Here is a 40,802-nt window from a genome sequence, read left to right as displayed (position 1 = left end):
CAGGGCGTCGGCCAAGGCCTGGAGCGGCGCGGCCAGGGCCTGGACCTCGGCGCGCCAGCCCTCGAAGGTTTCGGTCTCGATCGCCAGGGCGCGCACGCCGGCCTGGCTGATCTTGGCGTCCAGTTCGGACAGTTCGACCGTGGTGAAGCGGACCTGGTTGGCCAGGGTCTGACGGTGGATGAAGGGGCTGTCCGGACCGGCGCGCAGCAGGCCGTCGGCATGCTTGGCGGTGGTCTCCAGGAAATAGCCCAGCACGGCGTTGTGCCGGACCTTGAAGGGCACGCCCGCCTCGGCGGCGGCGCGGGCCTCCAGGTCAGCCACGACGCGGCGGCTGTCGTCGCGCAGGCGCCGGGTCTCGTCCAGTTCGGGACGGTGGTCGGGCTGAACGAAGCCGCCGTCGCGCGCCAAATGCGGCGGCTCCTCGACCAGGCCGTCGTTCAGCGCGGCCAGCAGCCGGGACGTCTCGGTCGTGGGCGAAAGACGCGCCAGGCAGTCGGCGATGCGCGCCGGCGGCCCCGACAGCGGATCGGGCCGCGCCATCAGCCGCCCGACTAGCCCCTCGGCGGTCTTCAGACCGGCGCGCACGGCGGCCAGGTCGCGCGGACCGCCCCGGCCCAGCGCCAGGCGCGACACCGCCCGCGCCACATCGGACGAGCCGCGTAGAGCCTCGCGCAGATCGCGCCGCAGGTCGCGCCGCTCGACGAACCATTCCACGGCGTCCAGCCGGGCGTTGATCGCGGCGGGGTCTCTCAGTGGCCGCGCAATGCGCTCGCCCAGCGACCGGGCGCCGCCGGCCGTGACGGTGCGGTCCAGGCAGGCCAGCAGGCTGCCCTCGCGCTCGCCGCGCTGAGTGCGGTCGATCTCCAGGCTCTGGCGGGTGGCGGGGTCGATGGCCAGGAAGCCCGCCTCGACCGAGCGGCGCGGCGGGGCCAGGGCGGGCGTGCGGCCGGCCTGGGTCGTTTCCAGATAGGCGGCGACAAGGCCCAGCGCCGAAACCTCGGCCTCTTCGAAGGCGCCGAAACCGTCCAGCGCCGCGACGCCATATAGGCGTTCGACCCGCGCTCGGCTGGCGACCGGCTCGCCCAGCGCCTGAGGCATGGCCTGGACCACCCCGCCCGAGCCGTCCAGGGCCGCCTTCAGCGCGGCGTCCGAGAACAGGCGGTCCGGCACCAGCACTTCGGACGGGCGGAAGGCGGCGAGCGTCGCACACAGGTCTTCGGGATCGCAGGCCACGCAGTCCACTACGCCGGCCGACAGTTCGACCACGGCGACGGCGGCGCGGCCCTTGCGCACGGACACGGCCGCCAGGCGATTGGCGCCGCGCGCGTCCAGCAGACTGTCTTCGGTTAGGGTGCCCGGGGTGACGACCCGCACCACCTCACGCTTGACCACCGCCTTGGAGCCGCGCTTACGGGCCTCGGCGGGATCTTCAACCTGGTCGCACAGGGCGACGCGGAAGCCCTGGCGGATCAGCCGCGCCATATAGCCCTCGGCCGCGTGCGCGGGCACGCCGGCCATGGGAATGTCCTCGCCCAGATGCTTACCGCGCTTGGTCAGGGCCAGACCCAGGGCGGCGGCCGCCTTCTCCGCGTCCTCGAAGAACAGTTCGTAGAAGTCGCCCATTCGGAAGAACAGCAAGGCGTCGGCGTGGTCGGCCTTGGCCGCCAGGAATTGCGCCATGACCGGGGTCACGCCGGGCTCGGGCTTCGGATCGGGCTTTGGCGGCGAAAGGGGGGCGTTCATGCGTGGCCGGAAGGTGACGGATCAGAGCCGCCGCCTCAAGCGCCGTGTGACGCGACTTGCGGCCACGCTTTGGGCCTGCGACAAGCCCGGCAGGCGGTTAAGGGAACGCGGTCAGACACCGCGGCTGTGCCCGCAACTGTAGGCGGTGAGACCGTCGTCCGATCCGGGAGCGATCCCGGCGCCACTGGATCCCTCGGGCTCTGGGAAGGCGAGGCCGGCGTTTTTTGACCCGCAAGCCAGGAGACCTGGCCGCCGATGTCGCTCGTCGCTGTCCGGGACCAGGCAGAGGCGCGGGGACTGAATTCCGTCGAAGCGACCCGATCTCTGCGCCGTCCGGACCTCTGGTCCGGCGGATCGGTCGCATTCGCCAGCCCGTTCGCGCGCGCCGTCGCCGGGCCGATCACGGAGTCACGAGCCATGAGACGCTCGATCCTGCTTTCCACGGCGGCCCTTCCCACTTTAGCACTGGGCGCCGCCGCCTTCCCCGCATTCGCCCAGGAGGTCGATCCGACGACGCTGGAGGAGGTGGTCGTCACCGCCACCCGCCTGCCGGCGATCGCCCTGGACACCCCCGGCGCGCGCGTCATCGACGACCGCGCCATCGAACAGCGCGGCGCGGTGTTCGCCGCCGACATCCTGGCCGATGTGCCGGGCCTGTCGGTGACGCGCTCGGGCGCCTTAGGCGGCGTCGCTCAGGTCCGCATGCGGGGCGCGGCGCCCGGCAAGACCCTGGTCCTCGTCGACGGCGCGCCCGTCAACGACCCGGCCGAGATCAACGGCGCCTTCGACTTTTCCGGCTTTGAGCTGGGCGACATCGAACGGATCGAGGTGCTCAGCGGGCCGCAGTCCTCGCTGTGGGGCTCGGACGCCATCGGCGGGGTGATCGCCTTCACCACCCGCGAGCTGGACGGCCTGCGCGCCGAGGCTGAGACCGGCAGCTTCGACACGCTGCGTGGCCGCCTGGCCGGCGGCGTGGCCAACGACCGGTACGCCATCGGCGCCTATGTCTCGCGTTTCGAGACGGACGGCATTTCGGCCGCCGACGAGCGCGACGGCAATCCCGAGCGCGACGGGTTCAGGAACACCACCGTCGGGGTAAAGGGCCGCTACGCCGTGGCGCCGAACGCCCAGATCGACGGCTCTTTGCGGTGGTCCGACAGCCACGCCGATCTCGACGGCTTCCCGGCGCCGACCTACGCCCTGGCTGACACCGACGACACGCAGGACAGCGAGCAGTGGTCGGGCCTGGCGCGCCTGCGCCTGGCCGCCGGAGGTCTGAACCATCAGTTCAGCATTGCGGCCTCGGACATCGAACGCACCAGCTACAGCGGCGGCTTCGGCTCGACCTTCAGCGCCGACCGCCAGGTCTATCGCTGGCAGGCCGACGGCGAGACGGGCGCGGTCGCTTACGCCTTCGGCGCCGAGCGCGAGGAGACGTCGGGCGCCCTGTCCAGCGGCCTGTCCGATGATCTGGGCGTCACCTCGCTGTTCGCGGTCGGGCGGTTCGCCGCCACGGAGCGTTTGGACCTGACCGGAGCCCTGCGCTGGGATGACACCGACGACTTCGGCTCAAAGACCACGGGACGCGTCTCGGGCGCCTATGATCTGGACTACGGTTTCACCCTGTCGGGCGCCTATGGGACGGGCTTCAAGGCGCCGTCGATCAGCCAGTCGGTGTGCGACTTCTGCTTCGCGCCGTTGCCGTGGCCGGACCTGACCCCGGAGACGGCGGACAGCGTCGAGGCGGCGCTCGGCTATCGCACCTCGGACGGGCGGCTGCAGGCGCGGGCGACGCTCTATCGCCTGAACGTGCAGGACCAGATCACCTATGTCGCCGGGCGCTACATCAACATCGCCAAGACGCGGACCGATGGGGTGGAGTTGGAGGGCAGGGCGCTGCTGGGCGGCGGCTTCGACCTGACGCTGGCCTATGCCTGGACCGACGCCGAGGATCGGACCACGGGCGCGCGCCTGCTGCGCGTGCCCGAGCATTCGGGATCGGCCATCCTGGGCTGGACCGGGGAGCGTCTGTCGGGCGCCCTGACGGTGCGCGCCGAGGGCGATCAGGATGACGCCGGCGGGGTGCGCGATCGCTTCGTCGTCGCCCATCTGAACGGCGCCTACGCCCTGACGCCCAACGTCGATCTGACCGCGCGGGTCGAGAACCTGACGGACAAGCACTATCAGCAGGTGCTGGGTTACGGCGAGCCGGGCCGGTCGGGATATGCCGGGATCAGGCTGCGCTATTGATCCGATAGCGGATGTCGGCGGCCTGCCCCAGCGAGCGGGCCGCCGGTGTTTCCAGGGCGAGCGCCGACCAGTCGATGGCCGGCGCAGGCGCGTGGGCCGCCGCGAGCACGGCGCGCAGCTCGGCCGCCGAGGCGACGCTGGCCACCACGGCCGAGGCCTCGGGCAGGTTCAGGGCGAAGGCGAGGGCCGCCTGCATCGGGTCCAAACGCGATTCCGCCAGGCGACGCCGGACGCGCGATAACGCCAGGGCGTGTCCGGCCAGTTCGGGCGGCAGGCTCTCGCCGGCGGCGAACAGGACGCCCTGGGCGAAGACATGGGCGATGTGGATTTCGGCCCCAGCGGCCTTCAGCTCGGCCAGCACGCCTTCGGTCGAAGCGCGCTGATCCAGCAGGTTGCACGGGATCTGGACCAGGTCGGGCTGCAGCCGACGCGCCAGCAGGGCGGGGCCGTCGTCCAGGGTCGCGCAGAAGCCGATCTTGCGAAACAGGCCCCGGTCCTTGAGGCTTCTCAGCCGGTCCCAGAGAGCGCGGCCCTCGGCGCCGGCCAGATCGGCGGCGTTTGACACCAGCAACGCTTCGCCGCGCGGCAGGCCCATGCGCTCCAGCGAGCGGCGCGCGCGGGCTTCGATCCGGTCCAGGCCGTCAGCCAGGGCCACGGTCCGCACGGTGACGCGGAACGGCGATGGGAAGGGCCAGGCCTGACCCAGCAGACGTTCGACATCGCCCTCGGGGCGGGTCGCAACCACGCCGACGCCCGCATCGGCCGCGGTCTGCAGCAGATGGCGCATGGCGTCTTCACGCGCGCCGACGGGCGCCGTCATGAAGGCGTCAGGCGCGCGTTCGGGCTCGGTCACCGCAGCGATGGCCAGCCGGTCCGCCGGAGAGGGCAAGGCGTCGAATCTCACACACTGACGGTGCGCCCCGAATGCTTAAGGGAGATTGAGCGTCCGGTGGAAAACCGTGACCATTTGTGGGCAGTTCAGTCGGCGTCCGGCTGGCGATCCGGGTGGGCGGCCTGGAAGGCGGGATGCGCCTGGGCTCGGCTCTCGATGGCGGACAGGGCGGGCCAGGCCGTCATGTCCACGTTGAACCGACGGGCGGAATAGATCTGCGGGATCAGGCAGCAGTCGGCCAGCGTCGGTTGATCGCCCCAGCACCAGCCGTCGCCCTGGCGCTGAACCAGGCTCTCCAGGGCGTCGAAGCCCGCTCCAACCCAGCGGCCGGCCCAGGCGTCCGTAGCGGCCTGGTCGGCGTCGAAACCTTCGCGCAGCGCCTTGAGCACCCGCAGATTGTTCAGCGGATGGATGTCGCATTCCACCAAGGCGGCCATGGCCCGCACCTGGGCCCGGTCCAGCGCGCCGGACGGCAGCAGCGGCGGTTGGGGATGCGCCTCCTCGAGCCATTCCAGGATGGCCGGGCTCTGCGTCAGGACCGCATCGCCGACCTGAAGCGCCGGCACCAGCCCTTGCGGGTTCATCGCCAGGAAGTCGGCGGCCTTCTGTGCGCCCTGACGCAGATCGACCCCGCGCGTCTCATAGGTCAGCCCCTTCAGGTTCAGGGCGATGCGGGTTCGGTAGCTGGTGCCCGAACGCCAGTAGCCGTGCAGGATCATCGCGCGCCCATCCGGAAGCTGAGGGGCGACAGGCCGGCCACCAGGGCCTCGACCCGGTCACCGGGTTGCAGCGGGCCGACGCCCTCGGGCGTGCCGGTGAAGATCAGGTCCCCGGCCTGCACGTCCCAGAAGCGCCGCGCCTGGACCAGAACCTCCTGCGGGCTCCAGATCATGTCGTCCAGCCGTCCGGACTGGCGCGTCTCGCCATTGACAGTCAGGGCGATGGCGGCGGCCGGGTCGGGCAGGTCGCCCAAGGTGAGCGGGCCGCAGGGCGCCGACTGATCGAAGCCCTTGGCGGCATCCCACGGCCGACCCTTGGACTTGGCCTCGGCCTGGATGTCGCGCCGGGTCAGGTCGCAGCCGACGGCCCAGCCGACGATGACGCCGCTCTCGCCGATGGCGCAGACCAGTTCGACCTCGTGGTGCAGGTTCTCGGTCTCGCCGGGAAAGGCGGGGTTCGCACCGTCGGTCACAAGGGCGTCGGCCGGCTTGGCGAAGAAGAAAGGCGCCGGGCGGCCGTCCGCGCCCATCTCGCGCGCGTGGGCGGCGTAGTTCTGACCGACGCACAAGATCCGGCGGACGGGAAAGCGTTCGGGGCGGCCGGCGATGGGCAGCGACGGCGTGGGGGCGGGCGGGAACAGCCATTGGGTCATGCGCGTATTCCTAATGCGCCGCGCTGGGCTTTCCCAGCGCGGCATTGCTGCATTGCGGGGAACCCTGGCGAGCGAGTGGCGTTGCAAGGCGGGGTTCCCTATACATAACGCCAAGCTTTCACGCATCGGAGCGCACCATGGCCACGACCAAGGCTCGAGAAGACGTCAAGAACGACCTGAAGACCCTCAAGGAGGATCTGAAGACCGTCGTCCGCGAGGAAAAGGAAAACCTCAAGGCCAAGGCGTCTGAGACCGAAGGCGCCGTCCGCGCCAAGGCCGACGAGGCCCGCGAGCGCGCCCGCGGCTATTACGAGCAGGCCCGCGTCCGCAGCCGCGAATATTACGACGACGCCGCCGAGCGCTTCGATGAAGCCCAGCGCTACGTCACCGAACGCGTTCAGGAGCGCCCGGTCCAGTCGACCGCGATCGCGCTGGGCGTCGGGGTCGTCATCGGCCTGCTGCTCGGCGGTCGTCGCCGCTGATGTTGGATGGGCTGTTCAAAAAGCTGACCGCCATCGCCGTGGTGGCGGCCAGCGCCCTGGTGGCCACGGTCGCCCTTGGCTTCACCGTGTTCTACGCTCTGTCTCTGGTGATGACGCCCTTGGGCGCCGCCGCCGTGACGACGGGCGTCTTCGCCCTGATCTGCATCGTCACGGCCCTGGTGTTCTTGGGCAAGGGCAAGGACAAGGACGACCACGAAGACGAGGATGAGCCCGAAGGCTTGGCCGGAAAGATCATCCACATCGTTCGCCACCGGCCTCTGCTGGGCGCGGCGGGCGGTCTGGGCGTGGTCTTCCTGCTGCTGCGCAATCCCGCCCTGGCGGCGATCGCGGCGTCGATGATCACCGAGAAAAGGGCCGAAAAGCGGTATCGCCGCCGCTGGTGAGCAAGCTTTGCGGGAACGGTCTGTCGTAGGGGGCGTTGGGTTGATCTGGCGGAAGGGCTCCGCCGAACATCAACCTCGGAGGACGCCTTATGCTACGTTGGGCCATTATTTTCCTTGTCATCGCGCTGGTCGCGGCCGTGCTCGGCTTCGGCGGCATCGCGAACTTCTCGTTCGAGATCGCCAAATTCATCGCCGTGATCGCCATCATCCTGTTCGTCATCGCCCTGGTGGCGGGCGGACTGCGAGGCCGAGGCCCCAGGGTCTAGACGAGCATCTAGGCTGGCGAGAGCCGGAAATGACGACGGCCCCGGAGCGATCCGGGGCCTTTTTCCATGTCTGGCGTCCTGCTGTCCGAAGTCGGCAATCAGGCGCCCAGCGTCAGACCCTGGCTCTTGGCCAGATCGACCAGCGGCGTCATGGGGCGCGGCCCCCAGTGAGCGATGACTTCGGCGGCGGCCAGCGAGCCGAGCGCGCCTGCGTCAGCCACGTCGAGACCGCGGGCCAGGCCCAGCAGGAAGCCGGCGGCGTACTGATCGCCGGCGCCGGTGGTGTCGATCACCTTGTCGACCGGGAAGGCGGCGACGGCGGCGCGCTCATCGCCGCGCACGATCACGGAACCAGACGCGCCGCGCGTGACGGCGGCGACCTCGACCATGGCGGCCAGGCGATCGCAAGCGGCGTCGAAATCCTCGGTCTCGAACAGTGCCGCCAGTTCGGCCTCATTGGCCAGGACGATGTCGGCGGACGCCTCGATGAAGGCCAGCAGCTCGGCGCGCCAGCGCGCCACCACAAAGGTGTCCGACAGGGTGATGGCCACCTTGCGGCCGGCTGCGTGGGCTGCCCGGGCGGCCTGCTCGAACGCCGCACGCGCCGGGGCCGGGTCGAACAGATAGCCTTCCAGATAGACGATGGCGCTGTCGCCGATCAGGGCCGCGTCGATGTCCTCGACCGACAGCTGGTTGGCGGCGCCCAGGAAGGTGCACATGGTGCGCTGACCGTCCGGCGTGACATTGATCAGGCAACGGCCGGTGCCTTGACCGCCCTCCAGAGGCGCGGTGTCGAAATGCACGCCGACGGCGCGGATGTCGTGGCTGAAGACTTCGCCCAGCTGATCGGGCGCGACCTTGCCGACATAGGCGGCGCGCCCGCCGAACGAGCCGACGCCGGCGACGGTGTTGCCGGCCGACCCGCCGGACGCCTCAACGCCCGCGGCCATGGCGGCGTAAAGGTCCGCACTCTGAGCCTCGTCCACCAGCTGCATCGAGCCCGGCGTCAGACCGCGCCCGTCCAGGAAGGCGGGCTCGCACGGGCTCAGCACGTCGACGATGGCGTTGCCGACGGCGCAGACGTCGAAGCGGGCGGGAGAGGCAGGGGTCTGGGTCATGGCCGCGCCCCTTACAGAGGATCGAGACGGTGCGCCAGTTTGCAGCTTCGCCCCTCACTCCTTAGGAGCGGGAAATGACCCAGATAGCCGTTCTCACGCCCGACCCCGCCGACCCGTCCTACGCCGGCCAGTGGCCCGGAGTTCTGGAGCGTCTGAGCCAGGCGCTGGCCAAAGCAGGCGTGACCGCCCGACCCACGCCCTGGACCGACCATGTGGCAGACGCCGGCGGTCTGGCGGCGTTTCCCCTGATCCTGCCGGTCGTGGCCTGGGGTTATCACCGCGACCACGAGCGGTGGATGGCGGCCTGCCGGACGTGGATCGAGGCTGGCCTGCCGTTCGCCAATCCCGCCTCGGTCCTGGCCTGGAATTCCGACAAGGCCTACCTAGGCCGGCTTGCGGACAAGGGCGTGCCGATACCGGCGACGATCTGGAGTGAGGCGGTCGACGACGCTGTCGTGACCGCGGCCTTTGCCGAAACGGGCGCGTCCCAGCTGGTGGTCAAGCCGACCGTGTCGGGCGGCGCCTGGCGCACGCTGCGCCTGTCGCCGGGCGACGCGCTGAGCGATCCCCCGGTCGGACGGGCGATGATCCAGCCCTATCTGCCGGCCATCGAGACCGAGGGCGAAACCTCGCTGCTGTTCTTCGGCGGGCGCTTCAGCCATGCGGTGCGCAAGCGGCCGGTGAACGGGGACTTCCGCATCCAGGTCCAGTTCGGCGGCCTGTACGAGCCGATCGAGCCGCCAGCCGAGGCCCTGGTCCTGGCCGAGCGGGTGCTGGCCGCCATCGACGAGCCGCTGCTCTACGCCCGCATCGACATGACGCGCGACGGCGGACACTGGGTGCTGATGGAGGCCGAACTGATCGAGCCGGACTTCTATCTGGCCTATGCGCCAGACGGCGGCGCGGCCTTCGCCCGCGCGGTGCGCGAACGACTGGGCTGAGCGTCCGCCATGATGCCCGCCCTGGATGGGCACAGGTCCGAAATGACGCAGCCGGGACAGTTGGGCTTGCGCGCCGTGCAGACATAGCGGCCGTGCAGGATCAGCCAGTGGTGCGCCTTGGGCAGCCATTGCGCCGGGACTACCTTGTGCAGCTGGGCCTCGACCTTGTCGGGGGTGTTGGCGTTGGCCAGCGCCAGCCGATGCGAGACGCGATAGACGTGGGTGTCGACCGCGATGGCGGGCGCAATGCCCAGTTCGTTCAGGACCACGCTGGCGGTCTTTCGCCCGACGCCGGGCAGGGCCTGGAGGTCCGCGCGGTTCAGCGGCACCTCGCCGCCGTGCTGATCCAGGATCATGCGCGACAGGGCGACGACGTTCTTGGCCTTGTTTCGATACAGGCCGATCGAGGCGATGTAGGGCGTCACCCCCTCGACCCCCAGCGCCGCCATCTTGGCCGGCGTGTCCGCGACGGCGAACAGCTTGCTGGTCGCCTTGTTCACGCCGACGTCCGTCGCCTGAGCCGACAGGGCGACGGCCACGACCAGGGTGAAGGGCGAGGTGAAGTCCAGTTCGGTCTTCGGCTCGGGCATGACGCCGCTCAGACGCTGGAAGATCGTCTCCACCCGATCCCGGTCCGGCGGAAAGCGAAATCCCGGCGCGGCGCGGGGTGTCCTGGCGGTGCGGGCGGCGGGCGGCATGGGCCGTGGGTCGCCCGTGTTCACGGCGCCGTCAAGCCCGCTTTCAGGCGGTGCGGGCCTCGTGATACGACAGCGCCATGACGCGCCCCAACCTCGACCGACACATCGCCGGCTGGCGCGGGCCCGTCCTGGCCATGATCGTCGCCCTGTTCGCCGGCCTGCCGGGCCTGCTGCTGCTGCCGCCGCTGGATCGCGACGAGAGCCGCTACGCCCAGGCCACGGCCCAGATGCTCGAGACGGGCGACTTCGTCGACATCCGTTTCCAGGACGATCCGCGCTGGAAGAAGCCGGTCGGCATCTACTGGCTGCAGGCCGCGGCGGTGTCGGTGACGTCCAGCGTCGAGGCGCGCGACATCGGTCCCTATCGCCTGCCCAGCCTGCTGGGCGCCATGCTGGCCGCTTGGGCCGCCGCCGGGGCCGGCGGAGCCCTGTTCGGACGGCGCGCGGGCTTTCTGGCCGGGGCCATTTTGGGCGCGACCTTCCTGCTGTCGACGGAGGCCGGCATCGCCAAGACCGACGCCTTCCTGTGCGGCTCGGTCACCCTGGCCATGGCCGGGCTGGGGCGCATCTATATGTCGACCCGCGCGGGCGAGCGGCCCCAGCGTCTGCACAAGCTGCTGTTCTGGCTGGGCCTAGGCGCATCCATTCTGATCAAGGGGCCGATCGGCCTGATCGTCATCGCGCCGGCCATTCTGGCGCTGTCGGCGTGGGATCGAGATATCCGATGGCTGGGCAAGCTGGGCTGGGGCTGGGGTCTGCCGCTGACGGCGCTGATCGTCGGGCCCTGGGCCATCGCCATCACCATCGCCACGGACGGCGGCTTCTGGCGCGAGGCCATCGGCGGCGACCTGGCGCCCAAGATCGCGGGCGCGCACGAAAGCCACGGGGCCTGGCCCGGCACCTATCTGTTGCTGGCGCCTGTGCTGTTCTTCCCGGCGACCCTGTTGCTGCCGGCGGCGATCTCGACGGCCTGGTCGCGGCGCGCGGAGCCGGCGGTGCGGTTTCTGGTCTGCTGGCTGGTCCCGGCCTGGCTGATCTTCGAGCTCGCCCCGACCAAGCTGGCCCACTACACCCTGCCGACCTTCGGCGCCCTGGCGCTGCTGGCCGCCGCCGCCCTGACCCAGCCCATCGGCCGCATCTCGCGCTGGAGCGGAGCCGGGCTGATGGCCTTCGCCGCCGTCGTGATCTGCCTGATCACCGTCTACGGCCTGACCGAGTTCGGCACCTCCACGGCCCAGACCTGGGCGACCGTCACCATCGTTTCGGCGGTCGCCGCCGCAGCGATCGGGGGCTTCCTGTTGATCAATCGGGCAGCCATCACCGGCATGCTGCTGGCCCTGGCCTTCGGCATCGTGTCGCACGCCGCCCTGTCCGGCACGATCCGACAGCTGCGTCCGCTCGCCGTCTCGCCCCAGCTGGAGAAGGCGCTGGAGCGCGCCGATCTGCACCCGCGCCAGGGCCGTTATCCGGGTCCGGTCGCCATCACCACCTTCCATGAGCCCAGCTTTGTCTTCCTGACCGGCCGCGACACCCAGCTGACCGACGCCGCCGGCGCCGCGCGCGCCCTGGCCGAGGGCCGGCCCGCGATCGTCGAGGCGCGCGACGCCGAAGCCTTCCGCCAGGCCTCGGCCGGTCTGGGCGTCGTCGGCCGGGCCGTTGGCGAGGTGCGGGGGCGCAACTATTCGACCGGCGACGATGTGGACCTGACGATCTACGCCCCGCCCGGAGGCGGCAGGTGAGCCGCCCCTTCATCCAGATCGTCGAGGTCGGGCCGCGCGACGGCCTGCAGAACGAGAAGACGGTGCTGTCGCCCGAGGTGCGCGCCGACTTCGTGCGTCGGCTGGAGGCCGCGGGCGCGCGCCGCATCGAAGCCGCCAGCTTCGTCCATCCCAAATACGTGCCTCAGATGGCCGGCGCCGAAGAGGTGCTGGCCGCCCTGCCGCATGAGGCCGGGCGCAGCCGCATCGGCCTGGTCCTGAACGGCCGGGGCTATGACCGCGCGCTCGCCACCTCGGCCGACGAGGTCAATGTGGCGATGTCGGCCACCGACGGCTTCGGGCTGAAGAACCAGGGCCTGTCGGTCGATCAGCAGGTCGAGATGCTGGCCGCCATTGTCGCCGGCCGCGCCAACGCCGAGGGCGAGCCGGGGGCCGCGCCCAGCCTGTCGGCCACCCTGTCCTGCGTCTGGGGATGCCCGTTCGACGGCGAGGTGTCCGCCGATCAGGTCGCCGGCCTGGTTGGCCGCATCGCCGCCCTCGGCGTGGCGGAGATCGCCCTGGCCGACACCATCGGCGCCGGCGACCCGTGGAGCGTGACAAAGAAGGTCGAGGCCGCGCGCCGCGCCGCACCGGACGCCGCGCTGCGTCTTCATTTCCACGACACGCGCAACACCGGCCTGGCCAACGCTCATGCGGGTGTTGAGGCGGGCGTGACCATACTAGACGCCTCGGTCGGCGGCATCGGCGGCTGTCCCTTCGCGCCGGGCGCGACCGGGAACATCGCCACCGAGGACCTCGTCTATATGCTGGAGCGCGGCGGGTTCGACACCGGCTACGACCTGGACGCCCTGATCGAGACAGCGCGCTGGATCGGCGAGAAGCTGGGCAAGCCGGCGTCGAGCGCGCTCAGCTGCGCCGGTGCCTTCGGGACGCGGGCCAATAGCTGATCACGCCTCAGGCGCAGTCAGGCCGGATCGAACGACAGCGGCTCGCCCCAGAAGCGGCTGACGCGTTCGCTCTGCGGGCCCGGGACGCCGGTGGTCAGGAAATCGCGACGTCCGCCGTCGCCCAGCGGATAGTCCGGATGGCGCGTAAAGTACCGCTCAAGCGCGTCGGCGACGGCGCTGGGCTGGTGGATCAGCGTGGTTTCGGGCGGCAGGGCGGACATGAACAGATCGGCCACGATCTCGTAATGGGTGCAGCCCAGCACGGCCTTGTCGGGATGACGGCCGATGCGGCGGCGCAGGGCGTCGACATGCTCATCGACCACGACCTTCAGCTCCTCGGTAGAGGCGCCCAGCTCGATCAGTCCGGCCAGACCGGGACAGGGCTCGGAGAATACCGCCAGGTCGTCGCGCCGCTTGTCGATCTCGATCTCATAGACCCGGCTCATCGCCGTGGCGGCGGTGCAGAAGACGCCCGTGACCTCCAGCGAGGACTTCTTCTGACCCTCCAGCCGGCCTCCACGCTCGGCCTCGTAGCTCCAGGGCAGGCCGGTCGCCGCCTCGATGGTCGGCACAATGATGCCGAGCACGTTCAAGGGCCGGCCCAGCCGATCCCGCTCGCCGGCGATCCAGGTCTGCTGAAGCCGGCGAAGGGCGATGGCCGAGGCCGTATTGCACGCCAGGACCACGACCGACGCGCCCGCATCGAACAGCCTTGCGCAGCCGGCGCGGGTCAGTTCGACGATCTCCTCGCCGCCGCGTCCGCCGTACGGCGCATTGGCCTGGTCCGCCAGATAGACGAAGTCCCGTCCGGGAAACCGCCGGGTCAGTTCGCGGTGAACGGTCAGCCCGCCCACGCCGGAGTCGAATACGCCGATAGCCATGCGGGCGGGTTTAGAGCGGATGCGACAGCATGACGAGAGGGCCCGATCCTACCTTGGTGCTCCCGAAAGGTGACGGGGCCGTCCCTGTGTGACTATGTAGCGTTCAGTTCTGCAGTCCAACGGAGTGATCCATGCACAGACGCCAGCTTCTCATCGCAGGGGGCAGCCTGATGGCCCTGACCGCCTGCGGCACCACGAGCCAGATGGGCGCAAGCTCGGGCCTGGCGGGTGCGCCCGACGCCGCGACCCTGGCTGAGGACGCCCGTATCGCCCGCGCCGTTCTGCCGATCCAAAGCCCGCGCGCCGAACTGCTGCAGGTCTGGACGGGCCCCTACGAGGGCGTCCCGCCGTGGGACAAGGTTTCGGCCGCCAAGCTGCGTGAAGCCATCGTCGAAGGCATCGCCCTGCGACGCGCCGAATATCAGGCCATCGCCGCCAATCCCGAGCCGGCGACCTTCGCCAACACCAATGTCGCCATGCAGATGGCCGGCGAGCCCCTGGGGCGCGCCCTGGCCCTGTTCGGCGTGATGACCTCCAACATCGGCTCAGCCGACTATCAGGCGGTCGACCGCGAGGTTTCGCCCCTGCTGTCGGCAGCCGGCGACGAGATCACCTTCAACGAGGCCCTGTTCGCCAGGGTCAAGGCCGTGGCCGACAATCCGTCGGGCCTGACCGCCCAGCAGCGCCGTCTGGCCGAGCGCTCGCGCGATCAGTTCGTGCGCGGCGGCGCCGCCCTGGACGCCCAGAAAAAAGCTCAGCTGGGCGAGATCAACACCGAGTTGGCCAATCTCTTCACGGCCTTCAGCCAGAAGGTCGTGGCCGACGAGAACACCTGGACCGTCATCGCCAACGAGGCCGGCGTGGCCGGTCTGCCCGCCTCGAACAAGAACGCCGCCGCAGCCGCCGCGCGCAGCCGCAATCTGCAGGGCTGGGCCATCGTCAATACGCGCTCCAGCGTCGATCCCTTCCTGACCTTCGCCGATGATCGCGGCCTGCGCGAGCAGGTCTGGCGCAAGTTCATCATGCGCGGCGACAACGGCGACGCCAACGACACCAAGGCCGAGATCGCCCGCATCGTCGCCCTGCGCGACCAGCGCGCCAAGCTTCTGGGCTATCGCCACCACGCCGATCTGCGCATGCAGGACACCATGGCCCGCACGCCTGACGCGGCCATGGAGCTGATGATGCGGGTGTGGGAGCCGGCCAAGGCTCGCGTGACCGAAGAGGTGGCCGACATGCGCGCCATCGCCGGCCACGACATCGAGCCGTGGGACTACCTCTACTACGCCGAGAAGGTGCGGAAGCAGAAGTACGACCTCGATCAGAACGATCTGAAGCCCTATTTCGAGCTGAACGCGGTCAAGCGCGGCGCCTTCTACATGGCCGGACGCCTGTACGGCTTCACCTTCACCCCGGTCCCGGCAGGAAGCGTGCCGGTGTTCCACCCGGACGTGGAGGTGTTCGAGGTCAAGGACGCCGACGGCGCACATGTGGGTCTGTTCTACTCCGACGACTTCGCGCGCGCGGGCAAGCGGTCGGGGGCCTGGGCCACGACCTACCGCAGCTATTCGACCTATGACGGCGTCAAGAACGTCCTCTCGTCGAACAACAACAACTTCATCAAGGCCGAAGCGGGCCAGCCGCTGCTGATCTCGCTGGACGACGCCGAGACGCTGTTCCACGAATTCGGCCACGCCCTGCACTCACTGTCGTCTCGCGTGACCTATCCGTCGCTCGCGGGAACGCCGCGCGACTACGTCGAATATCCGTCGCAGGTGCACGAACACTGGGTGCTGAGCCGGCCGATCCTGGACGGCTTCATGAAGCACGTGGAGACCGGCCAGCCGATGCCGCAGGAACTGGTCGACCGCATCGAGGCGGCCTCGACCTTCAACCAGGGCTACGCCACGGTCAGCTATCTGTCCTCCGCCCTGGTGGACATGGACCTGCATACCCGCGCCACGCCGCCGACCGACATCGCCGCCTTCGAGCGCGAGAGCCTGGCGAAATACGGCATGCCCAAAGAGATTGTGATGCGGCACCGCCTGCCGCAGTTCAATCACCTCTTCACCTCCGATGCCTATTCGGCGGGCTATTACTCCTACCTGTGGTCCGAGGTCATGGACGCCGACACCTGGGCTTATTTCGAGGAGTCGGGCGACGTGTTCAATCCGGACATCGGCCGTCGATACAAGGAGATCATCCTGGCGGAAGGCAACTCCTCGGACCGCGCCGAAGCCTATCGCCGCTTCCGGGGCCGCGATCCGGACGTGCGCGCCCTTCTGGCCGTGCGTGGCTTCCCGACCAACTAAGGCGTCTTTCGGGATCCGGTTTCGACCGGATCCCGAAGGCAACCGGTCAAGCAAAAGGCCCGGCGGAGCGATCCGCCGGGCCTTTCTGTTTCAGCAAATCGCCGCGATCAGGCGTTAGCGGCCGTCGGCATGGCGTTGGCGCGCTGGAAGGCCAGAGCGATTAGGCGGTCCCAGCCGGCCAGCGAGACCAGGTGGGCGTAGATCTGGCCCAAGGCGCCGTTGTCGCGCAGTTCGGCCAGCTTCTCGGGCGCCAGGGCGCGCAGCTTGTCTTCGTCGATGGCGAAATACTCGGCCAGCTTCTGCGGCTCGCCGGCGGTTCCATCGGCGTTGCGCGGGGTGAAGCTGGCTTCGCGCGTGTGGAACAGGTCCAGGTCCGTCAGCAGCTTGATGAAGCTTTCGGTGCGCAGGCGCTCCTGCTCGAAGTTGTTGCAGAACTCCATCGCCTGCTTGGTGTAGTCGCTGGGCTGGCCGTCGACGAACAGAGGGGTCTGGCCGCCTTCCTTGATGAACGAAGCGCCGCGATCGACGCACAGGATCAGACGCTGCTGTTGGTCGTCATTGGCGAAGACGAAGGGATAGCGGCGGACATAGGCGGGGATGTAGGCGTCGCCGCGGAACTCGCCCGAGGCCTCGACATACAGATTCTCGTCCTGGCGCAGGCCCATCACCGCGACCGGCTGCTTCTGCGGGCCGATGAAGACCACCGGATAGCTGAGAGCGGCGGGCGCGAACTCGGTCACCGTCAGCGGCACGACGTTGGACTGGGCCACGAAGCCGTAGGGGCGCTCGACGGGATCGACGCCCAGCTTGCCGTGCGCATCGACCGAGAGGGGCTCGGGCTTGGTGTAGAACAGGACGTTGCCGGTCAGGTCGCCCGTGGCCTGGGCGGAGGCGGTGGTGTCGGTCATGAAACGCTCTGGAGGAAAGGAAGGCGGGCCTTCTAGCCCAAGGCGAGAGCGGCGGCAAATGAGGCGGCGTTGCGGATCGCCTCGCAACGCCTTAGCTGTGGGTCATGGGCTCGGCCTGCGATCACGATCACGACCACGGCGGCCTGGGCGGCCGCGACCTGGACCAGGCGCTGAGCGCGGCCGAGGCGCGCTGCACGGCGCTGGGCGAACGCATGACGCCGCCGCGTCGCCGCGTGCTGGAGCTGCTGCTGGCCGAAGGCGAACCGGTCAAGGCCTATGACCTCATCGCCCGCTATGGCGTCGACGGCACGGCCGCTAAACCCCCAACCGTTTATCGCGCGCTCGATTTTCTGGAGAAGCAAGGCTTGGCGCACCGGATCGCCTCGATCAGCGCCTATGTCGCCTGCGCCGGCGGCGATCAGGCCCATGCGGCGGCTTTTCTGATCTGCGACTGCTGCGGCGTGACGCGCGAGGTGGCCACGCCGGCCGATGTCGCCCTGGACACCGCCGCCCGCGCCGCCGGCTTCACGGTCGAGCGCACCACCGTCGAGGCGCACGGCCGCTGCGACGCCTGTCGGCTCGCAGCCTGACCATGGCGGCCTGGGGCCTGGACGCGCCGCGCCGCCTTTCATTCGCCCTGGACGATCGCGGGCCCGGCGAGATGGCGGTGCTGGAGTGGGGCGATCCGACACGTCCCATCGATCTGATCTTCGTCCACGCCAACGGCTTCAACGCCCGCACCTATTCGACCCTGCTGGCGCCGCTGACCGAGGGCCGCCGCATCTGGGCGCCTGATCTGCGCGGGCATGGCCGCACGACGCTGGCGGCTGATCCCGAAGGCCGCTGGAGCTGGGACGATCACGGCGCGGACCTGGCGGCCTTGATCGATCAGGCTGGGTCGACGTCGCTGGTGATGGCGGGCCATTCGATGGGCGGCACCTCGGCCGTTCTGGCCGCCGCCCAACGGCGCGAACGTGTGTGCGCCATGACGCTGTTCGACCCGGTCATCTGGTCGCGCGGCGCGGTTCTGGCCTTTGGCCTGCCGGGGCTGCGTCAGCTGCCGCGTCGCATACCCCTGTATCTGAACGCCCTGAAACGACGCGCCCGCTTCGACAGCACCGAGCAGGCGCGCGCCGCCTATGCCGGGCGAGGCGCCTTCAAGGGGTGGCCCGATCAGATGCTGGCCGACTATGTCGAGGACGGCCTGATCCCGACCGACGACAGCCTGGCCCTGGCCTGCGCGCCACAATGGGAGGCGTCCAACTACGCCGCCCAGTCGCACGACCCCTGGCGCGCCCTGCGCCGATACGGTGGGCCGGTCCGCATCCTGGCGGCCGAGATCAACTCGACCTGCCGCGTGCCCGAGCGGCCTGCGGGCCTGCCGCAGGTTTCGGTCGAGCGGCCGGCGGGCGCGACCCACTTCTTTCCGATGATCCAGCCCGACCTGGCGCGCGAGGCGCTGCGGCGACTTCTGTGACGCTGGCGTCCCACGGTTCCGGGCGCTAAACCCAGCGCCAACGACAAGAACGGAAATTCCAGGATCAAGGCCCAGCTCATGCGCGACATTTCCCATTTCATCGACGGCGCGGCGTTCACGGGCGCTTCGGGCCGGTTCGGCGACGTGTTCAATCCGAACACCGGCGAGGTTCAGGCGCGAGTGCAGCTGGCGACGGACAGCGAACTGGACCGCGCGGTCCAGGCCGCCCAGGCCGCCTTCGAAGGCTGGTCCTCGACCAATCCCCAGCGCCGCGCGCGGGTGATGTTCGAGTTCAAGCGCCTGGTCGAAGCCAATATGCAGGAGCTGGCCGAGTTGCTGAGCTCGGAGCACGGCAAGGTCATCGCCGACTCCAAGGGCGATATTCAACGCGGCCTCGAGGTCATCGAGTTCGCCTGCGGCATCCCGCATGCTCTGAAGGGCGAGTACACTCAGGGCGCCGGTCCCGGCATCGACGTCTATTCGATGCGCCAGCCGCTGGGCGTGGTGGCGGGCATCACCCCGTTCAACTTCCCGGCCATGATCCCGATGTGGATGTTCGGCGTCGCCATCGCGGTGGGCAACACCTTCATCCTGAAGCCGTCGGAGCGCGATCCGTCGGTGCCGGTGCGCCTGGCCGAACTGATGATGGAGGCGGGCGCCCCCGCCGGGGTTCTGAACGTCGTGCACGGCGACAAGGCGGCGGTCGACGCCATCCTGACCCATCCGCTGGTCCACGCCGTCAGCTTCGTCGGTTCCTCCGACATCGCCCACTATGTCTATCAGACCGGCGCGGCCAACCATAAGCGCGTCCAGGCCATGGGCGGCGCCAAGAACCACGGCATCGTCCTGCCCGACGCCGACATGGATCAGGTGATCAAGGACCTGTCGGGCGCGGCCTATGGCTCGGCAGGCGAACGCTGCATGGCCCTGCCGGTCGTGGTGCCGGTCGGCCAGAAGACCGCCGACGAACTGCGCGAGCGGATGGTGGCGGAGATCCCGTCGATGCGGGTCGGCGTCTCGACCGACGCCGGCGCCCATTACGGTCCGGTCGTCACGGCCCAGCATAAGGCCCGCGTCGAGGGCTGGATCGACCAAGGCGTCAAGGACGGCGCCGAACTGGTCGTCGACGGTCGCGGCTTCAGCCTGCAGGGGCACGAGAAGGGCTATTTCATCGGCCCGTCGCTGTTCGACCACGTCAAGCCGGAGATGGAGTCCTACAAGGAAGAGATCTTCGGCCCGGTGCTGCAGATCGTGCGCGCCGGCAGCTTCGAGGACGCCCTGTCGCTCGCGTCCAAGCACCAGTACGGCAACGGCGTCGCCATCTTCACCCAGAACGGCCGCGCGGCCCGCGACTTCGCCGCCCGCGTCAACGTCGGCATGGTCGGCATCAACGTGCCGATCCCGGTGCCGGTGGCCTATCACACCTTCGGCGGCTGGAAGCGCTCGGCCTTCGGCGACACCAACCAGCACGGCATGGAAGGCGTCCGCTTCTGGACCAAGACCAAGACCGTCACCGCCCGCTGGCCCGACAGCGAGCTGGAGCACGCCGACAGCTCCTTCGTCATCCCGACGATGCGTTAAGCGAGCGATCGCGACGGTTCGGATTCGCGCCTGACGCGTCCTTGGGTGATTGTTCAGGATCGGGCGTCATGGTGGCGCCCATGATCCGAGGCGAAGCATGAGCCGACAGGCGAGCCGGGCCAGACGCGGACGCACCAGGACCCTGGTCCTGGGCGCGTTCGCGGCCGCGCTGCTGTTCGCGGTCGGCTTTGTCGGCCACGACAAGCTGGCGCCCCTGGCGCCGGCCGCCCTGCAGCCCGCCGCGCCGCAGCCGCGCGTGGTGGACGCCCAGGCCCAGGAGATCGAGGCCCTGCTGACCCAGACCTCCTGGGTGTCCTTGGGTGGCGCGGGCGCGCCTGTCCACATCCTGGCCCACCGCCATGACGAGACCTCGGCGCGCTTCCTGACCGAGATGGCCCCCCGCCTGGCAGACAGCGGCGCAGAGGTGCGGGTGACGATGTTCGCGCCGACGGACCGTGACGGCGTGGTCCAGTCCACCAAGGCCGAGCGAGCGACCGTCGCCGAACTGTGGCTGAGCCGTGATCCGGCCCTTCTGGAGCGCTGGCTGGCGACCGACCCCGCGCGCTGGACGGCGGCGGGCCTGCCTTCGGCGGACGAGGGCGTGGCGCGCCCGGGCCTGGTCACCCTGGGTCGCCGCCTGGCCGGTCAGCTTGAAGGCTTGGTTGCGGCGTCGGGGGGCAGGGTCGGCTATCCGCTGGTGATCTGGCGTGACGGGGCCGGCCGGCTGAGGGCGTGCGCCTGCATTGACGAGCGATCCTGGGCTGTCGTGCTTGAGGACCGCGCCAGAGCCGATCCGGCTCCGACGCCGATTGAGGCCGTCCCGGCCGCCCCGCCTGCACCAAGACGCCCGGCGCCGCCCGCCGCTCCCACCGGGCGGCCCTATCCTGACCTGCCGCCGCCCAAGGCCGCACCTTCTGAGCGCACGTCAGAAACCCCTACGCCGGCCCCGGTCCCACGCGCCCAAAGGTCCGCGCCGTCCGCACCGCCCATCGCCGCCCGGCCCCAGGCCGAGCCGCCCGCGCGCCGGGAAACCCGTCCCGCCCCGGGTCGCGCGCGCCCAGAAGCCAGGCGCCAGGACGACAGCCTGTTCTTCTGATCCTGCGGAACCGCGTGGCGAAGGAGGCCGTTTCGCTGCCTCGCCCCGGCTGTCGGGCGCGCAGGAGCGTTCGATGTCCGACACCGTGGCAGATCCCAGCTTTCATCCGCCGGCCGAGGCCGTGGCGTTCTACGAGGAAAGCCTGCGGCTGTTGAAGGAAAGCGGCATTCCGTTTCTGCTGTCAGGGACCTATGCGGTTGCGGCCTATACCGGCATTCGCCGGCCGACCAAGGACCTGGATGTCTTCTGCAAGCCGGGCGACTACCCTCGCATCCTCGCCTTCTTCCAGGCCCGCGGTTACCGCACCGATGTCGAGGACGAGCGCTGGATCGCCAAGGTCTGGAAGGACGAGAAGCACTTCTTCGACGTCATCTTCGCCATGTCGAACGGCACCATCGCGGTGAATGACAGTTGGTTCGGCGACGATTTCATCGAGGTCTACGGCCACAAGGTCGCCATCACTCCGCCCACCGCCCTGATCCTCTCCAAGGTCTTCATTCAGGACCGCTATCGCTACGACGGCGCCGACGTGAACCACGTCATCCTGAAGCAGGCAGACGCCATCGACTGGAAGTCGCTGCTGAACCAGATGGATCTGTATTGGGAGGTGCTGATGGCGCACCTGCTGAACTTTCGCTTCGCCTATCCGACCGAGCGCGACAGCGTGCCCGCCTGGCTGATGACCGAGCTGAGCGAGCGGCTGCAGGCCCAGGTCGATCTGCCGGCGCCGCGCGTCAGGGTGTGCCGCGGCCGGCTGTTCAGCCCGCGGGACTATGTGGCCGACATCTCCGAATGGGGCTTTGGCGACGTGGTCGGCAAGGGGCTGGAGGAACGGCACGACCCCGTGGATTGAGAGAGCGCATGACCGACCCGAACCCTGACCCTCAGACGCCCCAGCCCGGCATGACCGGCGGCTTGGCCAAGACCCTTCGCGTGGCGGCGGTCGGCGACCTGCACGTCGGCGAAAGCGCCGAGCGGCCGCACCGCGAGCTGTTCGACCGCGTGCACGAGGACGCAGACGTCCTGTGCCTGTGCGGCGACCTGACCAACTTCGGCAAGACGCGCGAGGTCGAAATCCTGATCGAGGACATCAAGGCCTGCCGCATCCCCATGGTGGGTGTGCTGGGCAACCACGAGCACGAGTGCGGTCAGCCCGATGAGGTCACCCGCATGCTGTGCGACGCCGGCGTCAAGATGCTGGACGGCCAGGCCTATGAGATCGAAGGCGTCGGCTTCGCGGGCGGCAAGGGCTTCATCGGCGGCTTCGGCCGCTACATGCTCAGCTCGTTCGGCGAGAGCCAGATCAAGCGTTTCGTGCAGGAGGCGGTCGATGACGCCAACGCCATCGAGACGTCGATCCGAGCCTTGCGCACCGAGCGCAGCGTGGTTCTGCTGCACTACGCTCCGGTGGTCGACACGGTGATCGGCGAGCCGCCGGAAATCCACGCCTTCCTGGGGTCGTCGCGGCTGGCCGAGACCATCGACCGCTACGACAACATCAGCCTGGTGGTGCACGGCCACGCCCATCGCGGCGCGCCAGAGGGCCGGACCAACAAGGGCACGCCGGTCTACAACGTCGCCCTGCCGGTGCTGAAGACCCTGGGCGAAACGCCCTATCGGGTGTTCGAGGTCTGATCGCGCCTTAGGCGTTTTCTTAAGTCAGATACGTCATTGTTCTCGCCGAACCGCAAGGGGGGGGGGGGGCGATGACCGCTGGACGATTCAGGACCATGGCGTGGGAATCGCTGCGCTGGAACGCCTTGCCTGTGGGGCTGATCCTGGGCCTGGTCGCCGTCGGCGCCGGGCTGGGCGCGCAGTTCGGATTCCCCTTCAGCGTCATTGTCGTTCAGGACTTCTGGCTGCTGTTCAACGTGGCGGGCTTTGGCCTGATCATCGCCGGCGCGGCCCTTTTGGAACTGGTTCGCGCGAGGCCTCAGCATCCGTTGCCGCACCTGAAGGCCAAGCTCGGCGAGTGGCAGGTGGTGCGTCGCGCGATCATGGCGCTGCCGATCCTGCTGGCGGCGCCGGCGATGTTCTCGGCCTTCTCGGCGGTTAAGGCCGGCATTCCGGAAATGAACCCATTTCACCTCGACCCTCTGTTCGCGCAGATGGACGCGGTGATCCACGGCGCCGACGCCTGGCGTCTGGTCGAGCCGGTTCTGCGCACGCCCTGGGCGGTGTTCGGCATCAACATCGCCTATCACCTTTGGTTCTTTCTGTTCTACGGCGCGCTCGCCCTAGCGGCGGTGATGGTGCGCGACGTAAGGCTGAGGAACCAGTTCCTGACCGCCTTCGTGCTGTGCTGGATTGGACTGGGATTGGTCGCGGCGACCGGCCTATCGTCGGTCGGACCGGTCTATTTCGCCGACTTTTATCCGCACCTGGCTAATCCCTACGCCGAGCAGATGAACCTGTTGAGAGCGGCAAACGAGCACTTCCCGATCTGGGCTCTGGATGTTCAGGCCATGCTGCTGGAAGGCGCGCGCGATCCCGCCAAGGCCACGATCGGCGGCGGCATTTCCGCCATGCCCAGCCTGCATGTCGCGGTGTCGGTGCTGATGGCTCTGTTCGCCCAGAGGGTGAACCGCTGGCTAGGCGTTGCGGCCTGGGTCTTTGCGGCTGTCATCATGCTGGGGTCGGTGGTGCTGGCCTGGCACTATGCGGTTGACGGCTATCTGTCGGCGATCCTGACGCCGATGGTATGGATCGCCGCCGGTTGGCTGACCCGGCCGCGCCGGGTCACGCTGGCGACCCCGGCGCCCCAACCCGTTTCAGCCTGAGACGGAATCAAGAAAGCCCGCCTCGATAGGAGGCGGGCCTTGCTCTTATCTGGATGTTAGGCGGCGTCAGCCCTGGGCGGGACGTAGGCCGTCGGCCGTAGCCTGCTGCAGCTGGGGCCGCTTCTCGCCGCCCGCGGCGATGATGCGGTCGATGCGGGCCTTTTCGGCGCGGAAGGCGGCGAGGTCGGCGCCCGAGAGTTCGGTGCCTTCCTGAGTCTTCACGCCCGCCGGATTGATCCGCTGACCGTTGCGCCAGATTTCATAGTGGAGGTGCGGACCGGTCGAGGCGCCGGTCGAACCGACATAGGCGATGATCTGGCCCTGGCTGACGCGCTGGCCGGGGCGAATGCCCGAGGCGTAGCGCGACAGGTGGGCGTAGCCGGTCTCAAGACCATTGGGGTGCCGCACCCGCAGCCAGTTGCCATAGCCGCCCCAGCGACGCGCCTCGACCACAACGCCGTCGGCAGGCGCCACGATGGGCGTGCCGGTGCCGGCGGCGAAATCGATCCCCTGGTGCATCTTGCGATAGCCCGAGATCGGGTGCGTGCGCACGCCATAGCCCGAGGACACACGGCGGAAGTTCTGCAGCGGGGTGCGCATCATGGCCGAGCGCAGGTTCTTGCCGTTGGCGTCGAAATACTGGACCTCGCGCGCCCCGGCGGGCTGGAAGCGGTAGAAGACGTGGCCCTTGAGCTCGGCGTAGAGCAGGTCGCCCGTCTCGATGGTGCGGCCGCCTTCGGTCACGGCGCGGTCGAAGACCAGGGTGAATTCGTCGGACGCGCGCACGTCGCGCTGCATGTCCAGCTTGTGGGCGAACAACTGGCTGGCGCGGCGCACGATGGCGGCGGTCGCGCCCATGTTGCGGGCGGTTCCAGACAGCGAGCGCTCGACATCGCCGTTCAGCACCACGGTCTCGCGAGTGACCTTTTCCTCCAGCGCGCGAAGGCGAAGGGCGCCGTCGAAGCTGCGCGACACGGTCAGCTGGCTGGCCGGACCGGTGCGCATGGTCAGGCCGATCAGGCGGGCGTCGCCGCGACCGGTGCGCTCCTTGGCGATGGCGGTCTCGAACTTGAGGCCGGCGCGCAGGTCCTTGAGGTCGAAGGCGCCGGCCACGGTGGCGGCGACGGCGGCGGCTTCCTCGGCGGTGACGCCGGTGCGACGCACGGCCTGCTCGAAGGTTTCGCCGCGGCGGATCTGGACAGGAACGGCTTCGGGGGTGGTGAGGCCGGCGGGCGCGCCGGCGGCGGCGAAGGCCTGGGCCTCTAGCGCGTTGAGCTGGGTTGCGCTCAGCGGCGGCGCCTCATGGGCCCGGGCGGGCTGGTGGACGGCCTTTCCGGCCATCAGGGCGACGGAGACCGCCGCAACCGTGGTAAGCAGATGTGGCGACAGCCGCACTGGCTGTCGACGCGGATCGAACTGAGCCATCGGTCCCCGGCAAGCGACGGCGCACTTCGGCGCCAACAACTGGAATCAACTGGGTCCGCGACCAGATCCCCCGACCGCGAGGCAAGCCGTATAACCCGCCGAGTACATCCTGTGAAGACAGACGGTTACAAATGGTTAACTTGGGTGAAGCGAAGCTTTCGAAAGTCAGTCTCGAAATTGCTGGCTGATCTCGAACACACATCCATCATCAGCCATCTTGTAGGTCCTCTCGGCGTCATGGCCCATATGTCGCCTCTGTTGACTGAAAGTGTCCTGGCCGCCACGCCGCAGTGTTCTTGTGGCAACGCTGTCGCGGCGAAAGAGTTAGCGGGCGTGCCTCCAGTCCTTCAACGGGCGACCTGATTGACCGACCCCTCTCCCTACAAGATCCCGGACGAAGCCGCCCCGGCGCCGCGCCGGCGCCGCTCGCGGCTGTTCGTGATCATGCTGGTGTTTCTGGCCGCCCTGATCGTGGTGGCGGGGCTGCTGTATCTGAACCGCAGGACCGCCGCGCGAGAGGTGCTGGTCGGCTGGCTGGAGCAGCGCGGCATCCAGGCCGATGTTGAAGTCGAGACGGTGGATCTGAACCGCTTCGTGGCCAAGGTGCGCATCGGGCCGGCGGACGACCCCGACTTCGCGGTGGAGCGGGTCGAGGTGGACTACGCCGTGGCGGGCCCCTGGTCCGCGCGCGGGCCGGGCGTCACGCCCAGCCGTATCCGTCTGATCCGGCCGGTGCTGAAGGCGACCTGGGCCGAGGGGCGCCTGTCGCTGGGCTCGCTGGATCCCTTGGTCGAAGAGTTCCGCGCTCGCCCGCCCAGCCCGGATTCCACCGCGCCCGAGGTTCTGGTGGAAACCGGCCGCCTGCGCCTGTTCACCGAGTACGGCCCCTATCCGGTGCTGGCCGACGCTCGACTGGTGGACGGCAAGCTGCGCCGGCTGGACGCCCGCGCGCCCGCCGCTTCGCTGAAAAGCGGACGCATCGAGGCTCGCGGATTGGGCTGGCGGCTGAGCGCCGACGCAGAGGATGGGCGGCGCCTGACCGTGGCTTTGACGGCGGACGCTCGACGCGCCGGCGCGGGCGCCACGCGGGTTCAGGGCGCCCGTCTGACCTTGAACGGCGACCTGCCGTATCCGGACGAAGAGGTTTTCGAAACCGGCGGGGTCGTGAACCTGCTCAGCGAGCTTACGGCGGATCGTCTCGATGTGGGCGCATCGCGCGGCGCGGATCTGACGGTAAGCCACACGCTGGATGGGACGGTCCAGGGCTGGATCAATGCCTATCGCCTGACCGGCGACAGCCGCCTGTCTGTTCGGGCCAGCCGCCTGGACGGTCCTGCGGCGACGGGACGCGACCTCTTCCTGTCGGTTCAGGACGCGCAAACGCAGATTTCGCGCGCGCGTCGCCAAGAGACGCAATGGAGCGTTTCGGGGGCCGCTCGCATCGGCGCTTCGCGGCTGTCGACGAGCGGTGTCACGGCCTCAGGCCTGACGGCCGCCACCCCCGCACTGGACGCCGGCGGACGGGGGTCGGCTTTCGAGGTTCGGGCGCCCCTCGATCTCTCGGCGTCACGCGTGGACTGGAACGATGTGCGGCTGGAAGGACTGCGCTCGCGCGCCGCCTTGGACATCTCCCATGCCGGCGCGACGAATGTGACGGTCGCGGGGTCGGCGTCCTCTAGCCGCGCCGCCTGGCCCCTGTTCGGGCCGCCTCGGCCTGACGACTTGCCCGAACTCGCGGAGATGAAGCGAGCCCTGTCGGCCTTCGCCCTCGACCTGCCGGGCTTTCGCCTGACCACCGGCAGCCCCGGGACCCGTCTGAGTCTGACCCAATCGGCCACGGCGCGGCCCGTGAACGGAGGCGTGCTTACGGTCACAGCAGGCGCACGCCCGCTTTACGCCGCCGAGCCGGGCCGCCTGGGCGGCGGGAGCCTGCGTCTGACGTCCACGCGGGGCCGGGGCCTGCCGGCGCTGGACATGACCGTTCCCGACTGGCGATTGACGTCTTCGGGCTTCGAAGCCCGGCTGACGGGCCGGGCCGGCCTGGATTTCGGCCTGGCGCGCCAGATCGAGCTGACCACCGCCGGCCTGCTGGCCTCGTCCGCAGGCCGGCTGACCTACACGGCCCAAGACTGCACGCCGCTGACCGTGGCGCGGCTGGAGCTCGAGGAGAACAGCGTCACCGACATCTCGGGCCGTCTGTGCCCGAGCGATGCGCCCCTGGTTGTGGTCGAGGGCGGGCGCTGGACAGCGCGCGGCCGGTTCGAGGGGGTCGCCGCCGAGGCGCCGTTCCTTCAGATGCGGTTCGCCGACGCCCAGGGTCCGCTGCGGGTCGATGGTGGTCCCGCCGGCCTGTCGCTGACGGCGGGCGTCGAGAGCGCCAGCGTGACCGACGCGGCCGACCCGACGCGTTTCCGCCCCCTGTCGGCCGCCGGTCGCGCGGGCCTGAGAAACGAGGTGTGGAGCGGCGAGTTCGTCCTGTCGCGCGGCGACTTCGCCCTCGGCCAGGTGGTGCTGACCCACGACGGCCGGGCCCAGGCCGGCGGTGTGACGATCGACACCGGCCTGCTGACGTTCGCCGAGGGCGGGCTTCAGCCCAATCTGCTGAGCCCGTTGGTCGAGGACTATGTGCAGAATCCGGTGACCGGTTCGGCGCGCTTCCAGGGCCGGTTCGACTGGTCTGCGGCGTCCGAGGTCGGGACCAGTTCGGGCCGACTGACCATCCCGTCGCTGGATTTCGTCAGCCCCGCCGGGCCGGTCGAGGGTCTGTCGGGCGACATCGCCTTCAACAGTCTGGCGCCGCTGCAGGCCGCGCCGGGCCAGCGCCTGACGGTGCGGTCGCTGGACGCCTTCGCGGACCTGTCGGACCTGGAGCTGGTGTTCGGCCTGGATACGGCCGCCCTGCTGGTCGACGGCGCCGCCGTTCGGGTGGGTGGCGGCTGGGCGCGACTGGAGCCGCTGTCTATTCCCCTGGATCCTAAGGCCGCGACGACCGGGGTGCTGGTGCTGGAGAATGTCCAGATCGGCGATCTGATCTCTGGCGCAGGCTTCGCCGAGCAGGTTCGGATGGATGCGATGGTGTCGGGGCGGCTGCCCTTCACCTGGGACTCCGCCAACGGCGTGCGCGTCTCGGGCGGTCAGCTGACGGCGACGCGGCCCGGCCGGCTGTCGATCCAGCGCGAGGCGCTCAGCGATCTTGAGGCGGGCGGCGGCGGCGAGGACGTGGCCCCCAACACGGTGCAGGACTTGGCCTACCAGGCGATGGAGAACCTGGCCTTCGACCTGCTGACGGCGGATGTGAACAGCCTGGACGGCGGGCGGCTGAACCTGCTGTTCCACATCAAGGGCCGCCACGATCCGCCTCAGCGGCAGGAACTGCGCCTGAGCCTGCGCGAACTGATCACCCGCGACTTCCTGAAGCGCGAGCTGCCCTTGCCGTCCGACACCGGCATCGATCTGACGCTGGACACGACCCTGAACGTCAATCAGCTGATCTCGGACCTGATCGCCTATCAGCGCGCGCGCGCCGGCGAGCCGGAGCCCACGCCGTGACGGCTGGCCAATCGTTCAGAACCCATTCACCCTCAGTGGCGTTTAAGTCGTCGCGAACCAATACGGAGCTTCGCGCCATGATCCGTCGCCCCAGATCCACAGCCGGTCTCATGCTGGCCGCCGCCGCCCTGTCGATGGGCGCGGCCGCCTGCACGCCCACGGTTCGGCTGGAAGTCGCGCCGATCTCGATCTACGCCAAGCTCGACGCCGAGGTGCGCGTGAAACTCGATCAGGAGCTGCAGCAGCTTCTGCGCGAGAACCCCAATCTGTTCTGATCCGATGATGTTCGGAGGAAGGCTTCAGTCATGACGTTCCGCAAGCTCTTCGTCATCGGCGCCGCGATCGCGGCGCTGGGCGTGGCCGCCGGTGCGGCCTATGCGCAGACGGCCCAGCAGAAATCCGCCATCGACGCCGCCAAGGCGCAGGGTGTGGTCGGCGAACAGGCCGACGGCTACCTGGGCATTCGTCAATCCAGCGCCGACGCCACTGTGCGCGAGGCGGTGCAGGTGACCAACGATGCGCGTCGCCGGGCCTACGCCCAGAGCGCGGCCCAGGCCGGCACCACCGCCGAGGTAGCGGGCGCCCGCATGTTCGAGGCGCAGCTTCTGCCCCGCATCTCTTCCGGCCAGTGGTACCGCAACGCCCAGGGCCAGTGGGTCCAGCGCTAGGCTGGGCGAGCGGCCGAGACGAGCGCCGCATGGTTCGGTTCCTTCGCCTTCTGTTGGTGGCCGTCGCGGTGTCCGCGGCGGCCACGCTTCTGCTGGGCGTGACGTGGACCGCCATAGGCGGCGGCGCGATGAACCTTCACGGCTGGATCGCCCTGGGCATCGGCGTCCTGGGCACGGCCGGCCTGACCTGGGGTCTGATGGCCCTGGCCTTTCGCTCCAGCCGAGAGGGCTGGGACAAGCGCGTCGACAACAGTCTGGACCCCGGCCGCGAAGACCCCCACGACTGAGACATGGAAGACATCGCATCTCTCTGGGACCGGCTGGAGCCTCATATTCAGGCCTACGGGCCACAGGATGACCGGCCGCGCCCTGCGGTGATCCTGTTCCACGGCTGCGGCGGCCTGCGCAGCCATCTGCCGCGCTACGCGGACGCGGCTACGGCGGTCGGCTGGCGGACCTTCATCGTCGATTCCTATGCGCCGCGCCGGATCAGCCGCACCGTGGCGCTGACCACCGTCTGCACCGGCCTGAAGCTGCGCGGATACGAACGGGGCGGCGATGTTCTCGCCGCCATTCAGGGCGTGTCTCAGCGGCCCGATGTCGACGCCGGTCGGCTGGCCCTGGCCGGCTGGAGCCATGGCGGCTGGGCCATCATGGAGACCCTGGCCGCCGACGTCTCGCGCCCCGGCGCCCTGGGCGTGCGCGACGCAGCCTCTGGCGACCTGTCAGGGGTCAGGGCGGTCTGGCTGGCCTATCCCTATATCGGGCCCTGGGCCTTCAACCGGATGCGGCCCTGGCGTCATTGTCCCCGGCTGCTGGCGGTCACGGCCCGCAAGGACCACCTGACGACGGTGCGCAACGCCGAGCGGGTCAACGCCATGATCGAGGGCTGCGGCGTTCAGGTGGAGCATTGGATCGCCGAAGGCACCCACGCCTTTGACGAACCGACCAACAATGGACCTATGCGGCATAGCCCCGAGTTGACGCTGGAGGCGCTGAACCGATTTCGCCGATTCCTTCAGGACACCGCGCCGAGCGCCTGAGGATCAGGGCTGCAGGCGATAGCCGCCGGTGTCGGTCAGCAGCAGCCGCGCCTGGCCGGGTTCCGGCTCGATCTTCTGGCGCAGGCGATAGATGTGGGTTTCCAGCGTGTGGGTCGTGACCCCGGCGTTGTAGCCCCAGACCTCGGTCAACAGCTCCTCGCGCGACACGGGCTTCGCGCCGGCGCGATAGAGGTATTTGAGGATGTTGGTTTCCTTCTCGGTCAACCGCACCTTCTTGCCCCTGGCGTCCAGCAGCATCTTTGAGGCGGGCCGGAACTCGTAGGGGCCGACCTGGAAGACGGCGTCCTCGGACTGTTCGTGGCTGCGCAGATGGGCGCGGATGCGCGCCAGCAGCACGGCGAACCGGAAGGGCTTGGTCACATAGTCGTTGGCGCCGGAGTCCAGGCCCAGGATGGCGTCGGAATCCGACGACTGCGCCGTCAGCATGATGACCGGCGTCGAAACCCCCGCCTTGCGGATCAGGCGACACGCCTCGCGCCCGTCCATGTCGGGCAGATCGACATCCAGCAGGATCAGGTCGGCGCGGATCTCGCGCGCCTGGCGCACGCCATCGGTGGCGGTCGCGGCCTGGACCGGGCGGAACTCCTCGTGCAGCGCCAGCTGCTCGGCCAAGGCCTCGCGCAGGTCGTCGTCGTCGTCGATGATCAGGATGGTCTTGGGTGCGGGCATGAACACAGAATGGCGAGGCTTGAGGGCCGCGCCAAGGCGTGCGGCCGCATTTGTCACACTCAAGAGGGCGAAAGCGGCGCTTTTCGTCCCCCGAAAAGTCTCGAGCCCAGTCGAACGTGGGTCGCGCCAGCGGTGATCGCGGCCTCGAAATCGCCGCTCATGCCCATGGACAGGACATTCAGGCCGTTGCGCGCCGCGATTTCGGCCAGAAGCCGGAAATGCGGTTCGGGCGCCGCTTTCGCCGGCGGAATGCACATCAGGCCTTCGACCTGCAGACCGGCGGATCGGCCGTTCGCGATCAAGGCGTCGGCCTGATCTGGAACGACGCCGGCCTTCTGCGCCTCCCGCCCCGTATTTACCTGGACCAGGACGCGCGGCGTTTTGCCGGACTTTTCGGCGGCCCGCGCCAAGGCATCGACCAGGCGCTCCCGGTCCACGGTCTCGATCACATCGAACAGGGCGACCGCGTCAGAGGCCTTGTTGGTCTGGAGCGGGCCGATCAAGCGCAGCTCCAGGTTGGCCACGGTCCCACGGCGGTCGGCCCAGCGGGCTTGCGCCTCCTGAACGCGGTTCTCGCCGAACACGCGCTGGCCGGCGTCCAGGGCGGCCTGCACGGCTTCATTGGCCTGGGTCTTGGTCACGGCGACGAGGGTCGGGATGTCAGATCGGCCGGCCGCGCGGGCGGCCCGTTCGATCCGGGCGCGCGCTTCCGCAAGGGCCTGGGTTATGGACGCGGCGGCCGCGACGGGCGATGAGGCGGTCATGAGCGCAACCCTGCCTGAAGACGCCCGACGGCTCTGGGACGCCGCTGTGGCTCTAAACCGCGCGGCCGCCGCTGTCAGCCCGGCCGCCGCACGCCTGCCTCCCCTGCTGTTCTTCACCGATCCACAGCGCACGCCCAGGCCCTGGGAGACGGCCGAGCGTCTGCCGGCGGGAGCAGCCGTGGTGTTTCGGCATTTCGGCGCGCCCGACGCCCTGGAGCAGGCCCGGCGCCTGCGCGAGGTCACGCGTGCCTCCGGCGTCCGACTGCTGGTCGGGCTGGACGTCGATCTGGCGCATGAAATCGAGGCGGACGGCGTCCATCTGCCTGAACGCGTCCTGTCGATCGCCTCGACGATGACGAGACGCCCCGGCTGGATCGTCACCGGAGCCGCGCATTCTCTAGACGCGCTCGGCCTGGCCCGCGACCTCGACGCCGTCGTGCTGTCGCCTGTGTTTCCCGCTGGCGGCGCCTCGGCGGCGCGGGCGAGCGTCGGGATTGAGGCGCTCGAGATATGGGCGAACACCGCGCCCTGCCCCGCCTATGCTCTTGGCGGGATCACGCCCGAAACGGCTGACGCCTTGAAAGGCGTTTGCGGCCTCGCAGCGGTTGATGCGGTCGTCCAGGCCTTCGGCCCAGTCCCGATCAGAACTTGAAGATGGTTTCGAGGCGCACGCGCGGCTGGGCGCGCCGATCCGACTCGGCGGGACGGGCAGGATCGATCTCGCGCGTGCCGAGCTCGGCGGCGGCGCCGACGCTGAGCCTGCGGTTCAGGTTGTAATAGGCCCCGGCCTCGACTTCTCCAGCTTCGCCCGTACGGCTGGTCGGCTGGCCGAGATTGAAGTTGAGGCCCCAGCGACCCGGATCGTACCAGCGCAGGCCACGACGATCGCGCGAGGTCGAGGCGACTGCCTGATCAGCGGCGTCCGCGGCCTGAGCCAGCGTGGTCTGGGCGGCGGGGGCGCGACGCTGGGTATTGGAGGTCTGAGCCTGGGCGGCCTGAGCCAGGCTGGTCAAAGCCAACCCGAACGCCACCGCCGCTATCACACCGCCGAAGCGCATGTCCTGCCCTCACGCGCCGCATTGGCGCGGCGCCTTTCATCCCGAACCGGCGTTTCCACCGAAGGACGTTCGACGATTAAGCGCCGTCCGTTCATCCGGTCAACGCAACGTGACGCTCTCGCGCCGGTTCCCCGCGATTCGGACAGGCGGTTGTGTCGCAGCGGTCACGCGATTGGGCGACGATCAGACCAAGATGAGGCGCGGCGCGGCGGTTCGCCTTGTCATCGCCCCTTTTGACCGTGTTATAGAGCCGAGCTTGCGCGCCGTCGGGCGCCGGCCGTCGGACTGCGCGCCTTATCAAGGGCCGGCCGACGTTCACATGAGACGAAGAGGATGTTCGATGGGCCAGTTTCGCGGCGCGCTCAAGGCGGCGGTCCCGGCGCTTCTCCTGGGTTTGACGGTGTCGGCCTGCGGCGGCGTGCCCGGTTTCCGCGGTGATCGGTCGGCGGCGGCGAACGCCCAGCCGGGCATCGGCGTGAACGCCTTCCTGTGGCGCGCGACCCTGGACACCCTGGCCTTCATGCCCCTGGCCAGCGCCGATCCGTTCGGCGGCGTGGTGAACTATGACTGGTACGCCGATCCGGCCACGCCGAACGAGCGCTTCAAGGCGACCGTCTTCATCCTGGACCGCCGTCTGCGCGCCGACGCGCTGAACGTCACGGTGACCAAGGAAGTGCGCGACGCCTCGGGCGGCTGGGTCACGGCGCCGGTCGCGGCGCAGACCGAGACCGACCTCGAGAACGCCATCCTGACCAAGGCGCGTCAGCTTAACCTCTCGACCGCCCGCTAAACCCACCTCTCACCATCCTCGGGGGCCGGCTTCAGGGCTCAGCGCCTGAGCCGACGCTTCAGGACTGACCGTGGCCCGATACGAGCCCAAGACCGCCGAACCTCGCCAGCAGGCCCGCTGGGCGGACGCCGACGCCTTTTCCGTATCCAACGACGATACGGGTCGTCCTAAATACTATGTCCTTGAAATGTTTCCGTATCCTAGCGGAAACATCCACATGGGGCACGCCCGGAACTACGTCATGGGCGACGTGGTGGCGCGTCACAAGCGGGCCCAGGGCTTCGACGTTCTGCACCCCATGGGCTGGGACGCCTTCGGCATGCCCGCCGAGAACGCGGCCATGGAGCGCGGCGTCCATCCCGGCGACTGGACCTGGTCCAACATCGCCAACATGCGCGATCAGCTGAAGCTCTTGGGCCTGTCGCTGGACTGGTCGCGCGAGTTCGCGACCTGCGACCCCGAATACTACGGCAAGCAGCAGGCGTGGTTTCTGGAGCTGTATCGGCGCGGCCTGGTTTATCGCAAGGACGGCGTGGTCAACTGGGACCCGGTCGACAACACCGTGCTGGCCAATGAACAGGTCATCGACGGACGCGGCTGGCGCTCGGGCGCCGTGGTCGAGAAGCGCAAGCTTAACCAGTGGTTCCTGCGCATCACCGACTACGCCGATGATCTGATCGAGGGCCTGACCGAACTGGAAGGCCGCTGGCCCGACAAGGTCCGGCTGATGCAGGAAAACTGGATCGGCCGCTCCAAGGGGCTGCAGATGACCTGGGCCTGGGCGAGCGAAGCGCCGGCCGGCTTCAAGAATGGGCTGGAGATCTACACCACCCGGCCCGACACCCTGTTCGGGGCCAGCTTCATGGGCCTGGCGCCGGACCACCCGATCTCCAAACAGCTGGCCGAGGCCGACCCGGCCATCGCCGCCTTCGTGGCCGACTGCCGCAAGGGCGGCTCCAGCCAGGCCGAGATCGAACAGGCCGAAAAGATCGGGCGCGACACCGGCCTGAAGGTCGTGCACCCCTTTACCGGCCAGGAAGTCCCCGTCTGGATCGCCAACTTCATCCTGTCCGAATACGGAACCGGCGCGATCTTCGCCTGCCCCGCGCACGACCAGCGCGACCTGGACTTCGCCCGCAAATACGATCTGCCCGTCATCCCGGTCGTCCGGCCGGAAGGCGCGGACGATGATTTCGCGGTGGGATCGGAAGCCTACACCGGCCCCGGCTCGATCTTCCATTCCGACTTCCTGGACGGGCTGGACATCGAGACCGCCAAGGCCGAGGCCGTGCGCCGCATCGAAGCCGCCGGCCAGGGTCAGGGCGCGACCATCTATCGCCTGCGCGACTGGGGCGTGTCGCGCCAGCGGTACTGGGGCTGCCCCATTCCAATCATCCACTGCGAGGCCTGCGGCCCCGTCGAGGTTCCGGCCGACCAACTGCCGGTCGAGCTGCCTAAGGACGTCACCTTCGACGTGCCCGGCAATCCGCTGGACCGCCACGCGACGTGGAAGCACGTCAAATGTCCCTCCTGCGGCGGCGACGCCCGGCGCGAGACGGATACGCTGGACACCTTCGTCGACAGCTCCTGGTACTTCGCCCGCTTCGCCGATCCCAAGGCGGCCGATCCGATCAACCGCGCCGCCGCCGCCCGCTGGCTGCCGGTCGATCAGTACATCGGCGGGGTCGAGCACGCGGTGCTGCACCTGCTCTACGCCCGCTTCATCAGCCGCGCCCTGACGAACGCGGGCCTGATGGACGTCAAGGAGCCCTTCGCCGGCCTGTTCACACAGGGCATGGTGGTCCACGAGACCTATTTCGACGGCGTCGACAACGGCAAGCCGCGCTGGATCGAGCCCTCGGACGTGCGCATCGAGACGGTGGACGGCCAGCGTGTCGCCACGCGCCTGTCGACGGGCGCCCAGGTCTCGATCGGCGACATCGAGAAGATGTCCAAGTCCAAAAAGAACGTGGTGGCCCCCCAGGACATCATCGAGGCCTATGGCGTCGACGCCGGCCGCCTGTTCGTCCTGTCCGACAGCCCGCCCGAGCGTGACGTGCAGTGGTCGACAAGCGGCGTCGAGGGCGCCAGCCGCTTCGTCCAGCGTGTCTGGGCCGAGTTCGACGGCTTTGACGCCGCTCAATCCGGCGATGCGGCCGCCGGCGCCGCCCTGCGCCGCGAAACGCACAAGGCCATCAAGGCCGTGTCGGACGGGGTCGAGGGGTTCCGTTTCAACTCCGCCATCGCCAAGCTCTACGCCTTCGTCGCCACCGTGCGTCAGTACGCCGGCGCCGACGCCGAGGCCCGGCGCGAGGCCCTGTCAGCCCTGGCGCGCCTGGTCGCCCCCTTCACGCCCCACCTGGCCGAGGAATGCTGGGCCCGCCTGGGTGAGGACGGCATGGTCCTGGATGCGCCCTGGCCCGTCTACGATCCCGCACTGGCCGCCGACGACGAGGTCACCCTGCCAGTCCAGATCGGCGGCAAGCGTCGCGGCGAGATCGTCATGCCAAAGGGCGCGGACCCCAAGGCGGTCGAAGAGGCCGCGCTGGCCAACGCGGCCGTCCAGGCCTACCTTGCCGCCAACAACCTCTCGGTCCGCAAGGTGATCGTCGTGCCCGATCGCATCGTAAATCTGGTGGCCGGATGAGGCGCGCGCTGGCGGTTCTGACGGCGGCCGTAGCCCTGTCGGGTTGCGGCTTTACGCCTCTTTACGGCGACCTCGGCGTAGCGGGCGGCTTGTCTCGCATCACGGTCAACACGCCGGACGACCGGCTGGGTTATCGTCTGCGCGAGCAGCTGGAAGACGCCCTGGGCTATGACCGGACCACGCCGTCGGCCTATGCGCTGTCGGCGGTTCTGGACGCCGAGCGCCGTCCTCTGGGTCGCCGCATCGACGACACCGCCAGCCGCTACGAGCTGACCGTTCGCGCGGTCTGGACCCTGACGCCCGCGAGCGGCGCCGAAGCGCTGACGGGTACGGAGACCGCCACCGTCACCTATGCGGCGGCCGACCAGCCCTATGCCGCCATCGCCGCCCAGCAGGACGGCGAGGACCGCGCCGCCGCCGAACTGGCCCGGCTGATCCGGCTGGACCTGATGCGGGCGCTTGCCGTCGGCCAGCCCTAGGCCGGGAGCGATGACGCCATGATCCTGGCCAAGCGGCCCGAGGTCGATCGCTTCCTCAAGTCGCCGGACCCGGCCGTCCGCGCGGCCCTCTTCCATGGCAAGGATCGCTCAGGCGTGGGCGAGCGGGCGGTGATCCTGTCCAAGACCGTCACGCCGGACCTGAACGACCCCTTCAACGTCACCCTGCTGACCGATTCCGACATCGACAGCGATCCCGCCAGGCTGGAAGACGCCCTGACCGCCATGAGCCTGATGGGCGGCCGGCGCCTGGTGCGGGTGCGGCTGGGCGAAGGCAAGCCAGGCGTCGACAAGGCCCTGGCCGCCGCCCTGACGATCCATGCCGACGGCGGCTTCAACCCCGACGCCATGCTGGTGATCGAGGCCGGGGCCCTGGGCCGCGAATCCGCACTGCGCAAGGCGGCGGAGAAGGCCGCGGGCGCCGTCTTGATCGCCTGTTATGAAGACGAGGTCGGGGATGTCTCGCGCATGACCCGCGAGGCCCTCGCCGCCGACAAGGTGGGCCTGACCTCGGACGCGCTGGAGATGTTCGTCGCCCGCCTGCCCCGAGAGCGCGGCCTGATGCGCCAGGAGATCGAGCGGCTGGTCCTGTTCATAGGCCCGGGTTCGGGTCGCAGCATCGGGCCTGAAGAGCTGGAACAGCATCTGGGCGTCGAGCCCGACGCCTCCCTGTCCGACGCGGCGCTTCAGGCCTTCGGCGCGCGGCCTGGTCCCGCCCAAGCCGGCCTGCGGCGCGCCTTCGCCGAGGGCGAAAGCGCCGTCATGGCCGTGCGCATGACCGCGCTTCATCTCGGAAAACTTCGTCGAATCAATATCTTGCAACATAACGGCGCGGGCGCGAAGGAGGCCGCCAAGGCCGCCGGCGTCTTCTGGAAACAGGAAGCCGAAATGCTGCGTCAGGCGCGCGGCTGGCGTCTGGAAATGCTCGACGAGGTTCAGGACAGCGTCAATGCCGCCGATGTCGCGTCCAAGACGACCGGCCTGCCTGACCAGTTGATCGCCGAACGCCTGTTGTTGGAGATCGCCGCGCGCGGGCGTCGCCTGGGGCTGTAAAGTCGGGCTCTAGCCCCGCTTGGAGGCCTTGCGGAAGGCCGGCTTGTTCATCGCCGCAGCCTGACGCTGCATCGACTTTTCGGTCCCGCCGACCGGCGCCTTGCCCGGTTTGCCGGGAGCGGAGACGCCCGCCTTCTTGGCCGCCAGCGCGCGTTTTAGAGCGTCGAGCGCCTGAGCCTTGCCTGTGTCGGTCATGGGGTCAGCCCTTCATCAGTCGACGGCACAACTCATCGAGCTGCTCCAGCGATCCATAGCGCAGCGTTAGCTCACCCTTGCCGCCCTGATCGCTGAGCGCGACCTTCAGGCCCAGCGCGTCGGCCAGATCCTGTTCCAGGGCGGCGATGTCGGCGTCGCCATCCGCCGACTTCGCCTTGCTCGGACGCGGCGTTTTCGGGCCTTCGGCCGCCTGTCGCGCCAGGGCCTCGGTCTGACGCACGTTGAGCCCTTTGGACAGGACCACGTCGGCCAGGGCCTTGGGGTCCGGCGCGGTGATCAGCGCGCGCGCGTGGCCGGCCGTCAGCTTCTCCTCCATCACCAGATTCAGCACCGAGATGGGCAGTTGGAGCAGGCGCAGGGTGTTGGCCACGTGACTGCGGCTCTTGCCAACCACGCCGGCCAGGGCGTCCTGACTGCGGCCGAAACGCTCCATCAGGTTGGAATAGGCGTTCGCTTCCTCGACCGGGTTCAGGTCGGCGCGCTGGACGTTTTCGATGATGGCGGCTTCCAGGACGTCGCTGTCCTCCATCTCGTGGACGACGATCGGCACTTCCTTCAGACGCGCCGCCTGGGCCGCGCGCCAGCGACGCTCGCCAGCGATGATCTGCCACATCCCCTCCTCGCCGGGCTGGGCCCGAACCAGGATCGGCTGCAGCACGCCCTTGTCGCGGATCGAGGCCGTCAGTTCGTCCAGATCTTCGCGCTGGAAGATCTTGCGCGGCTGATCGGGATTGGGCTTCAGCCGTTCGATCGGCGCGCGCCGCACGCTTTCGGTCGTCGTCGTCGCGGCGGCGCCGGGCGCGGCGTCCTGCTCGCCCATCAAGGCGGCCAGGCCCCGACCGAGACCTCTCTGACGTTCGGACATGGCGGTTCCTTTCAAGGCTTCAGGCGGCGCGGCGCTGGCGCTCGCGCGCCACGACTTCGCGGGCCAGACGCAGATAGGCCTGGCTGCCCGCGCACTTCAGATCGTAGATCAAAACGGGCTTGCCGAACGACGGCGCCTCGGACACCCGCACATTCCGGGGAATGACGGCGTCGTAGACCTTGTCGCCGAAGTGCGCTCGCACGTCGTTCGCGACCTGGCCCGACAAGGCGTTGCGACGGTCGTACATGGTCAAAACGAGACCCTGGATCTCCAGGGCCGGGTTCAGGCTGTGGCGCACCATGTCGATGGTCTTCATCAACTGGCTCAGACCCTCCAACGCGAAGAACTCACACTGAAGCGGCACCAGAACCGCATCCGCCGCGGCCATGGCGTTCAATGTCAGCAAGTTCAGCGACGGCGGGCAGTCGATGAGCACATAGTCGTACCCGGTCTGACCCGTTCGGTCCTGCGCCGCCAGAGCGTCGCGTAGACGATAGGAGCGTCTATCCGCCTGACTGAGCTCGATTTCCACGCCCGACATATCGGCGTCGGCTGGGATTATGGACAGACCCGGTACGGCCGTTTGCACGGCGGCGTCCTGAATTGAGCGCCCATCAACCACCACGTCATAGATGGTGATACGCCGTGTTTCACGTGGAACACCCAGACCGGTGGAGGCATTGCCCTGCGGATCCATGTCCACGATCAGCACGCGCTCGCCGATCGCCGCCAAAGCCGTGCCCAGATTGATCGCGGTCGTAGTCTTGCCGACCCCACCCTTCTGATTGGAGACAGCGAGAACGCGCGGCGAGACGGGCGGCAGGGGCGTGTTATCGGGCACGTCTCAGGCTCCGTATGGAAACGATCCGGCCGCGCGCATCGCTCAGCGACGGCGACAGCTCCGCTTCGAAATGCCAGACCTGGCGGGCGGCGATCAACTCACTCTCGGCCTTCTCTCCCTTGAGAAACAGCCCTTGTGCACCGCGCTGGAAGTACGGCTGTGCATAAGCCAGCAGCTTCTCGAGCGGCGCGACCGCCCTGGCCGTCACAACCTCGCACCTGACCGCCTGATCCTCGGCTCGCCCGTTGATGACGGTGGCCGGTAGTTTGAGTTCGTCCACGATCTGATCCAGAAAGCGGCAACGCTTGCCCAAGCTGTCAATCAGCCACACGTGACCGCCCGTGCGCGCCTTCAACAGGATCGCCAGGACCACGCCCGGGAACCCCGCGCCCGCGCCGAGATCCGCCCAAGTCAAAGCCTTGGGCTGATGTTCCAGCAGTTGCGCGCTATCCAGCGCGTGGCGGATCCAGAAGTCCGGCAGGCTGTCGGGACCGACCAAGTTCATAACGGCATTGGCTTCGGTCAGCAGGACCAGAAACCGATCCAGCTCCGCCATCGTCTCATCAGAACAGCGGAAGCGGGATTGGAAGGCGGCGCGGTCCGCGCTCACGCCGCCGCCTCGGTCGCGCCGCGGCGAACATGGGCCAGCAGCGCGGTGAGCGCCCCAGGGGTCATCCCCTCGATCCGGCCGGCTTGGCCCAATGTCTGGGGCCTGACCCGCTCGAGCTTTTCGCGAACCTCGTTGGACAGACCGCCGATCGCCGCATAGTCCAGACCGGCCGGCAGCGTCAGCCCTTCATCACGGCGCAGGGCCTCTGCGTCGGCCGCCT

General features: G+C 69.1%; 41 protein-coding genes, 1 pseudogene and 1 riboswitch. Of the genes and pseudogenes, 25 read left to right on the top strand and 17 right to left on the bottom strand.

Translation table 11 applies throughout. The features are described from left to right. On the bottom strand, positions 1 to 1,743 hold a 1,743-nt coding region (gene mutS / locus ACK4I0_RS11795), incomplete at its 3' end, for a DNA mismatch repair protein MutS (RefSeq protein ID WP_409611184.1). Between the two features lie 99 nt (positions 1,744 to 1,842). Then, a riboswitch (cobalamin riboswitch) is annotated at positions 1,843 to 1,990 on the top strand. Positions 1,991 to 2,160: 170 nt separating this feature from the next. Here mutS and ACK4I0_RS11790 point away from each other — a divergent pair. Beyond that, positions 2,161 to 3,993: a TonB-dependent receptor plug domain-containing protein gene (locus tag ACK4I0_RS11790; RefSeq protein ID WP_409611182.1), complete on the top strand. Its 1,833-nt coding sequence runs from the start codon at positions 2,161 to 2,163 to the stop codon at positions 3,991 to 3,993. Here ACK4I0_RS11790 and ACK4I0_RS11785 read toward each other — a convergent pair. From ACK4I0_RS11785 to ACK4I0_RS11775, 3 genes are all read right to left on the bottom strand, one after another. After that, a complete protein-coding gene (locus ACK4I0_RS11785; RefSeq protein ID WP_409611180.1) occupies positions 3,977 to 4,882 on the bottom strand; it encodes an aldo/keto reductase in 906 nt (301 codons plus the stop codon). The two genes, ACK4I0_RS11790 and ACK4I0_RS11785, sit on opposite strands and share 17 nt — an antisense overlap. Positions 4,883 to 4,971: 89 nt before the next feature. After that, the gene (maiA, locus tag ACK4I0_RS11780; RefSeq protein WP_409611178.1) at positions 4,972 to 5,604 is read right to left on the bottom strand and encodes a maleylacetoacetate isomerase; all 633 of its coding nucleotides are present in this window, start codon (positions 5,602 to 5,604) and stop codon (positions 4,972 to 4,974) included. Further along, positions 5,601 to 6,257, bottom strand: coding sequence for a fumarylacetoacetate hydrolase family protein (locus ACK4I0_RS11775; RefSeq protein WP_409611176.1), 657 nt, complete (start codon positions 6,255 to 6,257; stop codon positions 5,601 to 5,603). Before ACK4I0_RS11775 ends, maiA begins: the two co-directional genes overlap by 4 nt. Positions 6,258 to 6,394: 137 nt before the next feature. Here ACK4I0_RS11775 and ACK4I0_RS11770 point away from each other — a divergent pair, with 137 nt between their 5' ends. The 3 genes from ACK4I0_RS11770 (at position 6,395) to ACK4I0_RS11760 (ending at position 7,409) form a co-directional block, all read left to right on the top strand. Next, positions 6,395 to 6,739: a YqjD family protein gene (locus ACK4I0_RS11770; protein ID WP_409611174.1), complete on the top strand. Its 345-nt coding sequence runs from the start codon at positions 6,395 to 6,397 to the stop codon at positions 6,737 to 6,739. Then, positions 6,739 to 7,143 carry a hypothetical protein gene (locus tag ACK4I0_RS11765; protein WP_409611172.1) on the top strand — a complete coding sequence of 135 codons (405 nt, stop codon included), beginning with the start codon at positions 6,739 to 6,741 and terminating at the stop codon, positions 7,141 to 7,143. Before ACK4I0_RS11770 ends, ACK4I0_RS11765 begins: the two co-directional genes overlap by 1 nt. Before the next feature lie 89 nt (positions 7,144 to 7,232). Then, positions 7,233 to 7,409 carry a DUF1328 domain-containing protein gene (locus tag ACK4I0_RS11760; RefSeq protein WP_135062590.1) on the top strand — a complete coding sequence of 59 codons (177 nt, stop codon included), beginning with the start codon at positions 7,233 to 7,235 and terminating at the stop codon, positions 7,407 to 7,409. A 98-nt stretch (positions 7,410 to 7,507) separates the two neighbouring features. On the opposite strand, the gene ACK4I0_RS11755 is transcribed toward ACK4I0_RS11760, so the two are convergent. Next, positions 7,508 to 8,527, bottom strand: a complete 1,020-nt coding sequence (locus tag ACK4I0_RS11755; protein ID WP_409611170.1) for an adenosine kinase — start codon at positions 8,525 to 8,527, stop codon at positions 7,508 to 7,510. Positions 8,528 to 8,601: 74 nt separating this feature from the next. On the opposite strand from ACK4I0_RS11755, the gene ACK4I0_RS11750 reads away from it, so the two are divergent. Further along, positions 8,602 to 9,468 (top strand): RimK family alpha-L-glutamate ligase, encoded by an 867-nt coding sequence (locus ACK4I0_RS11750; protein WP_409611168.1) that lies wholly within the window; start codon positions 8,602 to 8,604, stop codon positions 9,466 to 9,468. Here ACK4I0_RS11750 and nth read toward each other — a convergent pair. Beyond that, positions 9,411 to 10,166, bottom strand: a complete 756-nt coding sequence (gene nth / locus ACK4I0_RS11745) for an endonuclease III (RefSeq protein ID WP_409611190.1) — start codon at positions 10,164 to 10,166, stop codon at positions 9,411 to 9,413. The genes ACK4I0_RS11750 and nth overlap by 58 nt on opposite strands. A 77-nt stretch (positions 10,167 to 10,243) precedes the next feature. Between nth and ACK4I0_RS11740 the strand changes: the two genes are divergently transcribed. Together ACK4I0_RS11740 and ACK4I0_RS11735 are read left to right on the top strand one after the other, a co-directional pair. Further along, positions 10,244 to 11,905, top strand: coding sequence for an ArnT family glycosyltransferase (locus ACK4I0_RS11740; protein ID WP_409611166.1), 1,662 nt, complete (start codon positions 10,244 to 10,246; stop codon positions 11,903 to 11,905). Beyond that, entirely contained in the window at positions 11,902 to 12,831 is a 930-nt protein-coding gene (locus ACK4I0_RS11735; RefSeq protein WP_409611164.1) for a hydroxymethylglutaryl-CoA lyase, read from the top strand. The genes ACK4I0_RS11740 and ACK4I0_RS11735 overlap by 4 nt, the downstream gene beginning before the upstream one ends. Positions 12,832 to 12,848: 17 nt before the next feature. On the opposite strand, the gene ACK4I0_RS11730 is transcribed toward ACK4I0_RS11735, so the two are convergent. Continuing rightward, positions 12,849 to 13,712 (bottom strand): glutamate racemase, encoded by an 864-nt coding sequence (locus ACK4I0_RS11730; protein ID WP_409611162.1) that lies wholly within the window; start codon positions 13,710 to 13,712, stop codon positions 12,849 to 12,851. 131 nt (positions 13,713 to 13,843) lie between these two features. On the opposite strand from ACK4I0_RS11730, the gene ACK4I0_RS11725 reads away from it, so the two are divergent. Then, entirely contained in the window at positions 13,844 to 16,024 is a 2,181-nt protein-coding gene (locus ACK4I0_RS11725; RefSeq protein WP_409611160.1) for a M3 family metallopeptidase, read from the top strand. Between the two features lie 107 nt (positions 16,025 to 16,131). Here ACK4I0_RS11725 and ACK4I0_RS11720 read toward each other — a convergent pair whose 3' ends face one another. Continuing rightward, positions 16,132 to 16,932 carry a SapC family protein gene (locus tag ACK4I0_RS11720; RefSeq protein ID WP_409611158.1) on the bottom strand — a complete coding sequence of 267 codons (801 nt, stop codon included), beginning with the start codon at positions 16,930 to 16,932 and terminating at the stop codon, positions 16,132 to 16,134. Between the two features lie 104 nt (positions 16,933 to 17,036). Between ACK4I0_RS11720 and ACK4I0_RS11715 the strand changes: the two genes are divergently transcribed. The 7 genes from ACK4I0_RS11715 to ACK4I0_RS11685 all read left to right on the top strand — a co-directional run bounded on the left by ACK4I0_RS11715 (position 17,037) and on the right by ACK4I0_RS11685 (position 23,866). Beyond that, entirely contained in the window at positions 17,037 to 17,522 is a 486-nt protein-coding gene (locus ACK4I0_RS11715) for a Fur family transcriptional regulator (protein ID WP_409611156.1), read from the top strand. 2 nt (positions 17,523 to 17,524) lie between these two features. Further along, positions 17,525 to 18,409, top strand: a complete 885-nt coding sequence (locus ACK4I0_RS11710; RefSeq protein ID WP_409611154.1) for an alpha/beta hydrolase — start codon at positions 17,525 to 17,527, stop codon at positions 18,407 to 18,409. A gap of 78 nt (positions 18,410 to 18,487) precedes the next feature. Next, positions 18,488 to 19,990: a CoA-acylating methylmalonate-semialdehyde dehydrogenase gene (locus tag ACK4I0_RS11705; RefSeq protein ID WP_409611152.1), complete on the top strand. Its 1,503-nt coding sequence runs from the start codon at positions 18,488 to 18,490 to the stop codon at positions 19,988 to 19,990. 97 nt (positions 19,991 to 20,087) lie between these two features. Then, a complete protein-coding gene (locus tag ACK4I0_RS11700; RefSeq protein ID WP_409611150.1) occupies positions 20,088 to 21,086 on the top strand; it encodes a hypothetical protein in 999 nt (332 codons plus the stop codon). Positions 21,087 to 21,159: 73 nt separating this feature from the next. Next, positions 21,160 to 21,939, top strand: coding sequence for a hypothetical protein (locus tag ACK4I0_RS11695; protein ID WP_409611148.1), 780 nt, complete (start codon positions 21,160 to 21,162; stop codon positions 21,937 to 21,939). Between the two features lie 8 nt (positions 21,940 to 21,947). Then, positions 21,948 to 22,721 carry a metallophosphoesterase gene (locus tag ACK4I0_RS11690; protein WP_409611146.1) on the top strand — a complete coding sequence of 258 codons (774 nt, stop codon included), beginning with the start codon at positions 21,948 to 21,950 and terminating at the stop codon, positions 22,719 to 22,721. A 95-nt stretch (positions 22,722 to 22,816) separates the two neighbouring features. Beyond that, positions 22,817 to 23,866 (top strand): phosphatase PAP2 family protein, encoded by a 1,050-nt coding sequence (locus tag ACK4I0_RS11685; protein ID WP_409611144.1) that lies wholly within the window; start codon positions 22,817 to 22,819, stop codon positions 23,864 to 23,866. Between the two features lie 66 nt (positions 23,867 to 23,932). On the opposite strand, the gene ACK4I0_RS11680 is transcribed toward ACK4I0_RS11685, so the two are convergent. Then, positions 23,933 to 25,291, bottom strand: coding sequence for a peptidoglycan DD-metalloendopeptidase family protein (locus ACK4I0_RS11680; protein ID WP_409611142.1), 1,359 nt, complete (start codon positions 25,289 to 25,291; stop codon positions 23,933 to 23,935). A 363-nt stretch (positions 25,292 to 25,654) separates the two neighbouring features. Between ACK4I0_RS11680 and ACK4I0_RS11675 the strand changes: the two genes are divergently transcribed. The 5 genes from ACK4I0_RS11675 to ACK4I0_RS11655 all read left to right on the top strand — a co-directional run bounded on the left by ACK4I0_RS11675 (position 25,655) and on the right by ACK4I0_RS11655 (position 30,551). Continuing rightward, entirely contained in the window at positions 25,655 to 28,840 is a 3,186-nt protein-coding gene (locus tag ACK4I0_RS11675; protein ID WP_409611140.1) for a YdbH domain-containing protein, read from the top strand. A 77-nt stretch (positions 28,841 to 28,917) separates the two neighbouring features. Beyond that, positions 28,918 to 29,115, top strand: a complete 198-nt coding sequence (locus tag ACK4I0_RS11670; protein ID WP_409611138.1) for a YnbE family lipoprotein — start codon at positions 28,918 to 28,920, stop codon at positions 29,113 to 29,115. Positions 29,116 to 29,145: 30 nt separating this feature from the next. Beyond that, the gene (locus ACK4I0_RS11665) at positions 29,146 to 29,508 is read left to right on the top strand and encodes a YdbL family protein (protein ID WP_409611136.1); all 363 of its coding nucleotides are present in this window, start codon (positions 29,146 to 29,148) and stop codon (positions 29,506 to 29,508) included. A gap of 29 nt (positions 29,509 to 29,537) precedes the next feature. After that, positions 29,538 to 29,795, top strand: a complete 258-nt coding sequence (locus ACK4I0_RS11660; RefSeq protein ID WP_409611134.1) for a hypothetical protein — start codon at positions 29,538 to 29,540, stop codon at positions 29,793 to 29,795. 3 nt (positions 29,796 to 29,798) lie between these two features. Continuing rightward, positions 29,799 to 30,551, top strand: a complete 753-nt coding sequence (locus tag ACK4I0_RS11655) for a dienelactone hydrolase family protein (RefSeq protein WP_409611132.1) — start codon at positions 29,799 to 29,801, stop codon at positions 30,549 to 30,551. A gap of 3 nt (positions 30,552 to 30,554) precedes the next feature. On the opposite strand, the gene ACK4I0_RS11650 is transcribed toward ACK4I0_RS11655, so the two are convergent. Both ACK4I0_RS11650 and ACK4I0_RS11645 read right to left on the bottom strand, forming a co-directional pair. Continuing rightward, a complete protein-coding gene (locus tag ACK4I0_RS11650) occupies positions 30,555 to 31,241 on the bottom strand; it encodes a response regulator transcription factor (RefSeq protein ID WP_409611130.1) in 687 nt (228 codons plus the stop codon). Between the two features lie 59 nt (positions 31,242 to 31,300). After that, positions 31,301 to 32,005, bottom strand: coding sequence for a YggS family pyridoxal phosphate-dependent enzyme (locus ACK4I0_RS11645; RefSeq protein WP_409611128.1), 705 nt, complete (start codon positions 32,003 to 32,005; stop codon positions 31,301 to 31,303). Here ACK4I0_RS11645 and ACK4I0_RS11640 point away from each other — a divergent pair. Further along, entirely contained in the window at positions 32,004 to 32,657 is a 654-nt protein-coding gene (locus ACK4I0_RS11640; RefSeq protein ID WP_409611126.1) for a thiamine phosphate synthase, read from the top strand. The genes ACK4I0_RS11645 and ACK4I0_RS11640 overlap by 2 nt on opposite strands. On the opposite strand, the gene ACK4I0_RS11635 is transcribed toward ACK4I0_RS11640, so the two are convergent. Next, positions 32,647 to 33,063, bottom strand: a complete 417-nt coding sequence (locus tag ACK4I0_RS11635) for an NtrZ family periplasmic regulatory protein (RefSeq protein WP_409611124.1) — start codon at positions 33,061 to 33,063, stop codon at positions 32,647 to 32,649. The two genes, ACK4I0_RS11640 and ACK4I0_RS11635, sit on opposite strands and share 11 nt — an antisense overlap. A gap of 340 nt (positions 33,064 to 33,403) precedes the next feature. On the opposite strand from ACK4I0_RS11635, the gene ACK4I0_RS11630 reads away from it, so the two are divergent. From ACK4I0_RS11630 to holA, 4 genes are all read left to right on the top strand, one after another. Next, positions 33,404 to 33,853 (top strand): DUF3576 domain-containing protein, encoded by a 450-nt coding sequence (locus ACK4I0_RS11630; protein WP_409611122.1) that lies wholly within the window; start codon positions 33,404 to 33,406, stop codon positions 33,851 to 33,853. A gap of 70 nt (positions 33,854 to 33,923) precedes the next feature. Further along, positions 33,924 to 36,500, top strand: coding sequence for a leucine--tRNA ligase (gene leuS, locus ACK4I0_RS11625; protein ID WP_409611120.1), 2,577 nt, complete (start codon positions 33,924 to 33,926; stop codon positions 36,498 to 36,500). After that, positions 36,497 to 36,979 (top strand): LPS assembly lipoprotein LptE, encoded by a 483-nt coding sequence (gene lptE / locus ACK4I0_RS11620; protein WP_409611118.1) that lies wholly within the window; start codon positions 36,497 to 36,499, stop codon positions 36,977 to 36,979. Before leuS ends, lptE begins: the two co-directional genes overlap by 4 nt. Positions 36,980 to 36,997: 18 nt before the next feature. Further along, a complete protein-coding gene (holA, locus tag ACK4I0_RS11615) occupies positions 36,998 to 38,050 on the top strand; it encodes a DNA polymerase III subunit delta (RefSeq protein WP_409611116.1) in 1,053 nt (350 codons plus the stop codon). A gap of 9 nt (positions 38,051 to 38,059) precedes the next feature. On the opposite strand, the gene ACK4I0_RS11610 is transcribed toward holA, so the two are convergent. The 5 genes and pseudogenes from ACK4I0_RS11610 to ACK4I0_RS11590 all read right to left on the bottom strand — a co-directional run. After that, positions 38,060 to 38,245 (bottom strand): hypothetical protein, encoded by a 186-nt coding sequence (locus ACK4I0_RS11610; protein ID WP_409611114.1) that lies wholly within the window; start codon positions 38,243 to 38,245, stop codon positions 38,060 to 38,062. A gap of 4 nt (positions 38,246 to 38,249) precedes the next feature. Further along, a complete protein-coding gene (locus ACK4I0_RS11605; RefSeq protein WP_409611112.1) occupies positions 38,250 to 39,131 on the bottom strand; it encodes a ParB/RepB/Spo0J family partition protein in 882 nt (293 codons plus the stop codon). Positions 39,132 to 39,150: 19 nt separating this feature from the next. Beyond that, positions 39,151 to 39,954 (bottom strand): ParA family protein, encoded by an 804-nt coding sequence (locus ACK4I0_RS11600; RefSeq protein ID WP_409611188.1) that lies wholly within the window; start codon positions 39,952 to 39,954, stop codon positions 39,151 to 39,153. A gap of 7 nt (positions 39,955 to 39,961) precedes the next feature. Then, complete coding sequence (gene rsmG, locus ACK4I0_RS11595) at positions 39,962 to 40,528, bottom strand: 16S rRNA (guanine(527)-N(7))-methyltransferase RsmG (RefSeq protein ID WP_409611186.1); 567 nt, start codon at positions 40,526 to 40,528, stop codon at positions 39,962 to 39,964. A gap of 50 nt (positions 40,529 to 40,578) precedes the next feature. After that, a pseudogene (locus ACK4I0_RS11590) lies at positions 40,579 to 40,802 on the bottom strand (tRNA uridine-5-carboxymethylaminomethyl(34) synthesis enzyme MnmG); the annotation flags it as partial.

Source organism: Brevundimonas sp., assembly GCF_046295775.1.
Taxonomy (GTDB): Bacteria; Pseudomonadota; Alphaproteobacteria; order Caulobacterales; family Caulobacteraceae; genus Brevundimonas.
Note: the sequence above shows the minus strand (reverse complement) of the source record. Positions and strands in the feature narration are given on the sequence as shown.

Coding starts and splice junctions, on each gene's coding strand:
- ACK4I0_RS11705 (WP_409611152.1), top strand. CDS start 18,488: ATGCGCGACATTTCCCATTTCATCGACGGCGCGGCGTTCACGGGCGCT.
- ACK4I0_RS11765 (WP_409611172.1), top strand. CDS start 6,739: ATGTTGGATGGGCTGTTCAAAAAGCTGACCGCCATCGCCGTGGTGGCG.
- ACK4I0_RS11635 (WP_409611124.1), bottom strand. CDS start 33,063: ATGCGCTTCGGCGGTGTGATAGCGGCGGTGGCGTTCGGGTTGGCTTTG.
- ACK4I0_RS11790 (WP_409611182.1), top strand. CDS start 2,161: ATGAGACGCTCGATCCTGCTTTCCACGGCGGCCCTTCCCACTTTAGCA.
- rsmG (WP_409611186.1), bottom strand. CDS start 40,528: ATGGCGGAGCTGGATCGGTTTCTGGTCCTGCTGACCGAAGCCAATGCC.
- ACK4I0_RS11720 (WP_409611158.1), bottom strand. CDS start 16,932: ATGACCGACACCACCGCCTCCGCCCAGGCCACGGGCGACCTGACCGGC.
- lptE (WP_409611118.1), top strand. CDS start 36,497: ATGAGGCGCGCGCTGGCGGTTCTGACGGCGGCCGTAGCCCTGTCGGGT.
- ACK4I0_RS11680 (WP_409611142.1), bottom strand. CDS start 25,291: ATGGCTCAGTTCGATCCGCGTCGACAGCCAGTGCGGCTGTCGCCACAT.
- ACK4I0_RS11665 (WP_409611136.1), top strand. CDS start 29,146: ATGACGTTCCGCAAGCTCTTCGTCATCGGCGCCGCGATCGCGGCGCTG.
- ACK4I0_RS11690 (WP_409611146.1), top strand. CDS start 21,948: ATGACCGACCCGAACCCTGACCCTCAGACGCCCCAGCCCGGCATGACC.
- ACK4I0_RS11715 (WP_409611156.1), top strand. CDS start 17,037: ATGGGCTCGGCCTGCGATCACGATCACGACCACGGCGGCCTGGGCGGC.
- ACK4I0_RS11755 (WP_409611170.1), bottom strand. CDS start 8,527: ATGACCCAGACCCCTGCCTCTCCCGCCCGCTTCGACGTCTGCGCCGTC.
- ACK4I0_RS11740 (WP_409611166.1), top strand. CDS start 10,244: ATGACGCGCCCCAACCTCGACCGACACATCGCCGGCTGGCGCGGGCCC.
- ACK4I0_RS11670 (WP_409611138.1), top strand. CDS start 28,918: ATGATCCGTCGCCCCAGATCCACAGCCGGTCTCATGCTGGCCGCCGCC.
- ACK4I0_RS11685 (WP_409611144.1), top strand. CDS start 22,817: ATGGCGTGGGAATCGCTGCGCTGGAACGCCTTGCCTGTGGGGCTGATC.
- ACK4I0_RS11710 (WP_409611154.1), top strand. CDS start 17,525: ATGGCGGCCTGGGGCCTGGACGCGCCGCGCCGCCTTTCATTCGCCCTG.
- ACK4I0_RS11650 (WP_409611130.1), bottom strand. CDS start 31,241: ATGCCCGCACCCAAGACCATCCTGATCATCGACGACGACGACGACCTG.
- ACK4I0_RS11750 (WP_409611168.1), top strand. CDS start 8,602: ATGACCCAGATAGCCGTTCTCACGCCCGACCCCGCCGACCCGTCCTAC.
- ACK4I0_RS11770 (WP_409611174.1), top strand. CDS start 6,395: ATGGCCACGACCAAGGCTCGAGAAGACGTCAAGAACGACCTGAAGACC.
- ACK4I0_RS11605 (WP_409611112.1), bottom strand. CDS start 39,131: ATGTCCGAACGTCAGAGAGGTCTCGGTCGGGGCCTGGCCGCCTTGATG.
- ACK4I0_RS11760 (WP_135062590.1), top strand. CDS start 7,233: ATGCTACGTTGGGCCATTATTTTCCTTGTCATCGCGCTGGTCGCGGCC.
- ACK4I0_RS11695 (WP_409611148.1), top strand. CDS start 21,160: ATGTCCGACACCGTGGCAGATCCCAGCTTTCATCCGCCGGCCGAGGCC.
- ACK4I0_RS11725 (WP_409611160.1), top strand. CDS start 13,844: ATGCACAGACGCCAGCTTCTCATCGCAGGGGGCAGCCTGATGGCCCTG.
- nth (WP_409611190.1), bottom strand. CDS start 10,166: ATGCCGCCCGCCGCCCGCACCGCCAGGACACCCCGCGCCGCGCCGGGA.
- ACK4I0_RS11775 (WP_409611176.1), bottom strand. CDS start 6,257: ATGACCCAATGGCTGTTCCCGCCCGCCCCCACGCCGTCGCTGCCCATC.
- ACK4I0_RS11730 (WP_409611162.1), bottom strand. CDS start 13,712: ATGGCTATCGGCGTATTCGACTCCGGCGTGGGCGGGCTGACCGTTCAC.
- ACK4I0_RS11640 (WP_409611126.1), top strand. CDS start 32,004: ATGAGCGCAACCCTGCCTGAAGACGCCCGACGGCTCTGGGACGCCGCT.
- ACK4I0_RS11645 (WP_409611128.1), bottom strand. CDS start 32,005: ATGACCGCCTCATCGCCCGTCGCGGCCGCCGCGTCCATAACCCAGGCC.
- ACK4I0_RS11700 (WP_409611150.1), top strand. CDS start 20,088: ATGAGCCGACAGGCGAGCCGGGCCAGACGCGGACGCACCAGGACCCTG.
- ACK4I0_RS11660 (WP_409611134.1), top strand. CDS start 29,538: ATGGTTCGGTTCCTTCGCCTTCTGTTGGTGGCCGTCGCGGTGTCCGCG.
- holA (WP_409611116.1), top strand. CDS start 36,998: ATGATCCTGGCCAAGCGGCCCGAGGTCGATCGCTTCCTCAAGTCGCCG.
- ACK4I0_RS11610 (WP_409611114.1), bottom strand. CDS start 38,245: ATGACCGACACAGGCAAGGCTCAGGCGCTCGACGCTCTAAAACGCGCG.
- ACK4I0_RS11655 (WP_409611132.1), top strand. CDS start 29,799: ATGGAAGACATCGCATCTCTCTGGGACCGGCTGGAGCCTCATATTCAG.
- maiA (WP_409611178.1), bottom strand. CDS start 5,604: ATGATCCTGCACGGCTACTGGCGTTCGGGCACCAGCTACCGAACCCGC.
- ACK4I0_RS11630 (WP_409611122.1), top strand. CDS start 33,404: ATGGGCCAGTTTCGCGGCGCGCTCAAGGCGGCGGTCCCGGCGCTTCTC.